Source organism: Persicobacter psychrovividus (assembly GCF_036492425.1).
GTDB classification, from domain to species: Bacteria; Bacteroidota; Bacteroidia; order Cytophagales; family Cyclobacteriaceae; genus Persicobacter; species Persicobacter psychrovividus.
The window spans coordinates 1-57,671 of record NZ_AP025295.1 but is presented as its reverse complement, the minus strand read 5'-3'; the positions used below and the strand labels follow the sequence as shown (position 1 = coordinate 57,671).

Genomic DNA, 57,671 nt, shown 5'->3' with positions numbered 1-57,671 from the left:
TGCGTTACTTTTTCCTTCTGCTCTGAAGACCAATCCACCTCAAGTGAGTGAAATTGAGAAGAGCTTGAGGCCTTTTCCTTTTTTAAACGCTTCCATTTATAAAAACTCGCCTGACTGATGTCTTCGGATTCACAAAATTTCCGAATACTCAAGGAGGAACATTCCCACTTTTCGACTAAAGCTATCTTTTGTTTTTCACCTCTTTTCATAACTGAATTGATGTTAGTTAAAGAGGAAATTTCGGGAAGTTATTGGGGATATCAAATATGGGGGTTGGCGGGGTGTTTACATTTCGGAGGTCTATCTTTGATGCCTTCTATTACATATAATTTCATAGAACCCATCAAACTATGGATTGATTACTATACCGTAGGTAAGCACCGATTTGCGGATGGTAAAATCACGGTCATAAGAATGCAAAAATACGGCTCATCAAATCTACCTCAATTAAACCGAGGTTATCACCTCCTCCCAAACAGGCCCTTCCATTCCTCATTTTCAGCTCAATAGCTACCCAGTACCGAATATCACACATCATCAGCAAACTTACATTTCCACTCCTATAGTCACGCGACTGACTTATCCGCCATTGTTTGCCGACAATATCGAAAACCATACCACCGAATTAGCGTCTTCATAAGCCTGAAGGTTGATTGATCCCGAAAATCAGAAATTCAGCTTTTTGCAGCTTCGGCTCTTTTCCTACACCAAACCAATTCCAAAAAATTCGATTATTACCTGTAACAATACATGTGTATGTAATTCTTTAACCAGGAAAAAAAGGAGTAGAAAGCATGAATTCAGTTAAAAATCGCCGTTTGATCATCAATCACAGTAGATTCATCCGCATTTTAGCGCAAACATAATCTTCACCGTATCAAAAGCTTACATATTTCCGTTTATAATAATGTACCAATTTACTTCCTATATGAACACAAACACATTTTTAGAAAACATCATCGCTATTGTATTTTTCGCCGCTGTTTTAACCTTTGGTAAGTATGTAGAAAGACATGCCAGTGACATGCAGCAAGTTGCCATCGAACTGAAACAGGAGATTATGAATAACTTATCAGAAACTGTCGAAAATACGGCATTAATATCTTCTGAATTATAATATAGCCCGAAAGGGAAAATGATACACGATTTCAAAGTGTATTTGGTATCTTTGCAAAAAAAAGATACTTCATGTTTAAAATTTATACTGAGGTTTGCTCAGTGGATCTGGCCCTCTTATTACTCCGTATTGTTAGTGCGGGTTTATTGTTAAGATTGTCAATACATAAAATCGCTAATTTCAAGAAGGTAAAGGAAAATTTTCCGACTTTCTGGGGATTAAGCACGATTTCCAGCTTGCGATTAACATTAATTTGCCAATGTATTTTCGCACCGATGTTAGCATTAGGTTTATTATTCCCTATTGCTGCAAGTGGATTAACAGCAATGTTTTTAATTGTTGTTTTCGATATTCACAAAGGTTGGAAATTTGAAGATCATGAGTTTGCCTTACATTATTTGATTATGTATGCTATTTTACTGATCAGTGGTCCTGGAAAATGGGCGTTAGACACTTTGCTATTTCATTGATCAGAAAAAATAAGCTTACAAAAAAAGTCCTGTCGTTTTGACAGGACTTTTTTATTGATCAAAATTTTTCTTAGAACTTCATAATTTTAGTCGTTTCATCCGTTTGACTTCCGATTACACGGACAAAAAAGACGCCTTGACCAAAATTACTGGTAGAAATTTTTTCATTGATGGAAGTGGCATTATTCAATTCTTTATGATAAACGGCCACCCCGCTCATGTCAACAATAGTAATTGACTGATATTTTACATTTTCTTGGGCTGTATAAACAACATTCAGATGATCCTGGACGGCCGTAGGATAAACTTGACCATCTACAGGTTTATTTGGTGTTTCGCTATCATTGATGACCGTAATGTTGATAATTTCTGATGAAACTGTTCCATCTTCAGTGATCATTTCAGCACGCAGTTTGTAAGTGCCTGCTTCTTCAAAAGAAACAGAAGTGTTGAAAGGAAATTCACTTAGCTCATCCACGATTTGATTATCAACATACAATAAAACTGATGAAACACTTTTTGCTACCGCTTCAATTTGAACTGAAATTGATTCGTTCGTAAAATGTTTACTGTCTTCTATCGGGTTCAAAATCGCAATATGCTGATCAACTGCCTGCTCCACAGTAATGGATACCGCTGCTGAAGTCGCCACCAGGCTATTCTGATAATATGCTTTTGCCTCAACCGTATGAGCACCTGCATTTTCAAGCAAATATTCCGACGCAAAAGGAAGTTGATTTACAGATTCAACCACATTGCCATCAATCAAATAATCTACGCGGTTAACATCCCCCTGACTTAATTCCACAGCCAGTGGCATACGATCCTGAGGTGCAAAAACTTGCCCATTTGTAGGATTAACCAATCGAACGGTAACCTGCGTTTTAGGAACCATATTAAAGCTGACTGATTTTGTCTCCTGTGTTTCATTGTCAAGATACACTCTCGCGACAGCTTGCTTAAGCCCTGTTCCTGCAATTCTAACAGAAGCCGTAAATGGGGCTTCGCTACGTTCTGCAACTACTTCATCATCCACCAAATAAGCTACTTTTTTGACCAAATTCAGGTTATTAGTACCAATGGCAAAGCTCACGGCTTCCCCCTCGTTATAAGAGGCGCCATCCAAAGGCTGCGATAATGCAAATACTGGAAGAGCGACCACGTTGACCGATCTAACAATTTCGTCAACGACGCTGGTACCACGATAAGCCACCGCCTTAATCTGATGCGTTCCAAGCTGACTAAAGGCTGCGGAAATCTGGTAAGGAGAAGCATCAGTCTCCCCTATTTGTTGATTACCATCGAAGTAAACCACCTTCGTCGGCACAAACCCATCAGCAACAACTTCAAAATTATAAGCCTTATTGATCAACATTTCTGATTGATCACCAGGTGTCAACCATGCAATAGTGCCCAATTCCTCTACCTCAATCGTAATTTCTGCAGATTTAACCACTTCACGTGCTTCGCTGTCATAAGCCACAGCCTGCAATTTCTGACTTCCAGGGGTACCGAAAGAAGTAATGACTTCATAATTAGGCCCATCACTTACTGAATGAAGCATTCTTCCATTTGCAAAATACTTCACCTCATCCACCTGATCCGTTCCTTTGATATCGACTTTGAGTTTAACAGAATTACTGACCCCAAATTTGTCTCCATCATTTGGTGCAACAAAACTCATCACCGCATTATCTGGGCTCGTAACTTCGATATTCACCTTATTCGTTGCTTCCCCTAAAAGAAGCTCATTGGCACCGTAAATTTTTGCGGTAACGATGAACGCTCCCGCCTGATTCAATGCTGCAACAGCGGAAAAAGGAACTGCTGAAGCCGATACAGCCTTATTTCCATTCAAGTAATAATCTACCCGAGCGATGTGCTTAAAGTCTCCTGAAATGCCCAAATCAACTTGATCACCCACTTCAAATACCTGTCCCTCTGTCGGGTTACTGATCGATACCGAAATGGATGACGGATCAGTTACCGTGATAGTTCGCTGAGGCGTAACCGCTACCGTTTTACCATCAATGATTGATTTTGCAGTAATATTAATCTCTCCTGAAGCTTCAGGCACATAGTTCAATGCATAAGGTGCAGTTGCTACACGTCCAACTTCAGTACCATCAAAATAATAGGCGACGTAATCAATTGTCGAAGAATTTGGAGTGGCTTGCAATTTCAATTGATGCCCATTCACCATTTCGAGACCATTTTCAGGGCTGTTCCACGCAATGGAAGCTTCTTCAAGCACATGTATAGTATGGGTGGCCGACTTGGCAATTTCTTTACCGTCTTTCATCGCCAACGCCTGTACCTGATAATCACCCGCTTCATCAATACTTTTTACAGCGTCTTCATCAGAGGCAAAAGGCTTACCGTTCAGGTGGTACTCCACCTGATCAGCCTGAGCATGCTCCAATGTCGAGCTGAAAGAAATCTGTTCGTTCACGTCGTAGCTCTTTCCATTAACTGGCGTATTCAAAGTCAGAATCGCTTCATCAGGTTTTACTACATGAAATTTGATTTCCGAAGTAGCCAATAAATGCGTTCCCCAATAGCCTTCCGCCTTCAGTGTGTGATCTGCGGTTTGAGCAAGGTCAAGCTCCATGTCAAAAGGTTGCTCAGTGGTATTTACCAACTGACCATCCAAATAGAATTTCACCTGGTCGATAAACTTCTTATTGCCTTCCAGCTGAACTTTTACTTTAGAACCGATAACAATTTTTTGACCTTCCACAGGGTTTGCAATGTTCATTACCACTACCGATGGATCTACCACAACCAACGTTCGCTGATTGGTTTCAGCAACGAGTTGATCGTTATAATAACTTTTGGCAACAAAAACAGCCTGCGCCTGATCAAATTTATATTTTACAGCAAATGGTGCCTTCGTAGCGGTACCAACCAACTGATCGTTACAATAGAAATCTACTTTGTCCGGGGTGAATTCTCTTGGCTCTACCTGAATATCTGCGGTACTTCCCATCAGGTGAAGGCTACCCTCCGCAGGATGGTACCAGGCCAATTCACCATGTACTTCATTTACTGTAATCTTGTGAGCGGTAGAAGTTGCCACCTCTTTTCCGTCATCATAGGATTTGGCGGTGATCATTTTAACGCCTGCACCTCTAAACACATGTGTGGATTTAAAATTATTTCCACCATTATTTGAGGAAGTCAGCCAATGATCTCCACCGAAATAAGCCACTGAATCTACTTCATGTCCTGTAGTGTTCACCTGAAAGTCAACGGTTGCTCCAACATTGAATTCCGCATTGTTTTCTGGCGAAGTCAAGCTCACCCCATAGGTTGGCTTGGCATGGTTAAGCAGCTCTACACCCGCAACCACTGGATTGTCTTTACCCGAAATCCTTGTGAATGACAAGGTCGCTTTGTTGGCGGTAACATGAACAGGAACCTCAACAAATCCACCAACTTCAAAACCGAAGGCGGCAACAATATCAAAATTTTTCTTTACGGTTTGTCCGTTCACATTAATGTCAAACACACGGTCACCAATATTGGATGTTCCCTGGTAAGCATCTGCCATATAAATACGCAATGTATAATCCCCATTACGCATTGGGAATTCATAACTCATTGCACCAGAAGTACAGTATCGTTGTGTCTTGAAAATATCAGTATTCAGGTCATTCACATCCACCATATCAGCAAATTTACTGATGGTCACATTTGAAGTGTGGGATGCACCGCCATTCTGTAGATAAGCAGAGGCCGCTGCTTTACTATCCTGACTCCATTCCATTGGAACATCACTCACATGATTTCCTCCTGCATTCACTCGATACAAAATATCAGATGCCGTAACAGTATACACCAAGTCATTTGTTACCGTACCACCTGCTGTATTTTTTGCCTCAACAACGATTGTTCCTTTATCGGCGCCATTAACAGGAAGACCAACCACCAAAGCATCATTAACGATTTTGGCAGTGGTTGAAGCCCCAGAATTAGATTTGATCGTATAGGTCAATCCGTCGCCTTTAAAATAATCACTCAAAGGAAAAGATTGATCGGGAAGATTGTGCGCCCAGGCCATTACAGGAAACGGTTTGGTTACCTCAGGCTTATCAGGAGCCGCAGCACCCATAGTAATTTTATAATGATGTGTTTTTGAAGAACCACTCTTCGCCTTGACCGTCAAAGAACGGTCAATAAGAAAGGAAACTGTATTTTTACCTCCTTCAGATCCATTGCCAGGCTCCGAACCATCCGTTGTATAATAAACATTATTACTCGAAGACAAGGTAACGCGCAGTTTGGTACCCTCTGTTCGTGTAGCGAAGTTAATTTTTTGTGCCAATGCTGGAAAAACCAACAATAAAGAGAAACACAGAAAACTTAGAAGAAATTTTTTAAAACTCATAAAATTCATGGTAATGTGGCCTGCAACTTCTTTGCTTTGGTGAGCAAAAAAAGATTCTAAAAAACACAAATGTGTTAAGCGTTTATCTTAACTCATTTATGACTCTTTGAAATCGCATATAAAAATCGAAACTATATATAATCATCATGTTATTCTAAATTGACAAATACTCATTTTTTAAATAAATAATTCGAGTGCTAAATGAGCCCTCACTATTTAAAGAAAAAATATAGATAATTGATTCAATCGAACCCTTTAATATGACCATCAACATACTAAATAGTACTATCTCTCGATTAGTATAATTATGATGATTGATTTAAAATATTACACTGAAAAAAACACAATAAATTCTGTCTTTCAGCACCTTAGGAACGACACAAAGTTAGAAACTTTGCCTAAGAGGACAAATGGAAACTGAAAAAAGAGATAAATTCTCTAATTTAATCAGACACTTTTTACCTCAATATTACCTGATGATTTTTTGACTATTTCATCAGAAATATACTTGAAAGGATAAGCTTCAATACACAGTTGGCAATAATTAATCCAACAAACTGAAAAAAATGACTACAGCCCTAATTCCTTAAAATATTAAAAATAGATATATAAATATTGAGTAATTTTCTGATGAATCACTCAGACAATTGGCCTCAAAATATTTTCATATGAGGCATATTCAAATTTCTTAGAAGAACAATACAAAATGGGCAATTATACATCCTAAAATAGCCCCATTCATAAAAGTTATACAATTAATCATTAATTATTACTACTCTTCATTTTCAGAAAATAAGTCAAAATTCCCTGCGAAACCTGTTGTAAAATAAATGGGAATTTATTGTTTAAACCCCATCAATAAGATCTTCATAAAGTAACATCAGGTCGAGAACTTACCTGAAAGCCAAGCTGAAAATATCCCTAAATGATTGTTTTATGCCTTAAAATGAACATTTTACAGATTTAGGAAAACATTTTTTAGACTGAAAAAAAACTGTTTTGATGAGGTTGGAATGAGAAGGTGATTAATAAATATCAATGTTGAAATTCAAACTCGACATTATTTAAGCATTTTAAAATCAATAGCTTAGCGGGGAAAGTTTGGCTGAACATTTAAAAACAGACCGAATTTATTCTTATTCAAAGATAAAAAGTGTGATTTTCAATAAAGTCATTTGGTTATCAGGTCAAACGTAGTGAAGGTTTAGGAAATCAAACATAAAATATAGACTCTCCACACTCATTAAACAATTCCAGCGTTTTGAATTGAAGGCAACGTACCGAATAAAAAATAATCTACCTGCCACATTTATAGCTAAAAATTTTACGCCCAAGGATTTTAACCAAAATTAACACCATCAGCCGATGCATAGTAATCTTTCCATCAGAACTTTTTACTTATCTAATTTTTATATAATTTTAACCTCAATATCGTCAGCCCAAATATTTATTCATGAGGAAGTCCATTTCGCCAGTTTTTATTTTCCCTTTGGCATGCCTGCTTATTATAGGTATGGGCGTTTGGGGAAAAAGAACCATTTGTAGTAATGCAGATTACCAGGCGACCTCATCGAATACTTTTGTGGACAGCATTCCTTCATCACGGAAGGCGGAAATTATAGCCCATGCCCAGGAAATGGCCAAGCTGTATCTACGTCATCCCTCTTTCAAACAAAGCAAACAACAACGATGGGTGTGGTCTTTTGATATCGACGATCTTCAGGAAATCAAGAATTTCAAGGCCGTTTTAGGGCAGGATGAAAAAATCATTGTCGGTATCATCAATAACCTTCGATCCATTCATGAGGAACTCCAAACGTTCCTACCACCTTTGGCGGCTTTCAATCCGCAAGAGGCTACTTTATTCGATAATGAGTTTGATAAAATCATTGGAAAAAATGCCAAAGGGGGACGTCAGCCGTGGACACGTCTTTTACAAATGAGGTTTAAAAGACCTTTTGAAGTGCCCGCCTCCCAATACGACCACCTATATAATAATGTGTATTCGATCAACAGGTATGTGCTGTTGGAAAATCTTGAAAGAGCGGAGCAATTTATAAATTACATCCACAATGATGCGCATATTATCGACGATATTGAACAGCAATTACTCGATCTGCCCCACGACAAGGTGGTCAGTAATTTAATTGCCATCAATTATAAGCAAAGCATACAGATTGATGCCTTCGAGGTGATTAACCAATTTCAGTTTAAAGTGAAATATGGTGCTTTACCAGACGACCGTCAGGAGGTGTTACTAAAATATATGTTCGAAAGAGACCAGTTTCACCTGATCATGCCATCGCCAATTGCGGAGCATATCGATTAAGCCTATCCCAAAACGCAACACAAGCACCAATTTATATTAGGCAAATTAGCTGAAAGTCGGACATTTCCTCCCAATGCGGCAATTCAAGCCATATTTAATTCATTTAAATGGATAAATATCAAAATAATCACTCAAGTTATTAGATATTTTATTTACTTTAATGTCTTTTAAACGCAGGACGAATGAGAATCGAGATAATGGACACAACGCTCCGAGATGGGGAGCAAACGTCAGGGGTGGCTTATACTCCTGCCGAAAAATTAACCATCGCCAAATTGCTTCTTGAAGAGGTTAAAGTGAATCGGATAGAAGTGGCGTCTGCACGCATCAGTGAAGGAGAAAAAGAGGCGGTACGCAGAATTACCCGTTGGGCAAAAGAAAATGGTCACCTGGAAAATATTGAAATTCTTGGTTTTATAGATAAGGGGCGTTCCCGCAACTGGATTTTGGAGGCAGGGGCAAAAGTGTTGAATTTGCTTTGCAAAGGCTCACTCAATCACCTGAAGTACCAGTTGAAGAAATCCCCCGAGCAGCATATTACTGATATCAGGAAAGAAGTGCAGGAAGCGGTAAAGGCGGGCTTGTCGGTCAATGTATATTTGGAAGACTGGTCAAATGGCATGAAAAACTCTCCTGAATATGTCTTTCAACTCATGGACGCCCTCAGGTTTGAACCCATTGACCGCTTTATGTTACCTGACACCCTCGGCATTTTGAATCCGGTGCTTATTGAAGAGTACATCGTGATGATGCGTGAAAGGTATCCAAAGCTACACTTTGATTCTCATTGCCATAATGATTACGATTTGGCTGTCGGGAATACTTTTTCCGCGATCAAGGCAGGAGTAAATGGCATTCATTGTACAGTGAATGGGCTTGGGGAACGAACGGGAAATACACCATTGGCGAGTATCATTGGCCTGAAAGACCATATGCAGCTTGAGTGTAGTGTTGATGAGCGCAAACTGACGAAAATTTCAAATATGGTCGCTGTTTTCAGTGGCATTGAAACACCATCAAATCAGCCAATCGTTGGGAAAAATGTCTTCACGCAAGCCTGTGGTGTCCATGCGGACGGGGATGTAAAAGGTAATTTATACAAGAATGATTTATTGCCTGAACGTTTTGGCAGACGAATGGAATATGCTTTGGGGAAAACCTCAGGAAAAGCCTCCATTCAGAAAAACCTCGAAGATCTCGGGATCATTCTTTCCCCGGAAAAAATGGCCGAAGTTACACAACGGGTCGTTGAGTTGGGCGATAAAAAATCGTTGATCACCCAGGACGATCTCCCATATATTGTTTCTGATGTATTGGGCAACACGATGGAGGGCAAGGTTAAAATCCACAATTATTATTGTACACTTGTACATAATATGCACCCTGTGGCGATGCTTAAAATTGAAATCGAGGGGGAAGTTTACGAGGAAAATGCCAAAGGTGATGGTATGTACGATGCTTTCATGAATGCGCTGAAGAAAATTTATGATGAGCACATTCAGTTGCCGTTACCAAAACTGACCAACTATCGTATTCATATTCCACCAGGCGGAAATACTGATGCCCTCGTAGAAACGACCATTAGTTGGGACGATGGCAGACAGCAGTTCAAAACCCGAGGTCTTGATGCTGACCAGCAGGCGTCAGCCATTATGGCCACCATGAAAATGCTCAACAAAATTCACCGGGAAGATTTCACCTACAATAAATAAAAAATGGCACTTGTTTCCGCAAGTGCCATTTCTGTTTTCAATCTACAATCAGGAGGCTTCCTGTTGCTCTTCGCCAATAAGCTCGATCACTTGAATATGGTCATCCTCTCGGTGCACCTTATAAACATGCTGATAGATCAGTGGATCATTTTCGTTCGGGGAACCAAAAATCAAGCGGATGTTTTTATCATTGGTGAAATTGATCAGTTCACGAAGGTAGCGATCCGACAATTTCCCCACCTCATCAATCATACAATGTATGCAATAGTTACTGTCGGTTCGGAAAGCATTCAATTTAAATACATTCAGCAGAGTAATGTAGATCATCGCCTTCACCATCACATCAGTTCCTTCGGAGCCCACATTCGATAATCTTTCCACCCAACCGGTATCATTATTATTTTCTTCAACCCTGAACCAAAGGTCAAAAGTATCATGGATTGAAATGATTTTTTTGGGGGCATCATCAATGGCTGATTTTAATTGTGTCAGTAACTTAATCGACTCCTGACTGATATCTTCGGACAGCCCTTTATTGAACATGCCCGCTTGCGCCCCAAACTGATGATCTTCGGTCAATTTTTTTATTTTCCGCATCAGTTGAATCACGCCCGCATTTTTCTCCCGAAAGTCCAGCTGAATACTTTTAACTACGCCCACAAAATTACTCGATTCAAAATCAGCATTGATCTGAGCAATTACCGCATGAATTTCTGTAGAGTGGGTGGAAAAATCCTTCACCTCCCGAGCGATGTCATTGATCGTATCTGCATGCAATTTCTCCAATTGCTTACGTGCCAGCTCCACCATATTATTGGTCACGAATGGCTCCAAATGGTAGCGCACAAAATCAAGATAATCCTGATCTTTCTCTAATTTTTTCGGGAAATTCAAGAAGTTATTCAAAGAAAACAAGCCTGTAAATTTATTCAATTTACGCTGTAACTGAGTCGTTTCAACCGTCAGCCTGCTGAAATGGCTATTCATTAAATGTATACTTTCTTTGAGTTCCAACCCTTGGGTGTTCTCCCCTTTCGGATGATCAATCAAATGCTGATAAACATGGTAAACTGAATGCGCTCCGGTTTTGAAATATTCAAAATCCTGCGCAATCAGGGCGTTCAACTCTTTTCGTAACTGTCGCTGTTGCCCCATTTGCATTTGAAGTTCTTTAACCGCCCTTTTACCACCTGCAGATTTCAGTCGGAAATCCTCCGCCAACTGATTGACCTTGCCTTCGGCATCTGCTAACTTTCTAACATTATCCAGTTCAACATCAAGGTAACGTTCCTGCGCAAACTTATAACGGTTCACCAATTCAATGGCCTCATCGTCAATTTCCTCCAACTCGGCTGTCAGCGTTTCAATTTGATGTTCGAGCATCCGAACACGATCAGGATCGATGCCTTTCCCTGCCATTTGGGCATCGCGATCCTTGCGTATATCCTCTTTTTCTTCTTTCCACAGCTTCAAACGCTCATTGGCCTCTTGGGCAATTCCCTGCAATTGTTTGGAGCAATGTTCTTCCGCCTGCGCCAAGGTGGTACGATGACGCCCCTGAAGCGCCAGCAACTCCTCCTTCTGTTGCTGCTTTACAGCCTGTAATTGCTGTTCCGCTCCTTTCAACGCTCCCTCAACCTCATCCAGCTGAAGGTGTATCTGATGCAAATTTTCTGCGTGAACCGCCTGCTCTTTTTGCGACAGCGCATCAACTTCCAACTTCAGGTTTTTTACCTGCACCTGACAACGTTCCTGATCATAGCGCAACTGATCGACCCGATTCTGTAGCTTCTTCACCGGTAATCCTATCGCCTGTTGAAGCTCTTCAGACTCTTTCAGAAAGTCAGCTTCGAGCTGCGACAACTCTACCTCAATACTTTTCAACTGTTTGGAAAAACCTTTTTTTAGTGCTTCGAGCTGTTCGATAGAATGCGACGTGCTCGGCAAGTCTGCCAGATTAAGCGACAATCCAAACAAGTTATTCGACTGATCGGGATCAAAGGCAGGCGAAAGATTTTTCGAAAACAGAACTTCTTCTTTCAGCACTTTGCCCAAATGTGCTTCCCAGCCATCGACCTGCTCATGTAAAAAAGAAAGCAACGACCCCTCATATCCTTTCAGCTGCGTTTCAACTTTGTGAAGTTGCTCCTCGATACTGACATAAGATTTCTGCAGGCGCTTTTTCTGTGCGTGAGTATCTGACTCCAGATGCTTCACCTTTAGCGCATAAAGTTCTTTTTTACTGCTGATTTCCTGCAACAGCATTTTATGTTCATGATCCCAGCTGAGTCCCTGCTGCTCAAGATCCCCAATTTCCTGAAGTAATTGCTGATGCTCCTTCGATACCAAAGGTTGCTTTTCTACCCCTCGCAGCTTGCTCTGAAGATCGGTGTACTGCGCACGTTTTTCCGCAACTTCCTTTTCATAAGGCACAATTCGTTGTAAAAACTGATCCTCAATCTCCAATTTTGTCTGCTCAAAAAGCTCATTCTCGGCCGTTTTAGCCTCTAATAATGTGGCCTGAGCCAGGTGCCTTTTTTCGGAAAACTGACTTTCGAAAGCTAATTTTTCATTTTCAAGGCGGGCAAGTTTATTCTCAAAGTATACCGCAACATCCTGAACTTTTCGGCCTGTTTCCTCCAAAGAAGTTTTCAGCTTGATCAATTGTTTTTCTTTCAGCGACTTGCCTTTTACCTTATTCACCAACGTCTCAATATCCTTATCCTTAAAGAAGGATTTCAATCGCTCCGTTTCCGCCAGTTCATTTTTAAGCACGGCAATTTCACCATTCAAGCGACCAAGCTGTTCATCATAGGTAGTTTGCAAAGCTTTCAGCTTCCCATCTTCTTCAGTCATCTGTTGCTGAAAACCTTCCATATCCGTATCAATACGGTCAATTTTGGCCCGGACTTCTTTCAATTTATGCCCTAAATTGGTCGCAGTAGTATCGAGCGTATGCTTTAATTCTTCCAGCTCATTAAACTGACGAATAATCTCTTTAGCCACATCTTCCTGCGACTGATAACTATCAAGATCTTTGAGGTCGTTTCGGAAACGGGCGAGTTGTCGCTCAATAACAGACAAATCGAGTGGCTTGATGGATTCATAAAACACGGCATCAATAATTGATTTTTTGATGTAGTTTGAATCCAGACGAGAGCTGCGGAAAATATTCGAAATCGCCAAAGGGATATTGTTGGTCTTTCGCTTTTGCATTCCCGAGTGCATTTTGAAAAGGGCGAAACGACGCCAGATTTTCTCTGCCCCTGCCCCATAAAGAATCTGACGCAAATGACCTAACCGCGTAATTTCCTCAGGAACGATAGCTACCCCTGCTGACTGAATATTCTGCCAAACTTCTGCCTGATCGTTGGCCTGATAATCAGAAATAAACCAATCACGCTGATAAGCCGACTCAACAAACCGCACGTGCAAACGCCCATTTCGCTTGTAAAGCACCAAACAATATGGCCCTGCCTCGTGATTGACCTCATAAATAATATAAGAGTCTGAACGCTCGAAGTAATACTCAGAAAATGCCTTCTGATCTTCCCGAATCCCCAAATCTCGCTTTCGGTCGCTGGGATTATAAAAAAACAGAATCGCCCGTAAAACGGTGGTTTTCCCAAACCCATTCGAGCCCACAAAGTGAATATTTCCATCCAAGGCAACTTCGCTGTAAGCCACCGAAGCACTATTAATAAATATCAGCTTATTTAGTTGTCTCGTCTTCATCAATATCAATGAGTTTAATCAAATCCAGTAAGTAATTATAGGCAGAAAGCACCTTGTAGTCTTCGCGTTCATCATCTTCACAGATGAAAAAACCCCGATCGGTCATCAGCTTAACCACTCGTCTTGCTTTATCATAATAGGTGCTTCCCTCAGGGATGATCACCTTCAGCTGATCACTCAAATTGGTATCCACCTTGCACTTTTGTTCCAGGTCGGAAGTTGAAAATCGATAGCCTTCACCAAAACCCTGAAAATAATCGGCAAAAAATGCCAATATGTCGATATACTTATAAAATCGCTCCAACTTTTCCTCCGTAGCATACTTTTGCTCCTCACGGGTAAAGTAGAAATAATTATGCCCATGCTGAAGGTGGAAGCCCAAGGCAAGGTAATATTCATGAAGTTGCTCAAAATGCTCCTCTACCTTACCATAAAGTTTTCGGTGTTCCAAACGGCTGGTATTTGCGCTCAGAAAGCCTCCCCGACTTAAAACATCGAATACAGGAGCAATTATTTTTTTTATATTTTCCATCAGTTATGCCTTCAACCAATTAGTATTTTCTATTCTTTCTGATTTAGATTTTCGTGGGTCACGCGGTAAAATCACACCATAACGCAAGGATTCATACACTTCAGTAATACCCGTAAAGAACATCCTGTCCTCATACATCAAAGCCATTTTACAGAATATTTTCACCCGATCTTCCAAACTTCCATTCGTTTCGAAAGGGAAGGCCAATAAAAATTGAAATAAATCTGTATCGCCCTTAAAAAACTCCTGTTGTAACTTAAAGTAATTGATCCGCGCTTCTTTTACAGCCGTAGTATCTAACGCTTTCTTCGCCATTACCCCAGATTTACTGCTGTTCTGCCGCGCCCGATGTCGGAGTTTATTCGCTACCTTGCTGATAATCGCATGCCCTTGATCCGATCGAAGAAATTCAAGGCTTGGGGGCGTCGAAATAAAAAGACGAGGAGCAAAGAAGAGCCCCTGCTGTTGCTGGATCAGCGCTTCCACATTACTCCGCTTTTCGAGCTCAAAAAGATCCTTCAGTCGCTTAACTTCCTGCAATTTCCGATGAACCGCCTGCATGGCCTGAATTCTATTCAGGTACCCTACGATTTCCTGTGAAAGTTCCCGCAGATTGACTTTGGCATCGCGTAAATAATCGTAGCGCAATTCTACCGAAAGTCTGTTGAGCATCTCATCATTCGCTTCCTGAAAAAACACCCGGTTCTCCAACAGGTCTTCGATACCTTCGATCAGTTTGCGGAGCTTCACCGCCTTATTATTATGCTCAGAAATTTTGATCTCTTTAACCTTCGGGTTCACCTCGGTTTTATAGTCCATTTGAACCTGTTTGCCCAGATCAATCACATTCCTTTTGACCACCCGCCCGAGCGAACTCATCGCCTTTTTTACTTTTTGCAAAAAGACTTCCTTTCGTTTCCAGGCATTTTCCTCCTGAAAAAGTCGGATATTTAGGGCAATAGCACCAATTTTTTCATCGACCTCATAGTTCTGAATATCCTCATTAACTTCCAGGAATCGCTCGAGAAAGGATAAAATCCGATCATCCAAATAGAGCCATTCGTCCCTTTTGACCAATATACTTTTGGCAATCATACGGTGAAGAAATCGTTCATCACCTTCGAGCAAATCGGCCAATACATCAAACCGCCCGTGCTTATTCACAAAGAGGTAATTGATGATCAGACGCTCCCGTTTGCCACCTATATCACGTAATAGTTGTTCCGCTGATTGAAATGCAGGCACCTTGCTTTTTTTCGTAAAAGATTAAATTTGCGCTCAAAAATACAAGAAAAAAATGAAAGGCAAGCATTAAAACAACCGACCTTGCTTAAATGCTAATGCGGGGTAATCTACCCGATCGGTTGCTGTGGCCTCATTTACAAATCTACCCTGTTGTTGCCTCAATTTTACTGAATGCGCTTTCATCGGCCCGTCATAAGGTAACAGCAACGATTTCAGGGTTTTCTGACTGCTCTCAGGGGCCATCCATGCAGATAATTGATCATCCTTCAGAATTAAGGGCATACGCTGTTTGGTATTGTGAATTTTAGACATCAATGCATTAGCCTGAACGGTGACTATCGAAAAAGTCATATCCTTCTCATTTGTTGATATTTTTAGTGGATCATGACTGAAAATTCCTGCCATCGGAATGATTGGCCGCTCGGGACAATGAATAAAAAATGGGTATTTATTTTTGCCAACGGCCTGCCATTCAAAAAATCCTGTCAGAAAAACCAAGCATCGCCGGTTGACCATCGATTCCGAAAAAGCGGGTTTCTGGAAAATACTTTCTGCACGTGCATTCAGGGTGCTACTTTTCATGCTCATCGCTTGATCAGGGCTTTTAACCCACTCAGGCACCAATCCCCAGCTTGCCAATTGCAAAACACCCTGATGGGTGGTGATGGGTAATTGCGGAAAATCAAAGCCTGACTGATGATGAATTGGCGGAAAATGAAAGCCCAGGGGAATACTTAAATCAAACTGATCGCTGATCTGTTTTCCGTTGGTATTGACATTAACATGGTAACACATAAAACGATAATTCTAATGGACTTTTTAGCTGACAAAAGCAGTAAACCGCATGGGATATTAAAAGGATATGAAGATCGAATTAATTTAAAGCATTTTTAATATCTACTTGCAATAAAGGTAAAAAATAGACAACAAAAACTTGATCTTGATCGTCCTGACTACGTAATATCTAACATAGAAGTAATAAAGAAACAGATGCTGGATTTAAAATCAAGGAAAGTCGTTAATCAAATGCTGAGCAAGTTATCTGAAAAATATTCAGATCTTAATGGTCAGATATATCATCAGTCGAATTCCTGCGTCATCAAATTAAAACGCCAAGGGCAAAATAATGCAAATATCGAAATCAATTTCAATGGAAACATTGCTTCGATTATCGATACTATTGAGGTGCAAGGGCCAACTTGGTTATTGAACAAAGAATTACAGCGCATAAAACTCACAGGCAAATATTGGGATTTTGATGTGATTGATTATTACTATAATGAATCCATTTTTAAGCCGTCCATTTGCCTGATTGTTAAAAAGCCCGCCTGACCATCCTGTCAGATTAATTGCTGAATACTTTCTGAATTCTACTCAGGGCACTGAAGACTTCCGCTCTCCGGACGGCAATATTTATCCGGTGAAAATTTTCTCCTTCAGCCCCAAAACTGCTCCCATGATTTAAGCCCACCCTGGCTTCTTCAATCAATTTTTTCCGCACTGCTTTTGGATCCCCACAAGCCGAAAAATCCAGCCACACCAAATAGCCTGCTTCAGGTTTCATCATTTTTACCTGAGGTAAATTTTCCTGAAAAAACACCTCCATTTGCGCAATCGTTTCCTCCAGATAAAGCTTCAATTCTTCGAGCCACCCGCTCCCAGACCTATAGGCTGCCGATGTGGCCTCCAGTCCAAAAACATTACTGATAAAAAGGTGCGTCATGGACAACATTTTATCAAACTTTCGACGAAGAGTGTCCGATGAAATGATGGTGTAGGCACAGGTTAAACCTGCCAAATTGAAGGTTTTGCTCGCCGATGAACATGTTACGGTAATCTCGGAAATTTGCGGACTGATTTTCGCAATGGGCTGATGTTTTCTTCCGCCCAACGTGAGGTCGGAATGAATTTCATCAGCAATAATTAACACCTGATGCTGAGCACAGATTTCTCCCAGCTTTGTCAATTCCGATTTGGTCCACATTCTTCCCGAAGGATTGTGTGGATTACAAAGCAAGAGCATCTTTGTTTTATCGGTAATCACCTTTTGCAAATGATCAAAATCCATTTCATACCTGCCATTATTGAGTATCAATGGATTTTTGACCACGTTCCTGCCAACGGATTCAATGACATCAAAAAAGGGAAAATAAACGGGAGGCTGCACAATGACTTCGTCTGAAGGCGCACTGAACGAAAGTACAGCCGTCAGCAGTGCAGGCACCACACCAGGCAATCCACTGACCCACTCCGGGGCAACTTTCCACTGATTTTGTTTCCACTGCCAATCACATACCGATGCCTTGAAGTCATCATCGGCAAATGGGTAGCCATATACGGCATGCGCTGCCCGCTTCACAATCGCATTGTTAATGGGTTCGGCAACTTCAAAATCCATATCAGCAACCCATAGCGGGTCGATATCTTCGGTTCCGAAATAGGCTTTTCTCAAGCCAAATTTCACATTATTATAAGGTTTGCGATCAACAATTTTGTCAAAATCAGTGTTCATGCTCACGTCAGTTTAAGGTTTCGATAGGGTTGGGCAAATGAATACAATCGGTCTCCTCGGGGCTTTCCATCAGCTTAATCAATACCTCAGAGCCTGGAATCATGGAGATCAGCATTTTCAAAATCACCATTAACGGAACGGAAAGCAACATTCCTGTAATTCCCCAAATATATCCCCAAAAGACCAGTCCGAAAATAACCGTAACAGTGTTGAGCGATAATTCCTTACCCTGCAATTTTGGTTCAAGAATGTTTCCACAGAAAAACTGAATGGTTACAATTAAGCCGGAAAAAATCAGGAGAAACAGGGATGATTCTATCTGTACCAAGCCTAAAAGTACGGGCGGAACCGTGGCGATGATGCTTCCGATAGAAGGAATAAAATTCAGTGTAAAGGCCAAAAATCCCCAGAAAACTGCGAAGTCCACACCAAAGATCACACAGGCCAGCCAAACCAAAACGCCCGTCAACAAGCTTACCTTGGTTTTCACTTTGATATAGGTAACAATGGCTTTTTGCACTTTGAGAAATTGTCGGGAGAAAGCACCTGCCTCATGTACCCGCTCTTTCTCACTCCGCTGGAGTTGATTAAAGTAGGAGGTGTACTTCTGCGATCCTCCCAACAACGCCAATAAATAAAGCAACATAATGACAAAGGCGGAGGAAAAATCACCTACCGCATTAACAAGCACTTGGGCACTGCTCCATATTTTTTCAAAAGAAATAAACTTGGAGACTTCCTCAACAATACCCGAGGTGTTGAAATCATGCAAACCAGGAACCTTATTCACCGTTTCAACCATTCCCTCCATTTTCGCACCGATCTGGTTGAAATATTTCTGCCGTTCTTTCCCAAACTGAGTGCCTGTTTTGATTACTACCGCACCGAAAGAAACGATAAAGGTCGTTAAAATCAAGACAATCAATGTTACCGAAACAACGGTGGGGAATTTCCATTTGGTAAAAAGATCCATAATGGGCTGAAACAGGATGGCCAAAAACAGGGCAAGCACCAATGGAACAAATATAGAGGAAAGCATGGTTAGGATACCCGCAATCACTACCACGGTCAAGATAATGAGGCAATTGCGGATAATTCGGAGGTTTTCTTTCATGTAGTCTAAGATTAATCCTCAAAATTAATAAAATATCATCCTAATAGTACATTTCAGTATAAAAACCTTGTCCACTCCTTCAGTATCAAACAAAAAAAATGGGCCTCTCCACTGAAAGACCCATTTTTTTTGAGTTCCTATTTCCCGAACAATCCGCCGAGTAAGCCCTTGGCCTGATCGATGATCCCTCCGCCACCGCTTCCGCCTGCAATCATGGACATTAATCCTGAAGCATCCTGAGAATGTTCCGAATTTCGGAATTTCGAGGAAATGAGATTGATGACAAAAGGAATGGCCATATTTGCAACATTGGAAGCAACACCGGTGCTTACCCCCAGCTGATTGGCCACCTTGCCACTTAAATTGGCAATCATCCCCGAAACCATCGGGTGGGAATTGCTGACGTCCTCCTTCTGCGTAAACATCGAAATCATTTCAGAAGTATTACCACTCGAAATATTGTCTTTCAATCCTTCCATCAAGCTTTCGCCACTTAATTTTGCCGCTTCGCTGGCTTCCGAAGGACCAAGATTAGACTGTGTTTTCAGCATATCCTGTAGCGGTCCTCCGACCATATTCATTATTTTATCTATCATGATTCAATGGGATTGACGATTAATGAGTAACCACCGCATCAAGACCTTTGGCCTGATCGATGAAACCTTCTACTGATGACAAGGAAGGGATGGCTCTGGTTAACTTTTTCTCTTCATTAACCTCGGTCAGTTTACCGTGCAAATTATTGGCGTTACGGTTACGCAATTCTTTCACCGTATCAACACCAGAAGCTTTCAGTAATTCCGCGAATTGGCCAGCGATCCCTTTGATTCTGAAAAGGTCTGCCATATTCACCCATGCGAGAATCTTTTTCTCTTCAACGCCAGTCGTTTTTGCTATTCTTTTCCGACCGCTTCTTGAAGAGCCTTCCTCTAACAATTTTTCCACGGTAGTAATTCCTGCCGCTTCGAGTTTCTTTGCATAGGCAGGTCCAATTCCTTCAATTTGGGTGATTTTCTTACTCATTTTGATTAGTTTAAATTAGTAAAACACTAAAAAACTAACCGCTGCCACTTCCCAATAGTTCAATATTTGCTACAAAAAGCACCTGCTCATTTCATTATAAAGGAAAAAGGGCTAAACAATCAAATACATTGACTAACTGAATCGTGAAATAATCCCAAACGATCAGCCGAGTAAGGTTACTTTGTTGCGACCGAGGGCTATTTGTCCTTCTTTTTCCAAGGCTTTAAGGATTCGGCTGACGACCTCTCTTGAGGTTCCGAGATCCTGTGCTATTTCACCATGGGTAATTCTGAGGGTTTGCGCCTCTTTTATTTTGGCTTTTTCATGTAGGTAGGTGGCAATGCGTTCATCCATTTTTTTAAAGGCCAATAGATCAACCGCTCCCAATAGTTCTTCAAACCGATTCTGATAAGCCTGAATTACGAATTGCCTCCAGGAGGAAAAACGGCGCATCCATTCATCCATATAAATAACAGGCAACATTAATATTTCTCCCTGATCCTCCATAGTGGCACGTATGCGACTTTGCGCATTCCCCATGCAACAGGTTAGGGACATCGCACAAGTTTCCTTGGCATTCACATAATATAGAAAGACCTCTTTGCCGTCCTCATCTTCCCGAACAATCTTCACTGAACCGCTAAGAATGATAGGCATCGATCGGATATGCTGCCCATAATCCATCAGGACATCTCCCTCATTGACGGCCACCAGCGTCGCATGCTGCGCAATTTCTTCAAGCAATGCTTTTTCAAAAATTCCTCGAAATTGATTAATCACTGTTTCCTTTACCATATACCAAATTTAAAAAAAATATGGACAGGTTCAGAAAAAAGCCCCAATCAAAAAAATTGAAAGGGGCAAAAACAGATTGGTAATCTTAGAATCGATGGGTAATCCCTATACCGAAGTTGTAATAATTTATTCCACTTGAATCATAGGCTTTATGATTAATGAAATTGTATTGCATTCGTACCGTGGCTCCCCAATCTGAAGTTCCGCCGAAGGGAATGTAAACCCCTACTTCAGGCGCAACACTGAATGCCCAGCCATTGTACTGATCTCCTGTGGACAACATCCCGTAGTCGGTTCTTTGTTCGACATAAGATCCCCCCATGGCCAAACCGACATAGGGCTGAATCAGACCATCACGGTTGAAGTAATAACTTGCCGTCACCTGAAGGTTCATCATGTTCAGGTAATTGTATTTATTGGCATAGATGTCACTTCCCTGCCCATTATCGTAAATTCCTCGGCCATAATCCTGGAAGAAATTGTCGTAAGACAAACGCCCCCCGATGGCAAGGCCTTTGTAAACAAAGCCCGCCCCTTCTACGGAGAAGTTACGATAGCTGCCATCGTCCACAAAATTACTGGTACCACCAGCAGGCATCCCCATGTTATAGCCAAGGGTAAAGAAGCCATTATCGTAGAATTGTGCATGTCCGATTTGGCTCCCCAAAAGACATATCATCAGTGCTGAAAAGAAAACTTTAATATTTTTCATCGTGATATTGTTGAAGTGGATTAACGGTCGGTTTTATTAATATCCATATATGGACTCATCTCAAAGGCTTCGTTCATTCCTCGGGCAAGTCGTTCCTCATTGTATTCGCTATTGCGTGAGAGTACGCCCTGAATGATACCCTGCCATCTGAAATCTACCTCATGACCATCCTCGGCCATCTTGCCTGCAATCTCCATTTTGTCTTTGTTGGTCGCAGTGCCATTTTCCTCCTCAAAGGCAGCGAGACGTTTTTTGAATTCCTCTTCAAACAAATCATGGCTGTGGGCATCCACTTTGTCGATCATCATACTCCCGACAGTGTACTGGTAGCTATAAGCCCCACTCCACCACGGATACCAACCGCCCCACATTGGCGGATAAGGGAAGCCCCAGCCCCCCCAATATCCAGGGTAACCCCACCACCATGCGCCACCACCTACTACGGTATTGGTGTTTTCCTGCAAAGCAGCAATCAGGTAAAAATCGGCCTCTTGCCCCTCAGCAGCATAGTTGTAACCCAATTCCTCAAAGCCTGTAATCAGGCGGGAACTGATTTTGACAGAATCAGATTTAGAAAGCTGATCATCATCTTTATCGCTGAGGATACCGACGGATTTAATTTTGAAGGTTTGATAGGTGTTTTCATTGCTGTAAAATTCAGCATCATAATAGGTGAGCGTAACGTCTTGCTCATCAACATACGTTGGTCCTTGATGATTACACGACATCATCGAAAAACTCATTGCGATCACCACCATCATGGAAGCGATACGCGACAGGGGATTCTTATAATTGGTTTTCATTGTTGATATTGTTTTACATTCACCTGTAATAGGGAAAAAGGCAAATGAAAACCCTATTGAAAACCCTTAAAATTTGGCTTTTTATAATTATCATATCTATTTTTAAGTTCAAAAAACAACCCTAACCACTAATATTCAAACATTTAGCCACTTCTCTAAAATTGATGACGATCTAAAACCTGATTAAAAATAATGCGCCTGTTCCTGACCTCAGCCAATCAATTGATTGAAATCAAAGCAGTAATTGGTAATGATCAAACATAAATTCATTGATAATTAATAATTTTTTGACGAATATCGGGTTGATAAATCCAAAGCAAAAGCACCTATTCTCCATGAAAGAAACAATCCCTACCCGATATAGCCGCCAGACTATTCTTCCGCAAATAAAAAAAGAGGGGCAACTGCAATTAATGGCCGCAAAAGTGTTAGTGATTGGCGCAGGAGGTCTGGGCAGTCCCGTTTTGACCTATCTGGCAGCAATGGGCATTGGCCATATTGGCGTAGTGGAATTCGACCTGGTCGATGAGACGAACCTCAACCGACAGTTTATTTATAGGGCTGCGGATAAGGGTAAGAAAAAGGTGGATGCGGCAAAAAAAATCCTGACTGAACAAAATCCGCTTGTAAACTGGGAATTCCACGACCTGTATATAAATCGCGATAATGTCATTGAGCTCATCATGCCATACGATATCGTAGTGGATGGATCGGATAATTTTGATACCCGCTACCTGTTGAACGACGCCTGTATTTTGGCCGATAAGGTACTGGTCTCTGGCGCCATTCATCAGTTCCATGGTCAGGTATCGGTATTTAATTATCAGCAAGGCCCCACCTACCGTTGTATTTTCCCTCAACAACCCGAAGCGCAATCCGCCCCAAATTGTGCTGAAGCTGGAATTATGGGCGCCACGGCAGGTGTAATAGGTTCGCTTCAGGCCATGGAGGTGGTAAAAGTCATCTGTGGTATTGGAGAGGTGCTCAGTGGTAAGCTTTTGCTGATTGATCTTTTACACCATGATCAACAACTTATTCAGTTTAAACTCAATCCCGAAAACAGGACTGTGAAATCTTTGCCTTTTCCCAAAGAAGAAAGGTGCTTCATACCGGCAGAGGGGGATCAATTTGAGGACTCCCCAGCAAACTGGAAAACAAAGTACCCTGAAGGAATCTTATTAGACATTAGAGAGGATTATGAACAAGAGGAATTTCCTGTGGAAGGATCCCATCATGTTCCACTCAGCACTTTGCCGGATTATTTCAAAAATAATCAGACTAAATCGCCCATGTTAGTTTTTTGCCAAAATGGCATAAAAAGCAAAACAGCTTGTTTGTGGATAAAGGAAAACTACCCAAGCCTGACGGTCAGCGAATTAGCAGGTGGCATAGATAAATATCAAAACTAAAAACAAAAATTATGAGCAAACCTGCGATAAATTATGAATGCCCTAAGTGTAAAAATCGCACCTATGACGTTGGCGAAATCAGAACTACAGGAGGGTTTTGGAGTAAGATTTTTGACGTTCAAAACAAAAAGTTTACCCATGTTACCTGTAAACGCTGCGGATACACCGAATTTTTCAAAGGCAGTACCAGCATGCTCAGTTCGATGTTTGATCTATTCACATAAAAAAATCCCTACGTTACATTACTAACGTAGGGATTTTTTCGCTTTCAGGCTGATTTTTACAATTCCTCACCCATCAAGTTCTCCATCAGGTGTAAATTGTATCGGGCACTTGGCAGCCCCTTAATACTATCGATAGCATTTAAATTGGCTGATCCAACTGCCGCCTGCACCAACTGCCTGACCTCTGAATACATATCCCAGTCGATAAATTCTCCCTGAAAATGATAGACCACTTCAAGCATTTCCCCCCTGCTTAAAACCTCTACCTGATTAATTCTTGGATGTGTACTCAGTGTTTGCTTTAATTCCGAAATATTGATCCGATGACGACAGAGGGTTTCCATAATTTCTTGGGGGCTTAGTGAAAAATAATTATCCGTTCCAATAAGGAAAAAAAAAGATTCAACCCCAAAACTTATTCCTTCGACTACGAATTTCATAAGTAATAAAAATGCGAAAAAAATAAAATATTAAAGCATCGCTGTTAAATAGTTCGATAATATGACTTTTTTTAAGAAAAAATGCTGATTTTTTAAAAAATATAAGGGGTTTTTCATTCTATTTTTCAAATCTCTTACTAAATTAGGTAGGACAAATGATAACCCTAATATAAAGGAGGATATTATTATTACAGCCATAACTGTGATTCTGATTTCGCTTTTGTATTCATTGATAACTTTAACTTTTAAATTAAGATCACCTATGTCAACGTTTGCTGAATTAATCCTTGATGGACAATCTTATGAGTTTCCGGTGGTAGAAGGAACACAAAACGAAAAAGGTATAGACATTAGTACCCTTCGTTCCAAAACCGGTTACATCACGTTAGACTATGGGTTCAAAAACACAGGATCCACACAAAGTGCTGTTACTTTTCTGGATGGAGAAAAAGGAATTTTAAAACACCGCGGCTATTCCATTGAAGAGCTTTGCGAAAAATCAACCTTCTTAGAAGTTGCGAACCTATTGATTTACGGCAACCTGCCAAATAAAGCGCATTTGGCCTCTTTTACCGAGAGCATTAAAGGTTACCAGTTAGTGCATGAAAACTATCGGAAAATTTTGGAAGGATTCCCTTCTCATACGCACCCGATGGGTATTTTATCTGCATTGGCTACTACTTTAAATGCCTTTCACCCAGAAGCATTGGACCCACACCGTCCGAATGAGCAGGTTGATCTTTCAATTCAAAAATTGATGGGTAAATTGCCTACCTTTACTGCCTGGGCTTATACACATGCTAAAGGTATTGCACACAATTATCCAAAAAGTGGTTTAGGTTATGTGGAGAATTTCTTGCACATGATGTTCTCTACAAAGTTGAAGGAGTATGAGATCGATCCTGTGATTGTTCGTGCTTTAGAAAAGCTATTGATTTTGCATGCAGATCACGAGCAAAACTGTTCCGCTTCAACGGTACGTATTGTTGGTTCTTCGAATGCAAGTATTTATGCCTCGGTTGCTGCAGGTATTAATGCGCTTTGGGGACCACTTCATGGTGGAGCCAACCAGGGGGTTATTCAGATGTTGGATGAAATTCAGGCTGATGGTGGAAATGTTGAGAAATACATCAATAAAGCCAAGGATAAAGATGATCCTTTCCGCTTGATGGGCTTTGGTCACCGCGTATATAAAAACTTTGACCCTCGTGCGAAAATCATCAAGAAAGATGCTGATGCTGTATTGGCTAAATTAGGGGTAAGCGATCCGATTTTGGATATCGCTAAGAAACTTGAAGAAACAGCACTTCAGGACAGCTACTTTATCGAGCGTAAATTATTCCCGAATGTCGATTTCTATTCTGGAATTATCCTTAAAGCGATTGGTATTCCTACTTTGATGTTCCCTGTAATGTTTGCAATGGGTCGTCTTCCAGGTTGGATTGCACAATGGAAAGAAATGAGAGAGAACAAAGAACCAATCGGTCGTCCTCGTCAGATTTACACTGGTAATACTGATTTAGAGTACAAGCCTATTGAAATGAGATCATAAAAAATCACAAAAAAAGGGTTATCGTTCTTCTCGATAACCCTTTTTTTTATTGATATGGCTCGTATTGTACTGCCTGAATATGGAAAACCCGTAATCCTCCTGGCGTATTGACTTCCACCTTATCCCCTAACTTTTTATACATCAGGGCATCTCCAATGGGTGAGGCGACACTGATTTTACCATTTTTAAGGTCTGTTTCATCTGACCCCACCAACTGATAAACCATACTCGTTCCATTCGGTAAACCGAGTTTCAGATAAGCCCCAAAGACCACCTTACCCTCTTCCGCAGGTGCAATAACGGGACGCACCTCTACGGACCGCAATCGCTTACGCAAAAAAGCAATTCTGATATCGATTTCTCGCATTCGCTTTCTTCCATAAATATACTCGGCATTCTCCGATCGGTCTCCCATCGCTGCTGCCTCGGCCACAGCCTGTACAACTGCGGGGCGATCAATTTTCCACAATTGATCCAATTCACTTTTCAGAACCTCAAAACCAGCTTCTGTAATATAACTTTTATAGGCTTTCATTTTATCAACTCATTTAACCCACAAAATTACAGTTTAAGTCTAAAAGATCAAGGGAAGTTATTCATCTTTGCCAAAAAGCAGATTCAACCCAAATCCAACCGCCTGTTGCTTTGCAGTTTTGTAATGAAATATGCCAGGCAGATCATCCACAGTAGCAACCAATTGCACAGGTCCCGCCTGTACCCTAAAACCAACACCCAACTGCGCCAGCTTTTCATTGCTGCTCGTTACATTGGCATGCACTGTCATTCCTTTCCCCACATAATAATTATAACCGATCGTCCCTGCTATATCCCAATCTGTTTGAAAAAGTGTATTGACCAACAAAGCAGAAACCTGATGCCTTTCTGTTAAATTATAAATAGCATAGGTATAATTCATCGCTGGCATATTTTCCCAATAGGCTTTGGCTTTGGTCGTATCCGAAACAACGACATCGCGAATTCCATCTTCGAGAGTTTTGTAATAGGTTACAGCCTCCAATACCGTCCCCGGAGTTTCATAGACATTGTCAGAAATAGTAAAATTAAGCCCGTTACTTTTCCAATGAATTCTACCCAGGTCCACAAACGATGTCCCCACCTGAAGATCATCGCTCACATTATACTGCACCGCAATATCAGCCCCAAAGCCCCTATTATCAGAAATATCAAAACGATCCTGTGATCCTTCGGAAAAATCATAGCCTGCAGAGCGCACTCCCGCCTGATTAAATTGAATACTTGCCCGATTGACACTTCGATCAACCGTTGCAACACCTGAAAAATTATCAGATTCAATCTGCCCTATTCCCTGTAAATATTTAGCTCGGAAACCTACTTGCCATCGGTCATTAATCTTAATGGCATCGCCCAAAGCAACTTCCACATAACTTAACCCTCGAAACTGAACATCATCAAACTCATAAACCCCATCATCCAATTCTAAATTTTCCGCCAAAGCCAGCAATAGATCACCATCCATGGAAAAATATCCGAAAGCTCGGGCCGCTACACCAAAATTGATAAAATGCTTTCCTGTCTTAAAGCCTACATTCATCAGGCCAGCCCGTGCATTCACCTGACCGCGGTAATCTTCCATACCAGACTCTATTAGATGTTCCAGTTCAAAGGTTACTGAGGTCCCGTCAAAAATAAAAAGATCGTTGGCGTTCACGGTAGCATCGTAACCAATGCTAATCCGATTCAAAGCTGGAACCCCAATCATCACTTTTTCTGCTGGCTGCCAAGCTGGATTGAATTGCAACCCATAAGCAGAACGCGTTGGATCCAGCAGGAATCCCGTTTGATGCCATTGCGCCAAACCGCGGATCGGCGACCAAAGAATAAACAAAATCACGAAGAATAATAAGGAGACTTTTTTCATACCTAATTAAAGTCTTTTTTATCCCTTGGGGATTACCGCTGTGTGCTTAAACACCACTCTAACCGCCCATTAAAAAAAATAAATGACCAAAGTGATGTTTTTCACTATTTTTGGAATGCTTTTCGCTATTTAATGAAGCAGGAGGTTGGCTATATTTGATAAAAACCGATAGTAGATTTCCATAAATTCCTAAAAACTTATACTTTTGTAACATCTACTTTTTGATGGGAAATGCACACTGCCTTTAATTTTATATTAGCAATCCCATAAATAAATTCATTATGTTCAAACAGATTTTTTACCCATTTTTATTCGTAGCGATTATCATCAGTGGACTTACCTCTTGCCTTTCGGGAGAAAATGGCGGGTATTCACAAGCTCCGACACCTTTTGAGTCCGATTCTATTACCATTAATGGTGATGCGCCAGACTTCAACTCCATCATTGTGGTCAACAATGATTCTTCATGGTATTCTTCAAACCGTGGATATTACAAAAGCTTTGAAGTGACTGAAATTTCAGCAGCCTGGTTAGGCGACACCCTTGCAGCTTCAACTTTTGAAGGAGGGAAATTGGTATTCTCCTCAGGGTTTGAACAAACAGAATTGGCCACGATTGACACCGACTTCTTTGCTGAAAAGAAATCTCATAGCCTTAATGTTAGTGAAGAAGATCTGGAAAAACTGGCAAATACGATGAATAACAATAAGGTGAAGGCGATTCCTTTTTACTTCCAGGGTCAATTGACCGCTGGTGAAGAAATTGAAGAAGGAAAAGAACCAAAGGCACCCATTAGAGTCGTGCTTAACGTCAAGGTAACTTTCTAAAAAAAACACTATTTAATAATTGCGGAAGCCGATCAATAAGATCGGCTTTTTTTATTACATAAGATATTAATTTGAAGCTCGAACGGCTTACTTTAATAACTTGCTGATCTCGAAACAATCCAAATTTATTGACGGTTAAACTCATGAACATTATAACCAAGATCAATATGATGACGATTGCGAAAATTTTGGGACAGGAAGTCCTTGACTCACGAGGAAACCCAACTGTAGAGGTCCATATATTTTTAAACAGTGGAATAGTGGGCAGGGCAATTGTGCCTTCAGGGGCATCTACAGGCGAAAAAGAAGCCGTTGAGCTCCGTGATGGCGAGAAGCGCTATGGCGGAAAAGGGGTACGCAAAGCAGTTGCTAATGTCAATGATGTGATTGGTCCCGCATTGGAAGGGATGAACATTACAGACCAACGAGCAATAGATTACAAAATGATTGAACTCGATGGCACAGACAATAAAGGGAAACTTGGTGCTAATGCGATTTTGGGCGTTTCTTTGGCGGCAGCTCATACCGCTGCGGCGGCCTTGGGCATTCCTTTATATCGTTATATTGGTGGCGTGAATTCTGCTATTTTGCCCGTGCCCTGTATGAATGTTATCAATGGCGGTGTACATGCACAAAATTCGGTGGATTTTCAGGAATTTAAGATTGCTCCTCACAATGCGCCAGATTTTGAAACTGCCATTCAGATAGGAGAAGAGTGTTTCCATGCACTGAAGCAAGTGCTTCACGATAAGGGTCACAATACAGGCGTGGGTGATGAAGGCGGTTATGCGCCCGATCTGAAATCAAACGACGAGGCGGTAGAGTTTATCCTTCGCGCGATTGAGAAAGCGGGTTACACGCCAGGTGATGATGTATCGATTTGCCTGGATCCCGCCACCTCTGAAATGTACAAAGATGGAGGCTATTTCTTTTTCAGCAGTACAGAGGAAACCAAATCTGCAGACGATATGGTGAGATTATGGGAAGACTGGATGAATAAATACCCGATCGTACTACTCGAAGATGGACTTGGCGAGAATGACTGGGAAGGATGGAAAACACTCACGGATACACTTGGCGATAAAGTAGAGCTGGTTGGAGATGATATTTTCTGTACAAATCCCGCAATTTTACAACAAGCCATTGATAAAGGTATCGGGAACTCCATTTTGATTAAACTAAACCAAATTGGTACACTTACAGAAACTTTGGAAACCATTGAACTGGCTAACCGAAATAATTATAACTGCTATGTGTCCCATCGTTCTGGAGAAACAGAAGACACCACTATTGCTGATTTGACGGTCGGTATAGGTTGTGGGCACTTAAAAACAGGCTCTGGTTGTCGTTCAGAGCGTGTTGCCAAATTTAATCAGTTATTAAGAATTGAAAGAGAACTTGGAAGTGCCGCTAAATACGCAGGTATTGGCGCCTTCAAAAATGTAAAGTAAAAAAGGATAAGTTCATTATATCACAAAAAGAGCCTATTGGAATAGGCTCTTTTTATTTGCGCTAAAATTACTTCAAACACCTAAACCTTACATGGGTATTTCAACTTATTTCTATAAAACATATGTTGAAATATTGCTCATTTATCTTCCTGTTCAGTTTGATTTTCTCCGCTTGCACTGACGAGCCTAACGTTGTGCCGACCTGTAGATCGAATATTGAATTGACCTATAATATCAAAGCAAGTACGACGACCAATAGTGAAGATGGGGCCGTTATTGTTACCAATATTGAAAATGGACAACCGCCCTACCAATTAGCTATGTTTGCCCAAAACGACAGCAGTCAAATCAGAAAAATTTTGAACTTGCAGCAAGTTTCAGCAGGTCAATACCAATTGGTGGTTGAAGACGCCTTAGGCTGTGACACTTCCTTCGATATTGAAATTCCAGCAAATCAAATTATCGAGTAAAAAGCACATCAAATTTTGGGCTGATCGTTTTCCCTATCAAAAATTTCATCCTAACTTAAGACTGTAGAATGTCACCTTAATCTCGACCTTATGAAATACAGTCTTATTTTTATTTTTTCCACTGCATTGATTTTTGCCGCCTGCCTATCTGAAAAAGAAGAAACCCTTCCTGAGAAAGATTGCCCTGAGGCCATTACCTTTAGTGGTGGGGTTGATCAAATCATTAATACCAACTGTGCCGTGCCAGGCTGCCATGTGCCTGGGGCCGTTCCTCCATCTTTAAAAGGATACGATGAAGTTAATTCGCATACCAGTAATATTGAAAAACGAATTAACGGAGAAGGGGCCATCATGCCACCATCAGGAAAATTACCTCAAGCGACCATAGATTCTATTTCATGCTGGATACAAAATGGAAAATTGCGATAATCGTCTGTTGGGCGATATTCTCGATGCAGCAGCATGCCTGCGCTCAAAAAATACGTGCCACTCAAATGGTGATTTCCTTTTATTCGAAAGCGCCATTGGAGGACATCGATGCGACAAACAATCAAGGTGTCTCGGCCATTGACATGGCAACATCAAAAATTGCTTTCGTTGTCCCTATTATCGGTTTTGAGTTTAAAAACGGGCTGATGCAGGAACATTTCAATGAAAATTATCTTGAATCTGACCAATACCCCAAAGCAACATATGCAGGGGATTTAATTCATTTTGATCCTGAAAAAAAAGGCGTGCAAAAGGTCAGTACGAAAGGAGTCCTGACCATCCATGGCCAAAGTCAGTCTATTGAAGCAAAAGGCACCATGGAACGTAAAGGCTCGGAGTGGCACTTAATATGCCAATTTTCTGTAAAGCTCGAAGATTATGACATTGAAGTTCCAAAATTAATGTTTCAGAAAATCGCTGAAACCATTTCCATCGATCTACAAGCCACCTACCCGCTCCAATGAAAACCATCAGCACTGTTTTTTTACTTATAATCAGCCTCACCTTCAACTCGTTTGCTCAGGCGGACTTACTTGCAGAACTGGAAAACAGCCAAGATACGGCACCAGCGCCCGTATTCAGCACCTTTAAAGGTACAAAAATTATTAATGGGCAATCGGTGGAAACGCGCAAGGCTGGCAACCTTGAATTTTTGATTGAGCATCGTTTTGGAACCCTGAACAGTGGGGCTACTGAGTTTTTCGGACTCGATCAAGCACAAATACGGCTCGGACTTTCTTACGCGATTACCGACCGACTCACCATGGGAATCGGCCGCAGTTCCTTCAATAAAATCGTCGATGGCTATTTAAAATTCGCTTTGAAAAAACAATCAGATCGATTTCCCCTCTCAATGACGCTTTTTACCAACATGGGCGTCAAGACTTTTCAGCCTTCAAGTGAAGAAAATCTTTCGGTTTTGCAGCGAAGTGCTTTTGCCCATCAGCTCCTGATCGCGCACAAATGGAATTCAAAATTTTCTTTTCAGCTCAGTCCTACTTGGGTGCATGAAAACCGAATCAGTGCCGCAGACAATAGTAATGATACTTTCTCAATAGGTTTTGGGGGCAGGTACAAACTTAACAAAAGAACCGCCCTTGTGGCAGAATATTTCCTGAATGTCAATAACCGCGAAAACCTCAATAAATATGATGCACTTGCCATAGGGGTAGATATTGAAACAGGCGGCCATGTATTCCAAATTCACCTGACCAATGCGCAGCAGGTGATCCCACAGGGGTTTATTACTGATACACGTGGGAATTTCTGGGAAGGGGACATTCACCTTGGCTTCAATATCTCCAGAGATTTTGGACTTGGGAAAGCAAAAAAGAAAAAATGGTGATTTGTGAAAGGCTAAAATTTGACGTAATTTCCCCCTTCAAAATTAGCAAATACCACCATTTCAAGAAAGATCATACATATTGATTTAGACGCCTTTTACGCTTCCATCGAACAACGTGACCACCCAGAATACAAGGGAAAACCACTTGCTGTGGGAGGTTCCCGAGAACGTGGGGTTGTGGCGGCAGCAAGTTATGAAGCGCGAAAGTTTGGGGTTTTCAGTGCCATGCCTTCAGTTATTGCTTCCCGAAGGTGCCCCGATCTTATTTTTGTAAGACCACGGTTTGAGGTCTATCAGGCTGTTTCGAAACAAATCCGTAAAATTTTTCATAAGTACACGCCACTGGTGGAACCGCTTTCATTGGATGAAGCTTACCTTGATGTTACCGAACCGTTAATAGGCCCTCCCTCTGCCACACTTATTGCGGAAATGATCAGGAATGAAATTTTCGAAGTTACAGGTCTAACTGCATCGGCGGGAATTTCCTATTGCAAATTCTTGGCTAAAGTTGCTTCAGACATTAACAAACCCAACGGAATGTACATCATTCAACCCGATGCGGCGGTCTCTTTTCTTGAGCGATTACCCATCAAAAAATTCCATGGCATTGGTAAGGTTACCGCAGAAAAAATGAAGGAGATGGGCATTTCTACAGGATTTGACCTGAAAAATTATACCCAAAAACAGTTGGTCAGAAAATTTGGGCGTGCAGGGGCGCACTTCTATCGTATTGTTCGCGGTGATGATCAACGCCCTGTAATTCCAGATCGCGTTCGCAAATCCATTGGTGCAGAAAACACCTTTAACAGCGATTTATCACACCATGATGAACTCCTGGATCAGCTCTACAAAATATGTGAAACTGTTTGGAAAAGGGCGCTCCACAGTAATGCTTCTGGAAAAACCATTACCCTGAAAGTTAAATTCCATGACTTTAAACAAATCAGCAGAAGTAAATCCCTGGATCATTATGTAAAATCAGAAAAGGAATTGCGAGAGCAGGTACTGAAACTCTTTTTCGGTGCTGAAGAAGATTATGAACCAATCAGGCTGATGGGGGTCAGTATCTCCAACCTCAACATTCCTGATGAGCGGTTTAACAAGCAACTTCAAATCCCTTTCAAGCATCGGTTTCATCACAAATAGCAATACTGCCAAGCTTGCTAAATTCGGCTTAATTGCGCGCACCGCCGCTTAATCTGACGGTCAAACCGAACAATATCTTCCCCGTTTCGCAATGGCAACCATCCACGGTTTTCCACCAATTCCACATTGCCCTGAAATGTGGGGGATTGTGCATAGCCTTTCGAAGCATAATTCGGATGACTGTGGGCATAAATGGCCGCCTTGGGTTTCAAAAACTCATCGGCATAAGTGGCAGTATGCATGGTACCCGATGCCAATTCACTTTCGATCACCACCATCCCCGCACTGATGGCCGCCATCAACCGATCACGTTCCCGAAAATTCGACTTCTGAACCTTACTGCCCACCGGGTACATGGATAAAAGACAGCCTCCTTCTTTGGCGATCTTCATTGCCAAACCTGCATGTTCATTAGGGTAAATATTCTGAACATCGGAAGGTAAAACGGCTATCGTCGGACGCTGGTGTTCAAGTGCCAAACGGTGCGCTATGGCATCGCAGCCCAAAGCCAAACCTGAAATTATGGTGTAATCAAACTCCTCAATCAAATATCGACCAATTAACTGCTCCCCTATTCGCTTACCAAAATCCGAAGGGCTGCGCGAACCAATCACGCCTACTCCCAACTCATTAAGGCAGCTTAACTCACCCTTGGCATACAAAAAAAATGGGGCACCGTCCACATGTCGTAATAATGGTGGAAAATAAGGGTGATGATGATCCAATATGGTGATTCCTGCAGCCTCAGAGCGATCCAAGATCTGATCAGACGCATCCAGGGCCTGTTGTACATCTTTAACACTGATATTTCTAAGCCGACTATTTTGGCGTTTCAAGTTGGCCACCACCTCTACATATGCACGTTCATTAGGGAAATCCACATCATTTTCTGCAAGGTATTTTTTTGCTGCCGTCATGGTCACGTAGCCTACATTAGCACAAAGGGATAGCACAAAAAGATGATAATCAAAATCCATAATTTGAGTCGCTTTTCAGGTCAAGTACTGTAAAGAATAGTTATATTAGACCAATTATAATCAAAAAAATAACCTGAAACCCACATGAAGAAAATATTTTTTTTCACCAAAGGCATTTCACTCGCCTTGATCTTCCTACTCTGTACAAACCAATCTTTATTTGCACAAAAAGACAATGACGCATTTCAGTGGTTCACTGCGCAGGGGAAAAAAACAAGCTATAAAAAATTGATCAAGTCCCTTCAGTCAGCCGATGTTGTGCTTTTCGGTGAACTCCATAATGACCCTATTGCTCATTGGCAACAAAACAGGGTGGCACACGCCCTGCAAAGCCCTGACTATAAGTTAAAATTGGGATTTGAAATGTTGGAGCGCGATCAGCAGTTGATCGTTTCGGAATATCAGCAACAACTTATTTCAGAAAAAAACTTTACTGATCAGGCACGCTTGTGGCCTAATCAGCCCACAGATTATCAGCCCTTAATGCGTTGGGCCCGAGAAAATAAAATCGAACTTATTGCCACCAACATTCCAAGGAGATATGCTTCGTTGGTCTATCGAAAGGGTTTGGAAGGACTGGAAAGCCTGTCTTCGGAGGCGAAAACACTCCTGGCCCCTCTACCGATCAAAGTTGATACAACACAGCTTCAGTATCGAAAAATGAAACAGATGATGGGGCAGCATGGTGGGTATAACATCGTTTATGCGCAGGCGGTAAAAGATGCGACAATGGCCTATTTTATAGCGCAACAGCTTGACAAAAACACGAAATTCATCCACTTCCACGGAAGTTATCATTCTGATTTTCACGAAGGCATAACCACCTACCTGAAAGCACTTTCTCCTGAATCAAAAATTATTACAATTGCGACAGTCAAACAGGGGGAATTAAAAAAATTGTCAGAGGAGCACTTAAACCAAGCAGATTATGTATTGGTGGTAGCTGATGACATGACCAATACCCACCAATAATGGGAAGTGTTCACGTAGATCACTGGATTGCACAAAGGCCTGCACCACAGCGGCAAATGTTTGAAGAGCTTCGGTATTTGATTAAAAGTCAATCGTCCGATATTTCTGAAAAAATCAGCTGGTCCATTCCTTTTTTTTATTTCAATGGGCCATTGTGCTATCTAAAGCCCGATGCTGAAGGGGGAATTGCCGTCAGTTTTATGAAAGGGTACTTGATGGATCAGACCGAATTTCCGCTACTTGAACAGCAAGGCAGAAAACAAGTGAGGTCAATACTCCTTCAATCTGTAGAAGAAATCGCATCGTCGAATTTAGAAATTTATTTGCAGGTGGCAATGTCCCTAAATGCTGAAAAATAAATGGGAATCAGATTGATCAAAAGCAAAAAAGCCAGTTGATGAGTGGTGGACTGCAACGGAATAAAAAATTCATGGCGCAGCATCATTCATCAGCCAGCTTACTTTTTACAAATAGCCCTTTATCGAGCCAAGTCAATACTCACCCCTGCCCCCGCTTGGTATAAATAGCCATGGGTATAATCACCAATAATCCGTGCCTGAACAGCAGTATGGTCACTGACCTTCCAGGAAACAATGGCAATATAGTTGGTCCAGTCCCACACTTCACGTACCCACTGATACTCTGGCTCCGATGCCAATACGACCGTCAAACGGTTAATATTCAGTGGAGCAATAAACACACACGCCCAGCCGAGCTGAGAAACCATCGCACCCCGCTGCAATACTTCTCCCGTTTCTTCAGAAACTTTTGTAGCCGTGGTAAAATTATACCCTGACCCGATAGATCCCGCAAAAAGGAAGTGCGACGTCAGTGGCAAATAATAATCGATATAACCGACCAAAGCATTTTTTAACCCAAAGGACTCCTCCATCCGAAGGTTCAGCGGGCTGTTCCTTAATTTATAATTCTGTTGCAACCAAAGGCGATAATTGCCATCTGCATTAAACTTGGGGAAAGCATGATATACCAGCGTATTCATGCTCCAATCGCCTATTTTCGTGCTTTCCGATACAGGCTTAAAACCATCCTCACTATTTTGCCCTCTCCCTTGAAGTGGAAAAAATAAACATGCTACCAAAAGTAGCCCAACTACATACTTCATTCTAATCGTTAATCAAATAATGTGCAAGAATACACTAAAAAATAAACGATTTAAAGCATTTTCTCATTTATCAATAGTTCAGAAAGGATTATTGATGCCCCTTTACTTTTCATTTCCTCAATAGAACGCTCGCCATCCTTTGCATCTAAATTTACTGCCCTTACGGCATCGGCTATCAAAACGACCTCATACCCTAATTTTAGGGCATCAAGCACAGAGAACTTAACACAATAATCGGTGGCCAGACCCGCCACAAACAGCTTTGTTACCCCATTTTCCTTTAATTCCTGATCCAGCCCCGTGGCGTGCCGATGACCGTTATCAAAAAATGCACTGTAAGAATCCACCTTTACGTCTTGTCCTTTTTGAACAACTGCCGTAAACTTGTCAGTAGGCAAATCGCTATGCAATTCCACCCCTGCGGTACCCTGTACGCAGTGGTCAGGCCAAAGTACTTGGGGTAAACCATCGAGATTGATGACCTCACCAATTTGTTTCCCTTGGTGCTGAGAGGCAAAACTGCGATGATCAGCAGGGTGAAAATCCTGAGAAGCGAAGATCAAGTTAAACTTTGGGAACAATTTTTGTAACACAGGCAATATCTCATTTGCATTCGGCACGGCTAAAGCTCCGCCTTGCAGAAAGTCGTATTGAATATCAATTAATAATAATGCATTCATATTGATGAGCAATTGATTAAAAACACAAGGGAATTTTACACTTATTCCACTATAATACCTAATTTAGAAATTAAATTAATAGCCTGCTACCTCATTTTATGTCTCTTTCAAATAAAAATATACTTGTATCCCTGTTGATGATCCTCGGCTGCTTATGCTCCCAGCGCACGATGGCTCAGGTCAGTAAACAGAAACTTCACCGACCAAAAGTTGGCGTCGTTCTTTCAGGAGGAGGAGCGAAAGGATTAGCGCATGTTGGAGTATTGAAGGTTTTGGAGGAGGCTGGCATTCCTGTAGATTATATTGCGGGAAACAGTATGGGCTCAATTGTAGGCGCATTATATGCTATGGGGTATTCCGCTGATGCCTTAGATTCCCTCGCACGGGTAACACCATGGACTAAAATCCTGGCGGATCAGATCGACCGAACCAACCTCAACATTGAGGAGCGAGAGAACTATTACCGCACCTTCATTCAATTAAATTTTGACAAAAATGGGGTTCAACTTCCTGGAGGACTGGTCGCGGGACAAAGTGTGACCAATTTGCTGAATGAGCTTTGCGTCCCTGTCTATAATATACAAGACTGGAGTAAATTACCCATCCCCTTTAAATGTGTCGCCACTGATATTGTAACTGGTAAGGCCGTCGTGCTTGATCATGGATATTTACCTGATGCATTGCGGGCCAGTATGTCGATACCAAGCTTTTTCACCCCTGTTGAACTGGATGGAAAACTGTTGGTCGATGGCTTGGTTATTAATAACTACCCCGTGGATGTGCTGAAGGAAATGGGGGCTGACATTATCATTGGAGCGGATGTTCATGGAGAATTGGCCAAAAAGAAAGATCTGAACAGTATGTTTGCGGTCCTTAACCAGAGTATGTCTTTTTACGGGGAGCAAAACTACCTGAAAAACAAACACATGGTGGATTTAAATATCCGACCGAATTTGGGTAAACTTGGCCCGAGTGATTTTGATCAGGTCGATTCTCTGATCACCCTCGGAACAAAAGCCGCAGAATATTACCTTGATGATTTGTATATGCTCGGCGATTCTCTGAAAGAATTCAAAGATTATCAAATAAAGCAACATCATCAGCTTCAGGCTCCGCATCTTAAAGTCAATAATGTGGAGTTTATCGGTGCTAAAAAAGTTTCCAAAAGGCGGGTGAAAGATCAAAGAATCATTCACAAGGGCGACAGCATCAATTTTCAAACCTTAAAAGCCAACGTTGACCGTTTGTACGCTTCGGGCTTTTACAACAAGGTATCCTACAAAGTATTGCCTTCGGCAGATTCCAGTTCCGCAGATATTCAATTTGATACTGAGCCCGCTGTTCCAGGCACCATCGGCATAGGTGTTCATTATGATCCTGATTTTGGTCCAGCGATCCTTTTTCAGGCGGGCTATAATAATTTACTGACACGGGATAGCCGTATGAACCTCGCCGTTAAGATTTCCAAAAATCTAAGGATAAAATCAGAATACTGGTGGTATGGCCAAAAAAATATTGACTATTCTTTTGGGCTTGACTTCGACCAGTTCAGGCAAACATTTCAGTTTCAGGCTTTATTAAATGAATATATTATTAATTCATTCACCGTTGACCTGACCGCACACGGAAAGCTTTCCAACGATGTACTCATAAGCGCGGGACCAATCGTGGACTTTTTATCAAGAACCAGTACTTTTGAGAAAGAACTCGGGGTAAAAGATTCTACCAATGGTGTATATGTTGGCGGAAAAATGGTTTTGCTCAGGGATAACCTCGATCAGCCGCATTATCCGCATCGGGGGAGCCGAGTGAGGGCCGATTTCAGACTGACCAAATATCTCGGCAATCAGCCAATCAATCTGTTGATGAATGTGAAAGCTGAAAAAGCCTTTCCGCTGTCACATAATGGTACATTAATTTTAAATGGGATGATTCATGTTAACAGCACTGAAGTGGTTCCTGCGGCCTACTTCGCACTGTTGGGTGGACGAGGCGATAATTTTAAATTGCCTGGTATTCATTCACTGAACGGTTTCCATGCAGGTGATCATCGGCTTGCGGCCCCCAATGCCCTGATGGCTAATGTTACTTATCAGCAAAAACTGTTTAAGAAAAATTACTTGCAGATTCATTTTGATGCGGCAAAAGTAGAGCGAACCCGCTCGCAGCTTTTCCACATTACCGACCTGAGCACCGCAACCTCACTGACTTATGGCTACAATTCGTTTATTGGCCCAATTGAATTTACTGGAAGCTATAATTCTCAGCACCGCTTCCTGGCCTATCTTAACATTGGATTCTGGATATAGCTGTTCGCTAAATTGAAGAAGTTTTTAAAAATGGCTGTCCCCAGGGTTCCCGAGAGTTCAGGGTTAAACATCACGCCGTAAATTGGCCTGAAATGGTGCGCAATGGCTTCTACTTCATAATTTCTGCTTGAAGCAACTTTCTGAAAACCTGCGGGTAGGGTAATCCCTTCGCAATGATTGGTTTTCATGTCGAATTGATAGGAAAAATGAGAAAGAATAGCGTGATCGGTATGCCTCGTCATGGTTGTATAGTCCCTTTCACAGACTCCTTTGTAAATTTGAGCACGATAACTCTGCCCAATAATTTGCATGCCTCCGCCGATTCCCAAAGTGGGCATGTCGGAGGTCATTAGAAAAGCAAACTTTTCGCGGAGAGCTTCAAACTCCCCATCGGTAAAATTCATGTTTGTGCCAGAAATGATCAAAGCATCATGGTCGGGCATCTGATCGGCCTCAAATTCCTGTAAACCCACCATCATCATTTTACTTCTAAACCGCCTGACTTCCCTCACAATATCAGGCACCGATACACTTCCGCAGTCAATAATTATTACCATAATGATCTAAGCCATTCAACATTAATTTGATTAAAAAAAGGCCGTCAATAAAAATTAACGGCCTTAAAATATATAATATTAATGATTAGAACTTTTTCTTCACATCATTAATTGCATCGTTGGCGCCATCTTTGGCATCATCTGCCGCGTCTTCAATGGCGTTACCTGCATCTTCCGTTGCATTCTCAATTTTGTCACCAGCATTATCAATGGCATCTTTCGTGTCATCAATAGCTTCTTGCCCTTTGTCCTGTGCGTTATCCATCGCATCGTTGGCATCGTTTTTAGCGTCCTGCCATGATTCTGAAGCATTTTCCTGCATTTGCTCTTTTTCTTTTTCAAGCTCCTGCATTCTGGTCTCCATTTCGGCTTTTTGCTCCTCAGTGGCGTTTTCCATGTTGCGCCCAATTTCCTCCATTTCACTGTCGATGGAGTTCATGGCATCATCCATATCGTCTTGCACTGAATTCAAATTATCACCAAGTTCATCATTAATGTTCTCGATAGATTCTTGCGCTTTTTCTTTAGCTGACTTGTTTTCTGAACAGGAATAAAGTCCAGCTATAAAACAAAAGGCAATTGCAAAAGATAGCTTTTTCATCGTTAGTGGTTTTTTAGTTAAATATTTTCATATCACTCTGGTTAGAAGTGCATGAATAGTACAAGTAGCCAAACTTTAGTTTTCCTAAAATGTTTATTTGCCTCCTGATATTACAATTAAAACCACTAATTACTTCATTGCTTAAAATTGCTCCTGCTCTGTGGAACCATTCATGGCGGTGGTTACAGCCAGGCCTTGCGTTACGGTATTTTGAACCGCATCAAAATAAGTTGTGCCTACAAACGACTGATGTTTCACCGCGCGGAAGCCTTCTTCACTTTGTAAAGCGAATTCCTTTTCCTGCAATTCAGAATAGCCCGCCATCCCACGCTGTTGATAAGCTTTGGAAAGTTCGAACATAGAGGTATTTAGGGCGTGAAAGCCTGCCAGGGTGATGAATTGAAATTTATAACCCAAGTCCGCAAGCTGTTCCCGAAAAGTCGCCATTTCAGCGCGCGTCAAGTTTGCTGCCCAGTTAAAAGACGGGCTACAATTATAGGCCAGCATTTTTCCAGGGTACTTCGCATGGATGGCCTCCGCAAAAGCTTTAGCCTGCTTGATGTCGGGCTTCGAGGTTTCCAGCCAAATCAAATCACAATAAGGCGCATAAGCCAGCCCACGGGCAATCCCTTGCTCCAAGCCATTTTTTACATAGAAAAAGCCCTCTGTACTGCGCTCTCCAGTAATAAATTCATGGTCACGTGCATCAATATCTGAAGTTAATAAATTCGCTGCATCGGCATCTGTTCTGGCAATAATGATGGTTTCTGTTCCCATAACATCAGCGGCAAGACGCGCAGCCACCAACTTATTAATGGCTTCCTGAGTAGGAACCAAAACTTTCCCACCGAGGTGTCCACATTTTTTTGCTGATGACAACTGATCTTCAAAATGCACCCCCGAAGCCCCTGCGTCAATCATGGATTTCATCAATTCAAAAGCATTCAAGTTTCCTCCAAAACCCGCCTCGGCATCGGCAATTATTGGCACTTGATAATCAATTTCCCCACCATGAATAAACTGAATCTGATCTGCCCGACGCAATGCACTGTTAATCCGTTTTACCACCATCGGCACAGAGTTTACAGGGTACAAACTTTGATCGGGATACATTTCCCCCGCCAGGTTTGCATCAGCAGCCACCTGCCAGCCCGAAAGATAAATAGCATCAAGACCCGCTTCCACTTCCTGAATTGCCTGATTACCAGTTAAAGCGCCCAATCCAGCGACAAAATCCTGACTATTCAATTTCTGCCAGAATTTTTCCGCCCCCCATTTCGCAAGGCTGTTCTCAGGTACAATAGATCCTTGTAAGTTAATCACTTCTTCTGCTGAATAGGGTCTTTTTACGCCATTCCAACGTGAATTTGTTTTCCATTCATTAATCAATCGGGTGATTCTTTCTTGCTTTGTCATTTTTTATGTAGATTATAAGTAGGGAAATTAATTTAGGTTAAAGTTGCCCGTGAGTTTCCATTTTAGGCGACTCACGGGTTTTATGTTTTTCGGCGGATTACAAATATTCATAAGCCACTGAAGTGAGGAAATCTTCAAGCTGATCAGCCTTTGTCATTTGGTCAAATAGTTTGGCTGCGAGAGCGAAATTTTCTTTTTCGAAACAGTCCGCCCCATGAATCTCACGGATTCTTTCTTTCGCTTCTAAAGTGGCCTGTTCATAAACCGCCCATTCCACTTTCCGCCCGTCAGATAATAATGCAGTGGGGTGATGCAGCCATTGCCAAAGCTGGGTACGGCTGATTTCAGCGGTAGCGGCATCTTCCATTAAATTGTAAATCGGAACACAACCATTACCCGCAAGCCAGGCAGCAAGGTATTGGACCCCCACATCGATATTTTTCACCATTCCTTCAAAAGTGATTTTGCCATTGGGCACTTCCAGCAAGTGCTCATCACTCACTTTCACATCTCCACGCTCAATGTGCAGGTTGTTCATTCTTTTCATGTGTTGATCAAATGCTTCCCGAGCTACAGGAATTAGCCCAGGATGCGCCACCCAGGTCCCGTCATGACCAGCTTTGGCTTCTCGCAGCTTATCCTTTTGCACTTTATCCATTGCCTTTCCATGAGCATGTTCATCATTTTTAATGGGGATTTGTGCAGCCATACCGCCCATTGCGTGCACATTTCGCTTGTGACAGGTCTTGATCAACAAATCAGAATAAGCTTTCATGAAAGGCATATTCATACCTACCAGCTCTCGGTCAGGTACTAAAAAATCAGCATGTCCTTGCAGTTTTTTGATATAGGAAAAAATATAATCCCAACGTCCGCAATTAAGACCAGCGCTATGCGTACGAAGCTCAAAAAGAATTTCATCCATCATAAAAGAGGCTGTAATCGTTTCGATCAGAACCGTAGCCTTGATGGTTCCACTTGGCACTGCCATATAATCCTGAGCAAAGTCAAAAACCTCATTCCACCAGCGCGCCTCCAGATAATGTTCCAATTTTGGAAGGTAAAAATAAGGACCCGTTCCTCTGTTTTTTACCAGTTGGTGATTGTGAAAAAAGTAAAGGCCGAAGTCAAAAAGTGCCCCAGAGATTTTCTGACCATTGATCAACAAATGCTTCTCATCAAGATGCAAGCCTCGTGGCCGAACGAAGAGGGTGGCGGTTTTTTCGTTGAGTTCATAAGATTTTTGAGAAACAGGATCGATAAAATCTACCTGCCGAGCATTCGCATCGCGAAGATTAGCCTGCCCATCGATCATGTTCTCCCAGGTAGGTGAGGTGGAATCTTCAAAGTCTGCCATAAATACGTCGGCACCTGAGTTCAAGGCATTAATCACCATTTTACGATGAACAGGCCCCGTAATTTCAACCCGCCGTTCGAGTAAATCAACAGGTAATGGCGCTACCTGCCAATTACCCATTCGGATACCTTTTGTTATTGGGTCAAAATTTGGTAAAACACCTTGGCTAATTTTATGCTGATGATTTTTTCGCTGCTCTAATAGGTGTTGTCTTTTCACTTCAAAATGATGATGCAGTTCGGACAAAAACTGTAGGGCTTCCTCGGTTAGGATTGCGGCCTGTGCGGGGTGATTCTTCAAAAGGGTAGTAACGGATTTGGTATGGTTAGTCATAAGTTTTGTATTTGTGTTTATTAACAATAACGGAAGTTAGAGAAAATAAACTGATTTGCGAAAATTCGCTAATACATTTATTTACGCTTTCATCCTTAAAAACCTACATACGTCCGAATCGCTACTAACCGTCGAAATAAAACTTGGCCATCCTCAGAATTTAGCACAAAAAAAAGCCCTCCGAAGAGGGCTATAAAAGGAAACTTTACTTGAGCTTTATAAGGGGCTTTCCCCACCACTTTTTGAAAAACCGTTGTCGCAGGGAAACTGAAATTGGGTATAGGAAAAAATTTCGGTCTTCGACTAATGCCAAACTGCCAAACACCGATTCCCGAACAACTTTCCAACCCAGGCTTGATACCGTATCGAAAAAATTCCGATAGGTATTCATATCAAACGAATATTTTGAAAAATCTATTAAAAGGTACTCGACACTGCTCATTTTGTCTGCAGCATCCAGCTCCTGAAGCACTATCTGACTTTGCTGATTTAAAGGTAGGTGAAACACATCAATTTTATCTGCTGGCAAAACGGCACTTAATTTATAACACGCCACCCGATTTGAAACATCACCATTGATTGCCGTGTAACCCTCATAATCAAGGGCTTTACCATAGTATAAGGTAATATCTGTCAGCTGATTGCTTTCAATATTTCTACGAAGCAACTGATACAATTTAAAATCAGACTCAAAAGCGATAATCTGTGCCGCAGGAAAACGCCATTTATAAAAAAGTACTGCCAGGCCCTCTCCTGCTTCTAAATCCACAATAATTGGGTTCGTAGAATTGACGGGAAGCCAAAACTCTTCTGAGGAGAAAATACGATAAAACAAACGCTTTACCTCTTGTAAATTCAAAGCATAAAACTTAAAACCCAAATACTGAAACGAGATAACTTTACTGCTCTTTCTGCGGCTAAACCAACCCAGTTTTGAGGCAAATCGCACCAGCTGAATGCCTTCAAGGTAAGTAATTTGCCCGCGTCGAAATAACTTTTTTATAGTGGTCGAAAAACTGTATGCTTGTTCCATATATTTTTAAATCTATGGATATAACCAAAAGTTGTGGGCGATTGTGAGTGCTCAACCCCTAAAAATTGTAAAAAGAATAATTATCTGACATAAACAAATCTACAGCCCATAAGGCTTTCCTCCTTTCGCTGAGCGATTCCACTTCAGCGAATTTTCACAAAAAGGAAGCGCCCCCATGGATTTATCAAAGAAAATTGTATCTTTCAAGCATTTACCATATAGCTATCGATGATCGTGAATATTAGTGAAGAAGGAATCAAAATAATTCTCGGCCTGAAGGTCAGAGAATACCGCACCAATTTGGGTCTTTCCCTTACTGAACTTGCCAAGCAAACGGGACTGAGCATTTCTTACCTGAATGAAATCGAAAAAGGAAAAAAGTATCCTAAGACCAAAAAACTGATGGACTTAGCCTCTGGTCTTGGTGTTTCCTATGACGATCTGGTGGGTTTAAGACTCAGTAAAAAAATGGAGCCTATCGGCACTTTGCTCAACTCCAATGTGCTGGAAAACCTACCATTGGAAATGCTTGGACTGGAGCTGAATAAACTGGTAGAAATCATTGCCTCTGCGCCAACAAAAATTAATGCCTTTATTTCCACCCTGATTAAAATTTCGAGACGATATAATATGAGTGAGGAGGATTTTAACCTCGCTGCTTTGCGTTCCTATCTTGAAATGCATGAGAATCACTTCGATTCCATTGAAAGGGATGTTGAAATATTTATGCATAAGCATCAAATCAAGGTGACTGATAAAGTTTCGTTTCATCAGTTGGCCACCATCCTGCATAAAGATTATGGCATTCTGATCAATGATGACAAACTGAGCCACTTTGAAGAATTGAAAAACTTACGCTCTGTAATGGTGGACGGTGAACGACCAACCTTATATATCAATGCAGACCTCAGTGAGTCCCAAAAAATCTTTGTTATTGGTCGTGAACTTGGCTATCGGTTCCTGGATATTCAAGAACGCGAATATACCTACTCTTCGATAGAAACAGGCTCTTTTGAACAGGTACTGAACAACCATAAAGTAACTTATTTCTCAGGGGCATTAATCATGAATCGAGAAAGCCTTATGCAGGACCTTGAGGCATTTGCCCAAAATGAACGATGGAACCCTGAGGCGTTCACCAAACTGATGAATCAGTACACCTATTCCTCGGAAACTTTCATGCATCGGCTAACCACCTTGATTCCGACCTATTGGGGTATTAATAACCTTTTCTACCTGCGCTTTTACCATAATCCCGAAAATAAGCAATATTCTGTGACGAAGGAGTTGCATTTCTCGCGGCATCATACGGCACATGCGATTGAAAATGGCGAGCACTATTGTCGACGTTGGAGCTCCATCCGTATTTTCGACGAATATCAGGAATTAAAGGATAAAGGTCAGGCACCCGACGCTCATTTCATGGTTCAGCGCTCTCAATACCAAGACTCAGGGGAAGAATATTTCGTTATATCACTTGTAAGGCCGTCGAGTGTTGGTGAGGATGCAGAAGTAAGTGTCAGTATAGGTTTTACCTTCAATGATGTGTTTCGCGAGCGATTCAACTTTTGGGATGACCAAAACATCCCTATATACACAGTGAATGAGACCTGCGAACGTTGCTCCATGAAAACCTGCAAAGAGCGCGCTTCCAAACCTATAGTATTAGAAAAAGCCATTGCCAAAGCCAAAATCATCGGTCAGTTATCTGCCTTGAAAAATATTTGATATGTTTAAGAAATCACTTTTACTCCTACTCTTAATACCCTTCGCCTTTTCGTGTTCCGACCCCTTTGAAGATGCCAACAATGCTAACATCGTTGACACAGATAAGGGTCAAGACAATATATTCGATTACGTCAATAGTATTATGCATGACGAATACCTATGGTCTGAAATGAGCCCATCGGTATCGAACCCACAAAGGTATTCCACCCCCGAAGCCCTTTTAGAAGCGCTAAGGTACAGAGATGACCGCTTCAGTTTTATCAGCGAGGAGTTTAATAGCAGCAATGCCCGCATTTCAGAAGAGAACAATTTTGAAATTGAAGTGGGTTCTGGGTTAATCATTATTGCGACCCCAAACTACGATGCTTTCTATATTATGAATGCAACAGAGGGAACCCCAGCCTATAATGCAGGAGTGCGCCGAGGAGATCAAATTCTTACCATCAACGGCAACCCGATTGACCGTCAGAATTATGGTATCCTTTATTCTCAGACTCAGGGTACACCAATTCAACTTACCGTTAAAAGAGGAACTCAAGATCTTAATTTCAGTTTTAACATCGCCCGTATCAATGCAGATTTTGTAGGCCCTGTTACTGTATTTGACGATGGGCAGGGTCACAAAACGGGATACATTAATTTTGAAAGTTTTAAAACTGTAGCCGAAGAACCCTTAAAAGCCGCTTTCAGAAGATTTGAAGCTGAAGGGGTGAACAATCTTATTTTGGATCTCAGGTTTAATGGAGGAGGACTGGTGTCATTAAGTGCCAAACTTGCCGCCATGATTTATCCGCAGGCTACAAGTAGCGATGTCTTTCTAAAACAGACCTACAACGATAAATATGCTAACGAGAACCGAAATACCCTCTTCAATCCACAAAACATCAACAACAATTTTCAGAAAGTCGCCATTATTCAGGATGCTTATACCGCATCAGCCAGTGAAACCATCATTTTCTGTCTTCGCCCCTATTTGGGGAATAAGCTGTTAAGTTTCGGTACTGAATCAGTAGGTAAGGACGTAGGCTCGGTGTTATTCAATAAGTTCGGCTACAATTTCTTCCCGATTGTATTCAGGATTACCAATAAAGACAATGAAGGCGATTATGCCCAAGGCTTAGCGCCTGATATTGAAATTGGGGAGTCGGTATTTAACCTTCAAAACTTTCCATTAGGCACAAGAAATGAAGCAAAAATATCTGCGGCATTAAACTGGATCGAAAATGGGCAAGTCAGTAACCTGAGAACTAAAGCATCAGAGCAATTAATCCTGGGTAAATATCCTTATACCACCAATTTAATAGATCAGTAAAAAGACCTGGCCCCACCAAATTATTTATCATCTGTAGGCCATTCTTTTATAGTCTGTGCACGGATCTATGACGGGCCAACTCAAAAAACGCTGCAATAATATATATTGCAGCGTTTTTTTTGCTGTTGGTGGAAATTAATCAAATCTTAACAAGAAAGACCGAAACATGACATCAATCATGCTTGAAAAGCCCTAAATTGCGACTTACACGGAAATAAACACCATGAGTAAAGAAAAAATATTAAGAGAATACCCTATTAATAAAGCACTCCTTCAGTTATCACTGCCTGCCATGATTGGTATTATGGTGATGGCCATGTATAATATTGCTGATACCATGTTCGTTGGCCGTATTGTTGGCACAGAAGCGATTGGAGGTTTATCTATTGTCCTCCCCATTACCATGCTGATCGCGGCAATCGGGATGTCTATAGGCATGGGGGGAGCGAGCATCATCTCACGCCACTATGGTGCGAAAAATGTAGAACAAGCCAGGCGGACTTTCGGTAATTTGTTAATTCTCGCAGGGGGAATCGGACTGGTTACACTCGCCGTTTCCCTGTTGGCTGCTCGACCAATTTTAACCATTTTTGGGGCTAAGGGAGCCATTTTTGATGAAGCACTGAATTATTATAAAATCGTCATTCTTGGTGCTCCTTTTATGGGATTAGCCATGATGGGCAATAACGTCGCACGATCAGAAGGGGCCTCAAAAACAGCCATGTATGCGATGCTGTTTTCCGCCTTTCTGAATATCATCCTTGATGCATTATTCATGATCACCTTTAAAATGGGCATTGCAGGAGCAGCATGGGCAACATTTATTGCACAAGTAGCCTCGGCAGCCTATTTAATGATCTTTTTCGCCAGTAAGAAAAGTATTCTTTCGCTTTCACCCGCTTATTGGACTCCAGACTGGGCCATTATCAAAGAAACCTTTTCTATAGGATCCTCAACCCTTGCCCGACAGGGTGCTGCGGCCATTATCGCCGCAATGATCAACAATTCTCTGGTACACTTTGGGAATGAATTTTACGTGGCAATTTACGGACTGATTTACCGTGTGATGATGTTTACCTTCTTCCCGATGATTGGTATCGTTCAAGGTTTTATTCCATTGGTGGGATATAACATTGGAGCAAAACTGTTAGACAGGGTAAAACTGACGCTGAAAACCTCTTCCATAATGATCACTGCAATTTCGGTGGTGTGCTTTGTGTTGATCTTCATTTTTGCGCACCCTATCATGAGTCTGTTTTCAAAAGAAGAACGGTTAATTACTGCCGCGGCCCACACCTTGAGAATTATTTCTATCTCACTACCTGTAATTGGTATTCAAATGCTCGGGGCCAGTTATTACCAGGCTATTGGCAAGGCGTTACCTGCATTGTTCCTGACCCTTTCCCGTCAGGTGATTTTCATCATTCCGCTGATCATCATTCTTCCACAATTTTATGGTATTGATGGTGTTTTCTATGCTATTCCAATCGCTGACTTCTTAGCATTTATATTGACCATGTTTTTTCTGGCCAACAGCTGGAAAAAATTGAGCAGCCAAATTCCTTCAGCTGCTCATAACGTGTAATCTAATTTTCGGGTGATTTCTTAACCTGGAAATAAAGCAACTATGCTTTAATATCTGCTTTGGTAAACAGTTTTCCGATATGTGCCTTGGACAAAGGTTTATTGATAAAACCCTGAACAATATCATATCGGAAAGCTTTCTTCTCATCATTGGTATCAATGGATGAGGAGAGCATAAATATCCTTGTTTTTTTCGGGTGAGGCAATTCCAGTAAGTGGTCCAAAAACTGCCAACCATTCATTTCAGGCATATTAATATCAAGTAACATTAAATCTGGCGCCTCAACCTTAAATGCCTGTAAAGCATCCATGGGATCAAGGAAAGTTTTAATATCGATATCCGTCAGGTTTTTGGATAAAATTCTTGCATTGATTTTATGCTGAAAAGGATCGTCATCAATTAAAAATATAGACTTAATAGATTCCAGATCCCCTTCATTGATGGTTTCTACTACATGGTGAATGCGATCATTCAACTGATGAATAGATTCATCCAATACTCTTGCAGAATGCTTGATTAAATCTACAAATTCATCATCAAGCATAATTTCTTCTTCTTTTGCCAGATCGAGCAAACCAAGAATGTTACATAAAGGAGCTCGAACCTTATGACTCGCAATAAAAGAAACGTCCTCAATTTGTTGATTCTTCTTCCCGAGCACATTATTGAGTTCTTCGATTTGTCCCTTTAACTCGCCAACAGTTCCTGTACCATCATCTCCCTGATCAGAAATTTTCTCAAGATTTATTCTCAGATCATCCAACTGCGCTTTCAGGGAATTTACCCGATGAATCTTTTGATTCATTCGACTTTCAATTGCCTCTTCGACTTCCTGAAAGGTAAAAGGCTTGGTAATAAAATCATCCGCTCCTGCATTCATCCCCTCTCGAAAATCCTGACGGCTCGCTTTGGCGGTAAGAAACAGAAAAGGAATATGGTGATGTTTTTTCTCGTTCCGAAGTACATTAAGGAACTCATAGCCATCCATCTGAGGCATCATCACATCACAAATGACCAAGTCTGGCTTAAATGAATCGTACAACTCCAAGCCCTCAATACCATTGGCAGCACCAGCGACTTGGTATTTTTTAAAAGTCAAAAAATCGACCAGGTTTTCACGAATGTGATGTTCGTCTTCAACGACTAAAATTTTTACCATGACAATATAAATAGAAACACGTTTAATCTTTCAACTATATTTTTGCACGATGTTTACATAGACAGGCGCATAACCATGTAATAAATACGGTTATTTTAAACAATTAATTTCCATAAATCGCCAAACACCTTTCCGACCGTCATTTTTTTGGTTAGATTTGCGTCATTACAAAATAGTTTCATGCTTGAAATAACTAATCAATGGCAAACTTTGGAACACATGCAACAGTAGGTGCAGGCTGTGGCGCAGTATTAGCACTCAATTATATGGCCACAGAATCCCTAATGCCGGCAATTGGCTTGGGTTTACTCTGCTTTATTGGAAGTATTGCTCCTGATGTAGATTCAAAAAATGCAATTATTACCAAATATTTTTTTAAATGTCTTGGTGTAAGTTTAGGCCTCTTCTTATGCTTTATTCTAAAACCAGTCTTAAACTTCCTGGAGCTGTTACCTTTACTGGGCTTAACCGTAGTGCTTACGATGTATATCGTTAAACCAATCTTCTTTAAATTCACACGACATCGGGGCATTTTTCACTCCATCCCCATGGCCCTACTCCTTGCCTTATCAATCGGCTATGCCTTCAAAGTGACGAACCAGTATCATGTACTGTTCATTACTATAAATGGCTATTCGAAGGCATTTATCTTTCGCATCATCTCCTCCTTTTTCATAGGCTATATGGTTCATTTGACGCTCGATGAATTGTATAGCATTATGGGAATGAAAAAATCACTGGGAACAGCCATGACCATATTCAACTTCAAAAAGCCATGGCCTTATATGGCCGTTTGGGCAGCAACAATCACAATTGGGCTATTTATTTGGGAGTCATCCTACACAGAAAACCTGATGTATGTGACTTCGGCTTGTAAATGGGTGGCTACGCAAGTTCAGCACCTGATTTAAATTACTTAACCCTTTTTTCGAAAGAATCTGTCGAAAAATAACATTTGGTATTCAATGCTATTGGACCAATATTTCCAATTATGCCCTCCAGGACGGATGGTGAAATCATGCGGAACTCCTTCCCTCATCAGTTTGCGGTGCACTGCTTTGTTAACGCCATAAAAGAAATCTTCATCACCACAATCCATGATAATTTTAATGTCCGTTCCAATCAATTGATCCACCATATTGATCACGGCCCGAGACTCCCACCGATCAGGATACTGCTCGATGGTCCCTATTCTTTTGGAAATGTCCCATTTTGTAGCGAAAGGACGAATATCAAGGCCCCCACTCATGGCTCCTATTGCACCAAATGTTTCCTGATGACGAATACCGAGGTAGAATGCGCCATGACCTCCCATACTTAAACCCGCAATCGCCCGATGGGCTCTATCTGGCAAGGTTTTGTAATGCTGATCGATATAGGTGATCAATTCTCGCATGATATAGGTTTCATATTGAAATTTAGGATCAATTGGGCTGTCAAAATACCAACTATTGAAACCGCCTTCAGGGCATATCACGATTATTTTATGCTGATCCACCAACTGCTTGATATTCGGGGCATTTTTTATCCAGCTGCTGTAATCTCCAAAAGCACCATGGAGTAAATACAGGACAGGGTAATGTACATTCCCTTTTCCTTCAGGGGAAATCACTACATTTTTAATCATTGTTTTCATGGCAGCTGACCGAACCTTGATGGTATCAACTTGTGCAGAAAATGCTAATTGGCTAACGGCTAAAAAAATAACCAGAAAAATAATCCGTTTCATAAAAAAAAGGTTGAGTAACTTAATGGAAAGTTATCAACCTATTGGTAAAAGAGAAAATTATAAGCGTATAATCACAGCCTTTAGCTGAAAAAATAATCGCAAAATGGCTATGCGAAAAATCAGCCTTACTTTTTCTTAAAAGTTACACTTGCAATGGTGCCGATAAGTTCTATACCATCACCCAACGGAGCGCTGACAAACATACTGATATTTTCTTTGGGATCAGTAGGCGCATTTGGTGAGGTATAGGTCGATCCGCTATCAGTCCCGGCGTCATATACAGGTAATTCTTCGATTGTTTTCATGCTCACGAATTCACCATTTTCAAGCAAAGAAACATTTACCGCTCCTACATACCAATCAGGGCTCGGCGCAACCATCGTTACCAATGAAACCATCGGATATTGATTATTAACCTTGATTTCGACCGTAATGGCACCTACGCCACTGCCTGACACACCACTTCCGGTCACACTCTGCAACCCTTCGCCGTCCGCAATCATCTTATCCAGTTCCGATTTCATCGTACTTGTACCACCCGTTTCAGCCATAATTTTAATCCCCTCGGTGGCCATGGTTCCAATTTTCAGGTAGTCTGTATCTTTATGAGACCATCCAATAAGTGGGGAAAAATGAGGGTTAGAAGGATAATCTGCTGGGAAATTTTTTTCACTCCAGTCAAATGTAAAGGTCACTTCATAAGTGGCCTCAGTAGGATTTGGGGTGGTCGAATTGTTGTTATCGTCGCTACAGCTTGAACTTGAAATAAGTGCGAAAAACAAGAACAACAAAAAGGGTTGTTTTACAAGTTTCATAATCAGGTTTTTTGTTTAATATAATTTACGTAAGTCAAACGCTAAATTATATATAAAACTGATGATTTTAACTAAAATGAAAGCACACCGACATTTATAGCAAATGATGTCCGCAATATTTACAATAATGCGCATCAGCATCATGGCCCTCTTTACTGCAATGCTGACAAACCTGTGTACTGACCGTTTCAGCGACATTCTTTTTTGCACTGAATTCCACAGAAACAATGCCTGTGGGCACTGCGATAATCCCATACCCCAGCACCATTAATAAAGTCGCAATACTTTGCCCAATGACCGTTTGGGGAGCAATGTCGCCATAACCCACGGTGGTCATGGTTACAATCGCCCAATAAAAAGAGCGTGGAATACTGGTAAAGCCGTTTTCAGCCCCTTCCACCAAATACATAAAAGTGCCTAAAATTAGCGCAACCGTTAAAACAGCGGAGACAAACACAATAATCTTTGCTCGGCTCGCCCGCATAGCATCAACCAACTGTTGCCCCTCCCCTAAATACCTTCCGAGTTTAAACACTCGAAAAATCCGAAGCAATCGCAAAGACCGGAAAATGAGTAAAGATTGCGAACCAACAATAACCAGGCTCAGAAAAGTCGGCAAGATCGAAAGCAAATCAACAATGCCGAAAAAACTTAACATGTAATGCCTTGCTTTATTTACAAGCCAAACCCGCAAAATATACTCGAAAGTGAAAAGAATTGTCAGAACCCACTCGATCCACCGAAGGGCTACACCATAGACCTTATTAATTGTATAAACACTTTCTAAACTGACCACCAAAATACTCAGCAGAATCAGGATCAGTAAGACCACATCGAAGGTTTTTCCCGCTTTGGTATCGGCTTCAAATACTATTTCGTGAATTTTTCTTTTCAATGTCGCAGACATATAGAATACACATTTAAGATTGATGAGGGTAAAAGGACGATATGCTAATTATACAAAAAGGATCGCAAGTTATAACAATCTAATTCATTTGGATAAAAAAATTATTTTTATCCTAAAACTGATCGATAAATAGCGCATTTGCGCACTTAATAAGGTTTAAAATCAAGCATTTGTTACTTAATCAGCCACTGATAGTAACTTCTCATAACAATAATACTGCTCGGGCATCCAGGGCAGACTGATCTTTCCGACCTGTGTGAACCCACAGGATTGATAAAACTTATTTGCCCTGCGGTTATGTGAATAGGTATCCAAACGAATACTATCCTGATGATGAGCCAACGCCCATTCCTCAGCAAAACTCATCAGTAACTGACCTGCATCATCTTTTCTGAACGCCTTTACAGTTGCCAAACGGTGAACGGCTAAAAAATGCTTCCCATTCCATGAAATCTCACTATATGGGGGCGTGGTGATGGTATTTAAAACCACTGAGCCCGCATATTCCTTGTTTTTCTCTAATATAAAATACTGACTGTTGAGCAAATCAGTCTTGATCATTTCTTTACTCGGGTAATCCTTATCGAGCGGCCACTGCGCAATTTTCTGCTCACTCATTTCAATTTTTATCCTTTGAATATTATCAAAAATCTGATCAATATCATCGATTGTACCAAACCGCACCACAAATTCCTCAGAAATATTAAACATGTCGCATTATTTTTAAATAAACATGAAGTTTATCATCATTATTTATTGTGGAAATTTCTTTAATTTAATGCTCAATTCAAATTAATTATAGAATTATAGTTTTTTAGGATACCCTATAAAATACAATTTTTTTTGGTATCATTTTTTTAATTCATTCAACAGTATGGAAAATTTCATTTTTATTGTTCCTGTCTTGGGAATAGTAGGCCTTATCTACACCGCTGTAAAATCAGCTTGGGTAGATAAACAGGAGTCAGGGGATCAGAAGATGACCGAACTCTCAAAATACATTGCCGATGGTGCAATGGCATTTTTAAAAGCGGAATGGAAGGTAATGACTTACTTTGCCATTATCGCAGGATTACTGCTTGCCTATTCAGGTTATGCAGTTGATACTTCAAGCCCGGTGATTGCCATTGCTTTTATTATCGGTGCGGTATTTTCTGCTTTTGCAGGTTACATCGGAATGAAAGTGGCAACAAAAGCCAATGTAAGAACAACACAGGCGGCACGAACTTCATTAAGTAAAGCACTGAATGTTGCATTTACTGGTGGTGCCGTGATGGGACTTGGAGTTGCTGGTCTTGCAGTATTGGGACTTGGCAGTTTGTTCATCATTTTCTTTTATATGTTTGTTGGCCATGACGCTGGTGTAAATGGACATGAAATGCAAATGGCGTTGGAAGTACTTTCAGGTTTCTCCCTTGGAGCGGAATCAATCGCATTATTCGCTCGTGTAGGTGGTGGTATTTACACTAAAGCAGCCGATGTTGGTGCCGATTTAGTAGGTAAAGTAGAGCAGGACATTCCTGAGGATGATGTTAGAAACCCTGCCACTATTGCCGATAACGTTGGTGATAATGTGGGTGATGTAGCAGGTATGGGTGCTGACCTTTTCGGTTCATACGTAGCCACAATTTTGGCCACTATGGTATTGGGTAGAGAGATTGTTTCTAATGACCAATTTGGCGGAATGGCTCCAATCCTGTTGCCGATGGTTATTGCAGGTTTAGGTATTATTTTCTCGATTATCGGTGTACAGTTTGTGCGTGTGAAAGATGAAGAAGGTGATGTACAGCAAGCCTTGAACTTAGGGAACTGGTCGTCGATTATATTGACAGCAATCACATCATTCTTCCTTGTAAAATGGATGATGGCAGACACTATGACTATTCGTGGACATGAATTTACTTCAATGGATGTATTCTATGCCATTGTTGTCGGGCTGATCGTAGGTGCTTTGATGTCGATTATTACGGAATATTACACCGCAATGGGTAAGAAACCTGTGAACTCAATCATTCATCAATCATCAACAGGGCACGCGACTAATATTATCGGTGGTCTTTCGATCGGAATGCAATCTACAGCGATACCAATGTTGGTCTTAGCTGCAGGTATTTTCTTGTCAAATCATTTTGCAGGTTTATATGGTGTAGCCATTGCAGCTGCAGGTATGATGGCAACCACAGCCATGCAACTTGCCATTGATGCTTTTGGCCCTATTGCTGATAATGCAGGTGGTATTGCGGAAATGAGTGGATTACCTGAAATTGTTCGTGAACGTACTGATAAACTTGATGCCGTAGGAAACACCACTGCCGCAACTGGTAAAGGATTCGCGATTGCTTCAGCAGCCTTAACTTCTTTGGCGTTGTTCGCTGCTTTTGTTGGTTTGTCGGGCATTACTTCAATTGATATTTTTAAGGCTGAAGTCCTTTCCGGAATGTTTGTTGGTGCCATGATTCCATTCTTGTTCTCTTCCATGGCTATCGCGGCTGTTGGTCGTGCGGCAATGGCTATGGTGCATGAGGTACGCCGTCAGTTCCGTGAAATTCCAGGCATCATGGAGTACAAAGCAACTCCAGAATATGATAAGTGTGTAGCCATTTCGACACAGGCATCTATTAAAGAGATGGTTCCTCCAGGCTTGTTGGCTTTATTGACGCCAATCGTTGTGGGCTTTATCTTCGGCCCTGAAGTTTTAGGTGGACTTTTGGCTGGTGTAACCGCTTCTGGTGTATTGATGGGCATGTTCCAAAACAATGCTGGTGGAGCTTGGGATAACGCCAAAAAGACTTTTGAAAAAGGTGCCGTTATCGAAGGGGAGACATTCTATAAAGGTTCTGAGCCTCATAAAGCCTCTGTAACAGGTGACACCGTAGGAGATCCTTTCAAGGATACTTCTGGCCCATCGATGAACATTTTGATTAAATTGATGTCCATCGTTTCATTGGTAATTGCGCCAATGATCATCGGAATTGGACAAAGTGATAGCAAAACAGCCGAGCAACTTCCTTGTTCAAAGTCTTGCCAAAAAGAAAACTGTGCAAAAAAAGCCACCAATACTCCCGTGAGCTTTTTAGATGCTGAACATTCAATGAAATAATTTTATTTCATTTCAAATAATGAAGGGCGGCCAAATGGTCGCCCTTTTTTCGTGTAAGGTCTATGGGTATTTAGAAAAAAATAAACTGAAAATATTCCATTTGTAACAAATCAAACATTCAACAATTATTTTGAAGCATTGAGGGTATATTAAAGAAATATTAAAATCGCCTATTAGCCTTTTTTGCTCTGGCCTCTTAGTCCACAAATCTACATTTTCGCATACCCGGGGTCGAC

Annotated in this window: 52 protein-coding genes (1 of these 52 running past the window's edge); 23 read left to right on the top strand and 29 right to left on the bottom strand. The window is 41.3% G+C overall.

The genetic code is table 11. The features are described from left to right. On the bottom strand, positions 1 to 209 hold the 5' portion of the coding sequence (gene tnpA / locus AABK40_RS19080; RefSeq protein WP_338398990.1) for an IS66 family insertion sequence element accessory protein TnpA. The gene continues 97 nt to the left of window position 1, outside the view; only the first 209 of its 306 coding nucleotides appear in the window; the start codon lies at positions 207 to 209; the stop codon falls past the left edge of the window. A gap of 719 nt (positions 210 to 928) precedes the next feature. Here tnpA and AABK40_RS19075 point away from each other — a divergent pair. Further along, a complete protein-coding gene (locus AABK40_RS19075) occupies positions 929 to 1,117 on the top strand; it encodes a hypothetical protein (RefSeq protein ID WP_338398989.1) in 189 nt (62 codons plus the stop codon). Between the two features lie 71 nt (positions 1,118 to 1,188). Next, complete coding sequence (locus tag AABK40_RS19070; protein WP_338398988.1) at positions 1,189 to 1,587, top strand: DoxX family protein; 399 nt, start codon at positions 1,189 to 1,191, stop codon at positions 1,585 to 1,587. A 70-nt stretch (positions 1,588 to 1,657) separates the two neighbouring features. On the opposite strand, the gene AABK40_RS19065 is transcribed toward AABK40_RS19070, so the two are convergent. Next, positions 1,658 to 5,977: an Ig-like domain-containing protein gene (locus AABK40_RS19065; RefSeq protein WP_338398987.1), complete on the bottom strand. Its 4,320-nt coding sequence runs from the start codon at positions 5,975 to 5,977 to the stop codon at positions 1,658 to 1,660. Positions 5,978 to 7,430: 1,453 nt separating this feature from the next. On the opposite strand from AABK40_RS19065, the gene AABK40_RS19060 reads away from it, so the two are divergent. Together AABK40_RS19060 and AABK40_RS19055 are read left to right on the top strand one after the other, a co-directional pair. Beyond that, on the top strand, positions 7,431 to 8,306 hold the full coding sequence (locus tag AABK40_RS19060; RefSeq protein ID WP_338398986.1) for a hypothetical protein: 876 nt from the start codon (positions 7,431 to 7,433) through the stop codon (positions 8,304 to 8,306). Positions 8,307 to 8,488: 182 nt separating this feature from the next. Then, positions 8,489 to 10,018, top strand: coding sequence for an alpha-isopropylmalate synthase regulatory domain-containing protein (locus tag AABK40_RS19055; RefSeq protein WP_332920247.1), 1,530 nt, complete (start codon positions 8,489 to 8,491; stop codon positions 10,016 to 10,018). Positions 10,019 to 10,066: 48 nt separating this feature from the next. Here AABK40_RS19055 and AABK40_RS19050 read toward each other — a convergent pair whose 3' ends face one another. The 4 genes from AABK40_RS19050 to AABK40_RS19035 all read right to left on the bottom strand — a co-directional run bounded on the left by AABK40_RS19050 (position 10,067) and on the right by AABK40_RS19035 (position 16,325). Continuing rightward, positions 10,067 to 13,753: an ATP-binding protein gene (locus AABK40_RS19050; RefSeq protein WP_338398985.1), complete on the bottom strand. Its 3,687-nt coding sequence runs from the start codon at positions 13,751 to 13,753 to the stop codon at positions 10,067 to 10,069. Then, the gene (locus AABK40_RS19045) at positions 13,731 to 14,285 is read right to left on the bottom strand and encodes a condensin complex protein MksE (protein WP_332920245.1); all 555 of its coding nucleotides are present in this window, start codon (positions 14,283 to 14,285) and stop codon (positions 13,731 to 13,733) included. Before AABK40_RS19045 ends, AABK40_RS19050 begins: the two co-directional genes overlap by 23 nt. 3 nt (positions 14,286 to 14,288) lie before the next feature. Further along, complete coding sequence (locus AABK40_RS19040) at positions 14,289 to 15,530, bottom strand: hypothetical protein (RefSeq protein ID WP_338398984.1); 1,242 nt, start codon at positions 15,528 to 15,530, stop codon at positions 14,289 to 14,291. 66 nt (positions 15,531 to 15,596) lie between these two features. Next, positions 15,597 to 16,325 (bottom strand): SOS response-associated peptidase, encoded by a 729-nt coding sequence (locus AABK40_RS19035; RefSeq protein WP_338398983.1) that lies wholly within the window; start codon positions 16,323 to 16,325, stop codon positions 15,597 to 15,599. Between the two features lie 195 nt (positions 16,326 to 16,520). Here AABK40_RS19035 and AABK40_RS19030 point away from each other — a divergent pair, with 195 nt between their 5' ends. Next, on the top strand, positions 16,521 to 16,862 hold the full coding sequence (locus AABK40_RS19030; protein WP_338398982.1) for a hypothetical protein: 342 nt from the start codon (positions 16,521 to 16,523) through the stop codon (positions 16,860 to 16,862). Between the two features lie 13 nt (positions 16,863 to 16,875). On the opposite strand, the gene AABK40_RS19025 is transcribed toward AABK40_RS19030, so the two are convergent. The 7 genes from AABK40_RS19025 to AABK40_RS18995 form a co-directional block, all read right to left on the bottom strand. Beyond that, complete coding sequence (locus AABK40_RS19025; RefSeq protein ID WP_338398981.1) at positions 16,876 to 18,042, bottom strand: MalY/PatB family protein; 1,167 nt, start codon at positions 18,040 to 18,042, stop codon at positions 16,876 to 16,878. Between the two features lie 7 nt (positions 18,043 to 18,049). Further along, positions 18,050 to 19,156 carry an AI-2E family transporter gene (locus AABK40_RS19020; RefSeq protein WP_338398980.1) on the bottom strand — a complete coding sequence of 369 codons (1,107 nt, stop codon included), beginning with the start codon at positions 19,154 to 19,156 and terminating at the stop codon, positions 18,050 to 18,052. Positions 19,157 to 19,293: 137 nt separating this feature from the next. Beyond that, the gene (locus AABK40_RS19015) at positions 19,294 to 19,752 is read right to left on the bottom strand and encodes a DUF937 domain-containing protein (protein WP_332920239.1); all 459 of its coding nucleotides are present in this window, start codon (positions 19,750 to 19,752) and stop codon (positions 19,294 to 19,296) included. A 19-nt stretch (positions 19,753 to 19,771) separates the two neighbouring features. Then, a complete protein-coding gene (locus AABK40_RS19010) occupies positions 19,772 to 20,179 on the bottom strand; it encodes a DUF4332 domain-containing protein (protein ID WP_332920238.1) in 408 nt (135 codons plus the stop codon). Between the two features lie 162 nt (positions 20,180 to 20,341). Beyond that, complete coding sequence (locus AABK40_RS19005; RefSeq protein WP_338398979.1) at positions 20,342 to 20,974, bottom strand: Crp/Fnr family transcriptional regulator; 633 nt, start codon at positions 20,972 to 20,974, stop codon at positions 20,342 to 20,344. A gap of 85 nt (positions 20,975 to 21,059) precedes the next feature. Further along, complete coding sequence (locus AABK40_RS19000) at positions 21,060 to 21,686, bottom strand: hypothetical protein (RefSeq protein WP_332920236.1); 627 nt, start codon at positions 21,684 to 21,686, stop codon at positions 21,060 to 21,062. Between the two features lie 20 nt (positions 21,687 to 21,706). Next, positions 21,707 to 22,489: a DUF4136 domain-containing protein gene (locus tag AABK40_RS18995; RefSeq protein WP_332920235.1), complete on the bottom strand. Its 783-nt coding sequence runs from the start codon at positions 22,487 to 22,489 to the stop codon at positions 21,707 to 21,709. A 335-nt stretch (positions 22,490 to 22,824) separates the two neighbouring features. On the opposite strand from AABK40_RS18995, the gene AABK40_RS18990 reads away from it, so the two are divergent. Together AABK40_RS18990 and AABK40_RS18985 are read left to right on the top strand one after the other, a co-directional pair. Beyond that, the gene (locus AABK40_RS18990; protein ID WP_338398978.1) at positions 22,825 to 23,898 is read left to right on the top strand and encodes a ThiF family adenylyltransferase; all 1,074 of its coding nucleotides are present in this window, start codon (positions 22,825 to 22,827) and stop codon (positions 23,896 to 23,898) included. An 11-nt stretch (positions 23,899 to 23,909) separates the two neighbouring features. Beyond that, the gene (locus AABK40_RS18985; RefSeq protein WP_338398977.1) at positions 23,910 to 24,122 is read left to right on the top strand and encodes a zinc ribbon domain-containing protein; all 213 of its coding nucleotides are present in this window, start codon (positions 23,910 to 23,912) and stop codon (positions 24,120 to 24,122) included. 56 nt (positions 24,123 to 24,178) lie between these two features. On the opposite strand, the gene AABK40_RS18980 is transcribed toward AABK40_RS18985, so the two are convergent. Then, positions 24,179 to 24,466 (bottom strand): hypothetical protein, encoded by a 288-nt coding sequence (locus AABK40_RS18980; protein ID WP_332920233.1) that lies wholly within the window; start codon positions 24,464 to 24,466, stop codon positions 24,179 to 24,181. Positions 24,467 to 24,824: 358 nt separating this feature from the next. Between AABK40_RS18980 and AABK40_RS18975 the strand changes: the two genes are divergently transcribed. Beyond that, a complete protein-coding gene (locus tag AABK40_RS18975; protein ID WP_332920232.1) occupies positions 24,825 to 26,114 on the top strand; it encodes a citrate synthase in 1,290 nt (429 codons plus the stop codon). Positions 26,115 to 26,160: 46 nt separating this feature from the next. Here the strand turns inward: AABK40_RS18975 and AABK40_RS18970 are convergent, their stop codons facing one another. Both AABK40_RS18970 and AABK40_RS18965 read right to left on the bottom strand, forming a co-directional pair. Further along, a complete protein-coding gene (locus tag AABK40_RS18970; RefSeq protein ID WP_338398976.1) occupies positions 26,161 to 26,649 on the bottom strand; it encodes a GreA/GreB family elongation factor in 489 nt (162 codons plus the stop codon). Between the two features lie 57 nt (positions 26,650 to 26,706). After that, positions 26,707 to 28,014, bottom strand: a complete 1,308-nt coding sequence (locus AABK40_RS18965; protein WP_338398975.1) for a DUF5723 family protein — start codon at positions 28,012 to 28,014, stop codon at positions 26,707 to 26,709. A gap of 281 nt (positions 28,015 to 28,295) precedes the next feature. Here AABK40_RS18965 and AABK40_RS18960 point away from each other — a divergent pair, with 281 nt between their 5' ends. From AABK40_RS18960 to dinB, 7 genes are all read left to right on the top strand, one after another. Then, positions 28,296 to 28,841: a hypothetical protein gene (locus AABK40_RS18960; RefSeq protein WP_338398974.1), complete on the top strand. Its 546-nt coding sequence runs from the start codon at positions 28,296 to 28,298 to the stop codon at positions 28,839 to 28,841. Positions 28,842 to 29,011: 170 nt separating this feature from the next. Further along, on the top strand, positions 29,012 to 30,292 hold the full coding sequence (gene eno / locus AABK40_RS18955; RefSeq protein WP_338399082.1) for a phosphopyruvate hydratase: 1,281 nt from the start codon (positions 29,012 to 29,014) through the stop codon (positions 30,290 to 30,292). 122 nt (positions 30,293 to 30,414) lie between these two features. Next, positions 30,415 to 30,762, top strand: a complete 348-nt coding sequence (locus tag AABK40_RS18950; protein WP_338398973.1) for a hypothetical protein — start codon at positions 30,415 to 30,417, stop codon at positions 30,760 to 30,762. 90 nt (positions 30,763 to 30,852) lie between these two features. Continuing rightward, positions 30,853 to 31,191: a hypothetical protein gene (locus AABK40_RS18945; RefSeq protein ID WP_338398972.1), complete on the top strand. Its 339-nt coding sequence runs from the start codon at positions 30,853 to 30,855 to the stop codon at positions 31,189 to 31,191. After that, positions 31,161 to 31,715 carry a YceI family protein gene (locus AABK40_RS18940; RefSeq protein ID WP_338398971.1) on the top strand — a complete coding sequence of 185 codons (555 nt, stop codon included), beginning with the start codon at positions 31,161 to 31,163 and terminating at the stop codon, positions 31,713 to 31,715. Before AABK40_RS18945 ends, AABK40_RS18940 begins: the two co-directional genes overlap by 31 nt. Next, positions 31,712 to 32,596: a DUF5777 family beta-barrel protein gene (locus AABK40_RS18935; RefSeq protein WP_338398970.1), complete on the top strand. Its 885-nt coding sequence runs from the start codon at positions 31,712 to 31,714 to the stop codon at positions 32,594 to 32,596. The genes AABK40_RS18940 and AABK40_RS18935 overlap by 4 nt, the downstream gene beginning before the upstream one ends. 57 nt (positions 32,597 to 32,653) lie before the next feature. Beyond that, on the top strand, positions 32,654 to 33,742 hold the full coding sequence (dinB, locus tag AABK40_RS18930; protein WP_338399081.1) for a DNA polymerase IV: 1,089 nt from the start codon (positions 32,654 to 32,656) through the stop codon (positions 33,740 to 33,742). 17 nt (positions 33,743 to 33,759) lie between these two features. On the opposite strand, the gene AABK40_RS18925 is transcribed toward dinB, so the two are convergent. Further along, positions 33,760 to 34,719, bottom strand: a complete 960-nt coding sequence (locus AABK40_RS18925; protein ID WP_338398969.1) for a DNA-processing protein DprA — start codon at positions 34,717 to 34,719, stop codon at positions 33,760 to 33,762. An 84-nt stretch (positions 34,720 to 34,803) separates the two neighbouring features. Between AABK40_RS18925 and AABK40_RS18920 the strand changes: the two genes are divergently transcribed. Continuing rightward, positions 34,804 to 35,691, top strand: a complete 888-nt coding sequence (locus AABK40_RS18920) for a ChaN family lipoprotein (protein ID WP_338398968.1) — start codon at positions 34,804 to 34,806, stop codon at positions 35,689 to 35,691. Then, positions 35,691 to 36,050, top strand: coding sequence for a DUF1801 domain-containing protein (locus AABK40_RS18915; RefSeq protein WP_338398967.1), 360 nt, complete (start codon positions 35,691 to 35,693; stop codon positions 36,048 to 36,050). Before AABK40_RS18920 ends, AABK40_RS18915 begins: the two co-directional genes overlap by 1 nt. A gap of 119 nt (positions 36,051 to 36,169) precedes the next feature. Here AABK40_RS18915 and AABK40_RS18910 read toward each other — a convergent pair whose 3' ends face one another. Continuing rightward, positions 36,170 to 36,814 carry a hypothetical protein gene (locus tag AABK40_RS18910; protein ID WP_332920220.1) on the bottom strand — a complete coding sequence of 215 codons (645 nt, stop codon included), beginning with the start codon at positions 36,812 to 36,814 and terminating at the stop codon, positions 36,170 to 36,172. A 50-nt stretch (positions 36,815 to 36,864) separates the two neighbouring features. Then, complete coding sequence (gene pncA, locus AABK40_RS18905; protein WP_338398966.1) at positions 36,865 to 37,494, bottom strand: bifunctional nicotinamidase/pyrazinamidase; 630 nt, start codon at positions 37,492 to 37,494, stop codon at positions 36,865 to 36,867. Between the two features lie 98 nt (positions 37,495 to 37,592). On the opposite strand from pncA, the gene AABK40_RS18900 reads away from it, so the two are divergent. Next, positions 37,593 to 39,803 carry a patatin-like phospholipase family protein gene (locus AABK40_RS18900; RefSeq protein ID WP_338398965.1) on the top strand — a complete coding sequence of 737 codons (2,211 nt, stop codon included), beginning with the start codon at positions 37,593 to 37,595 and terminating at the stop codon, positions 39,801 to 39,803. On the opposite strand, the gene AABK40_RS18895 is transcribed toward AABK40_RS18900, so the two are convergent. The 5 genes from AABK40_RS18895 to AABK40_RS18875 form a co-directional block, all read right to left on the bottom strand. Beyond that, positions 39,776 to 40,360 carry a glutamine amidotransferase-related protein gene (locus AABK40_RS18895; protein WP_332920217.1) on the bottom strand — a complete coding sequence of 195 codons (585 nt, stop codon included), beginning with the start codon at positions 40,358 to 40,360 and terminating at the stop codon, positions 39,776 to 39,778. The genes AABK40_RS18900 and AABK40_RS18895 overlap by 28 nt on opposite strands. An 85-nt stretch (positions 40,361 to 40,445) precedes the next feature. Next, on the bottom strand, positions 40,446 to 40,961 hold the full coding sequence (locus AABK40_RS18890) for a hypothetical protein (RefSeq protein ID WP_338398964.1): 516 nt from the start codon (positions 40,959 to 40,961) through the stop codon (positions 40,446 to 40,448). Positions 40,962 to 41,102: 141 nt separating this feature from the next. Beyond that, the gene (gene aceA / locus AABK40_RS18885) at positions 41,103 to 42,377 is read right to left on the bottom strand and encodes an isocitrate lyase (protein WP_332920215.1); all 1,275 of its coding nucleotides are present in this window, start codon (positions 42,375 to 42,377) and stop codon (positions 41,103 to 41,105) included. Positions 42,378 to 42,474: 97 nt separating this feature from the next. Then, positions 42,475 to 44,067: a malate synthase A gene (gene aceB / locus AABK40_RS18880; RefSeq protein ID WP_338398963.1), complete on the bottom strand. Its 1,593-nt coding sequence runs from the start codon at positions 44,065 to 44,067 to the stop codon at positions 42,475 to 42,477. 205 nt (positions 44,068 to 44,272) lie between these two features. Then, on the bottom strand, positions 44,273 to 45,100 hold the full coding sequence (locus tag AABK40_RS18875) for a hypothetical protein (RefSeq protein ID WP_332920213.1): 828 nt from the start codon (positions 45,098 to 45,100) through the stop codon (positions 44,273 to 44,275). Between the two features lie 228 nt (positions 45,101 to 45,328). Between AABK40_RS18875 and AABK40_RS18870 the strand changes: the two genes are divergently transcribed. The 3 genes from AABK40_RS18870 to AABK40_RS18860 all read left to right on the top strand — a co-directional run bounded on the left by AABK40_RS18870 (position 45,329) and on the right by AABK40_RS18860 (position 49,725). Further along, positions 45,329 to 46,828 (top strand): helix-turn-helix domain-containing protein, encoded by a 1,500-nt coding sequence (locus AABK40_RS18870; RefSeq protein ID WP_338398962.1) that lies wholly within the window; start codon positions 45,329 to 45,331, stop codon positions 46,826 to 46,828. Between the two features lies 1 nt (position 46,829). Beyond that, on the top strand, positions 46,830 to 48,140 hold the full coding sequence (locus AABK40_RS18865; RefSeq protein WP_338398961.1) for a S41 family peptidase: 1,311 nt from the start codon (positions 46,830 to 46,832) through the stop codon (positions 48,138 to 48,140). 223 nt (positions 48,141 to 48,363) lie between these two features. Next, positions 48,364 to 49,725, top strand: a complete 1,362-nt coding sequence (locus AABK40_RS18860; RefSeq protein WP_332920210.1) for an MATE family efflux transporter — start codon at positions 48,364 to 48,366, stop codon at positions 49,723 to 49,725. A gap of 40 nt (positions 49,726 to 49,765) precedes the next feature. Here the strand turns inward: AABK40_RS18860 and AABK40_RS18855 are convergent, their stop codons facing one another. After that, complete coding sequence (locus tag AABK40_RS18855) at positions 49,766 to 50,884, bottom strand: response regulator (RefSeq protein WP_332920209.1); 1,119 nt, start codon at positions 50,882 to 50,884, stop codon at positions 49,766 to 49,768. A 200-nt stretch (positions 50,885 to 51,084) separates the two neighbouring features. Between AABK40_RS18855 and AABK40_RS18850 the strand changes: the two genes are divergently transcribed. Then, positions 51,085 to 51,795 carry a metal-dependent hydrolase gene (locus AABK40_RS18850; RefSeq protein WP_332920208.1) on the top strand — a complete coding sequence of 237 codons (711 nt, stop codon included), beginning with the start codon at positions 51,085 to 51,087 and terminating at the stop codon, positions 51,793 to 51,795. Between the two features lie 5 nt (positions 51,796 to 51,800). On the opposite strand, the gene AABK40_RS18845 is transcribed toward AABK40_RS18850, so the two are convergent. The 4 genes from AABK40_RS18845 to AABK40_RS18830 form a co-directional block, all read right to left on the bottom strand. Next, positions 51,801 to 52,613 (bottom strand): alpha/beta hydrolase, encoded by an 813-nt coding sequence (locus tag AABK40_RS18845; RefSeq protein WP_332920207.1) that lies wholly within the window; start codon positions 52,611 to 52,613, stop codon positions 51,801 to 51,803. 125 nt (positions 52,614 to 52,738) lie between these two features. After that, entirely contained in the window at positions 52,739 to 53,428 is a 690-nt protein-coding gene (locus AABK40_RS18840; RefSeq protein WP_338398960.1) for a spondin domain-containing protein, read from the bottom strand. 94 nt (positions 53,429 to 53,522) lie between these two features. After that, positions 53,523 to 54,335, bottom strand: coding sequence for an ion transporter (locus tag AABK40_RS18835; protein ID WP_332920205.1), 813 nt, complete (start codon positions 54,333 to 54,335; stop codon positions 53,523 to 53,525). A gap of 177 nt (positions 54,336 to 54,512) precedes the next feature. Beyond that, positions 54,513 to 55,046: a GNAT family N-acetyltransferase gene (locus AABK40_RS18830; protein WP_338398959.1), complete on the bottom strand. Its 534-nt coding sequence runs from the start codon at positions 55,044 to 55,046 to the stop codon at positions 54,513 to 54,515. A gap of 163 nt (positions 55,047 to 55,209) precedes the next feature. Between AABK40_RS18830 and AABK40_RS18825 the strand changes: the two genes are divergently transcribed. Further along, positions 55,210 to 57,435: a sodium-translocating pyrophosphatase gene (locus AABK40_RS18825; RefSeq protein WP_338398958.1), complete on the top strand. Its 2,226-nt coding sequence runs from the start codon at positions 55,210 to 55,212 to the stop codon at positions 57,433 to 57,435. Positions 57,436 to 57,671 lie beyond the last annotated feature (236 nt).

Bases quoted from the DNA above. Each gene is read 5' to 3' on its own strand.
- AABK40_RS19075 (WP_338398989.1), top strand. From the start codon at position 929: ATGAACACAAACACATTTTTAGAAAACATCATCGCTATTGTATTTTTC.
- AABK40_RS19070 (WP_338398988.1), top strand. From the start codon at position 1,189: ATGTTTAAAATTTATACTGAGGTTTGCTCAGTGGATCTGGCCCTCTTA.
- AABK40_RS19065 (WP_338398987.1), bottom strand. From the start codon at position 5,977: ATGAGTTTTAAAAAATTTCTTCTAAGTTTTCTGTGTTTCTCTTTATTG.
- AABK40_RS19060 (WP_338398986.1), top strand. From the start codon at position 7,431: ATGAGGAAGTCCATTTCGCCAGTTTTTATTTTCCCTTTGGCATGCCTG.
- AABK40_RS19055 (WP_332920247.1), top strand. From the start codon at position 8,489: ATGAGAATCGAGATAATGGACACAACGCTCCGAGATGGGGAGCAAACG.
- AABK40_RS19050 (WP_338398985.1), bottom strand. From the start codon at position 13,753: ATGAAGACGAGACAACTAAATAAGCTGATATTTATTAATAGTGCTTCG.
- AABK40_RS19045 (WP_332920245.1), bottom strand. From the start codon at position 14,285: ATGGAAAATATAAAAAAAATAATTGCTCCTGTATTCGATGTTTTAAGT.
- AABK40_RS19035 (WP_338398983.1), bottom strand. From the start codon at position 16,325: ATGTGTTACCATGTTAATGTCAATACCAACGGAAAACAGATCAGCGAT.
- AABK40_RS19030 (WP_338398982.1), top strand. From the start codon at position 16,521: ATGCTGGATTTAAAATCAAGGAAAGTCGTTAATCAAATGCTGAGCAAG.
- AABK40_RS19025 (WP_338398981.1), bottom strand. From the start codon at position 18,042: ATGAACACTGATTTTGACAAAATTGTTGATCGCAAACCTTATAATAAT.
- AABK40_RS19020 (WP_338398980.1), bottom strand. From the start codon at position 19,156: ATGAAAGAAAACCTCCGAATTATCCGCAATTGCCTCATTATCTTGACC.
- AABK40_RS19015 (WP_332920239.1), bottom strand. From the start codon at position 19,752: ATGATAGATAAAATAATGAATATGGTCGGAGGACCGCTACAGGATATG.
- AABK40_RS19010 (WP_332920238.1), bottom strand. From the start codon at position 20,179: ATGAGTAAGAAAATCACCCAAATTGAAGGAATTGGACCTGCCTATGCA.
- AABK40_RS19005 (WP_338398979.1), bottom strand. From the start codon at position 20,974: ATGGTAAAGGAAACAGTGATTAATCAATTTCGAGGAATTTTTGAAAAA.
- AABK40_RS19000 (WP_332920236.1), bottom strand. From the start codon at position 21,686: ATGAAAAATATTAAAGTTTTCTTTTCAGCACTGATGATATGTCTTTTG.
- AABK40_RS18995 (WP_332920235.1), bottom strand. From the start codon at position 22,489: ATGAAAACCAATTATAAGAATCCCCTGTCGCGTATCGCTTCCATGATG.
- AABK40_RS18990 (WP_338398978.1), top strand. From the start codon at position 22,825: ATGAAAGAAACAATCCCTACCCGATATAGCCGCCAGACTATTCTTCCG.
- AABK40_RS18985 (WP_338398977.1), top strand. From the start codon at position 23,910: ATGAGCAAACCTGCGATAAATTATGAATGCCCTAAGTGTAAAAATCGC.
- AABK40_RS18980 (WP_332920233.1), bottom strand. From the start codon at position 24,466: ATGGAAACCCTCTGTCGTCATCGGATCAATATTTCGGAATTAAAGCAA.
- AABK40_RS18975 (WP_332920232.1), top strand. From the start codon at position 24,825: ATGTCAACGTTTGCTGAATTAATCCTTGATGGACAATCTTATGAGTTT.
- AABK40_RS18970 (WP_338398976.1), bottom strand. From the start codon at position 26,649: ATGAAAGCCTATAAAAGTTATATTACAGAAGCTGGTTTTGAGGTTCTG.
- AABK40_RS18965 (WP_338398975.1), bottom strand. From the start codon at position 28,014: ATGAAAAAAGTCTCCTTATTATTCTTCGTGATTTTGTTTATTCTTTGG.
- AABK40_RS18960 (WP_338398974.1), top strand. From the start codon at position 28,296: ATGTTCAAACAGATTTTTTACCCATTTTTATTCGTAGCGATTATCATC.
- eno (WP_338399082.1), top strand. From the start codon at position 29,012: ATGACGATTGCGAAAATTTTGGGACAGGAAGTCCTTGACTCACGAGGA.
- AABK40_RS18950 (WP_338398973.1), top strand. From the start codon at position 30,415: ATGTTGAAATATTGCTCATTTATCTTCCTGTTCAGTTTGATTTTCTCC.
- AABK40_RS18945 (WP_338398972.1), top strand. From the start codon at position 30,853: ATGAAATACAGTCTTATTTTTATTTTTTCCACTGCATTGATTTTTGCC.
- AABK40_RS18940 (WP_338398971.1), top strand. From the start codon at position 31,161: ATGCTGGATACAAAATGGAAAATTGCGATAATCGTCTGTTGGGCGATA.
- AABK40_RS18935 (WP_338398970.1), top strand. From the start codon at position 31,712: ATGAAAACCATCAGCACTGTTTTTTTACTTATAATCAGCCTCACCTTC.
- AABK40_RS18925 (WP_338398969.1), bottom strand. From the start codon at position 34,719: ATGGATTTTGATTATCATCTTTTTGTGCTATCCCTTTGTGCTAATGTA.
- AABK40_RS18920 (WP_338398968.1), top strand. From the start codon at position 34,804: ATGAAGAAAATATTTTTTTTCACCAAAGGCATTTCACTCGCCTTGATC.
- AABK40_RS18915 (WP_338398967.1), top strand. From the start codon at position 35,691: ATGGGAAGTGTTCACGTAGATCACTGGATTGCACAAAGGCCTGCACCA.
- AABK40_RS18910 (WP_332920220.1), bottom strand. From the start codon at position 36,814: ATGAAGTATGTAGTTGGGCTACTTTTGGTAGCATGTTTATTTTTTCCA.
- pncA (WP_338398966.1), bottom strand. From the start codon at position 37,494: ATGAATGCATTATTATTAATTGATATTCAATACGACTTTCTGCAAGGC.
- AABK40_RS18900 (WP_338398965.1), top strand. From the start codon at position 37,593: ATGTCTCTTTCAAATAAAAATATACTTGTATCCCTGTTGATGATCCTC.
- AABK40_RS18895 (WP_332920217.1), bottom strand. From the start codon at position 40,360: ATGGTAATAATTATTGACTGCGGAAGTGTATCGGTGCCTGATATTGTG.
- AABK40_RS18890 (WP_338398964.1), bottom strand. From the start codon at position 40,961: ATGAAAAAGCTATCTTTTGCAATTGCCTTTTGTTTTATAGCTGGACTT.
- aceA (WP_332920215.1), bottom strand. From the start codon at position 42,377: ATGACAAAGCAAGAAAGAATCACCCGATTGATTAATGAATGGAAAACA.
- aceB (WP_338398963.1), bottom strand. From the start codon at position 44,067: ATGACTAACCATACCAAATCCGTTACTACCCTTTTGAAGAATCACCCC.
- AABK40_RS18875 (WP_332920213.1), bottom strand. From the start codon at position 45,100: ATGGAACAAGCATACAGTTTTTCGACCACTATAAAAAAGTTATTTCGA.
- AABK40_RS18870 (WP_338398962.1), top strand. From the start codon at position 45,329: ATGATCGTGAATATTAGTGAAGAAGGAATCAAAATAATTCTCGGCCTG.
- AABK40_RS18865 (WP_338398961.1), top strand. From the start codon at position 46,830: ATGTTTAAGAAATCACTTTTACTCCTACTCTTAATACCCTTCGCCTTT.
- AABK40_RS18860 (WP_332920210.1), top strand. From the start codon at position 48,364: ATGAGTAAAGAAAAAATATTAAGAGAATACCCTATTAATAAAGCACTC.
- AABK40_RS18855 (WP_332920209.1), bottom strand. From the start codon at position 50,884: ATGGTAAAAATTTTAGTCGTTGAAGACGAACATCACATTCGTGAAAAC.
- AABK40_RS18850 (WP_332920208.1), top strand. From the start codon at position 51,085: ATGGCAAACTTTGGAACACATGCAACAGTAGGTGCAGGCTGTGGCGCA.
- AABK40_RS18845 (WP_332920207.1), bottom strand. From the start codon at position 52,613: ATGAAACGGATTATTTTTCTGGTTATTTTTTTAGCCGTTAGCCAATTA.
- AABK40_RS18840 (WP_338398960.1), bottom strand. From the start codon at position 53,428: ATGAAACTTGTAAAACAACCCTTTTTGTTGTTCTTGTTTTTCGCACTT.
- AABK40_RS18835 (WP_332920205.1), bottom strand. From the start codon at position 54,335: ATGTCTGCGACATTGAAAAGAAAAATTCACGAAATAGTATTTGAAGCC.
- AABK40_RS18830 (WP_338398959.1), bottom strand. From the start codon at position 55,046: ATGTTTAATATTTCTGAGGAATTTGTGGTGCGGTTTGGTACAATCGAT.
- AABK40_RS18825 (WP_338398958.1), top strand. From the start codon at position 55,210: ATGGAAAATTTCATTTTTATTGTTCCTGTCTTGGGAATAGTAGGCCTT.